The 57,671-nt window shown below is 65.7% G+C and carries 40 protein-coding genes (1 of these 40 running past the window's edge); 17 read left to right on the top strand and 23 right to left on the bottom strand.

Annotated elements, in window-relative coordinates; translation table 11 throughout:
* From OEZ49_RS08005 to OEZ49_RS07965, 9 genes are all read right to left on the bottom strand, one after another.
* Window positions 1-53, bottom strand: partial view of an ABC transporter ATP-binding protein gene (locus OEZ49_RS08005; RefSeq protein WP_263387820.1) — the 5' end (the start) only. The gene continues 721 nt to the left of window position 1, outside the view; 53 of the gene's 774 nt are visible here — the first part of the coding sequence; its start codon is at window positions 51-53; the stop codon falls past the left edge of the window.
* Complete coding sequence (locus OEZ49_RS08000; protein WP_263387819.1) at window positions 50-1,894, bottom strand: ABC transporter permease; 1,845 nt, start codon at window positions 1,892-1,894, stop codon at window positions 50-52. The genes OEZ49_RS08005 and OEZ49_RS08000 overlap by 4 nt, the downstream gene beginning before the upstream one ends.
* 66 nt (window positions 1,895-1,960) lie before the next feature.
* The gene (locus tag OEZ49_RS07995) at window positions 1,961-3,175 is read right to left on the bottom strand and encodes an ABC transporter substrate-binding protein (protein ID WP_263387818.1); all 1,215 of its coding nucleotides are present in this window, start codon (window positions 3,173-3,175) and stop codon (window positions 1,961-1,963) included.
* 87 nt (window positions 3,176-3,262) lie between these two features.
* On the bottom strand, window positions 3,263-3,844 hold the full coding sequence (locus tag OEZ49_RS07990) for an amino acid synthesis family protein (protein ID WP_263387817.1): 582 nt from the start codon (window positions 3,842-3,844) through the stop codon (window positions 3,263-3,265).
* A complete protein-coding gene (locus tag OEZ49_RS07985) occupies window positions 3,841-4,422 on the bottom strand; it encodes an amino acid synthesis family protein (RefSeq protein WP_164128981.1) in 582 nt (193 codons plus the stop codon). Before OEZ49_RS07985 ends, OEZ49_RS07990 begins: the two co-directional genes overlap by 4 nt.
* Window positions 4,415-5,290: a UPF0280 family protein gene (locus OEZ49_RS07980; protein WP_263387816.1), complete on the bottom strand. Its 876-nt coding sequence runs from the start codon at window positions 5,288-5,290 to the stop codon at window positions 4,415-4,417. Before OEZ49_RS07980 ends, OEZ49_RS07985 begins: the two co-directional genes overlap by 8 nt.
* Window positions 5,287-6,780, bottom strand: coding sequence for a 6-hydroxynicotinate reductase (locus OEZ49_RS07975; protein WP_263387815.1), 1,494 nt, complete (start codon window positions 6,778-6,780; stop codon window positions 5,287-5,289). Before OEZ49_RS07975 ends, OEZ49_RS07980 begins: the two co-directional genes overlap by 4 nt.
* Window positions 6,773-9,517: a molybdopterin-dependent oxidoreductase gene (locus tag OEZ49_RS07970; RefSeq protein ID WP_263387814.1), complete on the bottom strand. Its 2,745-nt coding sequence runs from the start codon at window positions 9,515-9,517 to the stop codon at window positions 6,773-6,775. Before OEZ49_RS07970 ends, OEZ49_RS07975 begins: the two co-directional genes overlap by 8 nt.
* The gene (locus tag OEZ49_RS07965) at window positions 9,517-10,344 is read right to left on the bottom strand and encodes an FAD binding domain-containing protein (RefSeq protein ID WP_263387813.1); all 828 of its coding nucleotides are present in this window, start codon (window positions 10,342-10,344) and stop codon (window positions 9,517-9,519) included. Before OEZ49_RS07965 ends, OEZ49_RS07970 begins: the two co-directional genes overlap by 1 nt.
* Window positions 10,345-10,522: 178 nt before the next feature.
* On the opposite strand from OEZ49_RS07965, the gene OEZ49_RS07960 reads away from it, so the two are divergent.
* The 6 genes from OEZ49_RS07960 to OEZ49_RS07935 all read left to right on the top strand — a co-directional run bounded on the left by OEZ49_RS07960 (window position 10,523) and on the right by OEZ49_RS07935 (window position 18,011).
* Window positions 10,523-11,404: a LysR family transcriptional regulator gene (locus OEZ49_RS07960; RefSeq protein ID WP_263387812.1), complete on the top strand. Its 882-nt coding sequence runs from the start codon at window positions 10,523-10,525 to the stop codon at window positions 11,402-11,404.
* An 85-nt stretch (window positions 11,405-11,489) separates the two neighbouring features.
* Complete coding sequence (locus OEZ49_RS07955) at window positions 11,490-13,193, top strand: NAD(P)H-dependent oxidoreductase subunit E (protein WP_263387811.1); 1,704 nt, start codon at window positions 11,490-11,492, stop codon at window positions 13,191-13,193.
* Window positions 13,193-13,723: a periplasmic heavy metal sensor gene (locus tag OEZ49_RS07950; RefSeq protein ID WP_263387810.1), complete on the top strand. Its 531-nt coding sequence runs from the start codon at window positions 13,193-13,195 to the stop codon at window positions 13,721-13,723. Before OEZ49_RS07955 ends, OEZ49_RS07950 begins: the two co-directional genes overlap by 1 nt.
* Window positions 13,724-13,736: 13 nt before the next feature.
* Entirely contained in the window at window positions 13,737-16,514 is a 2,778-nt protein-coding gene (fdhF, locus tag OEZ49_RS07945) for a formate dehydrogenase subunit alpha (protein ID WP_263387809.1), read from the top strand.
* Between the two features lie 196 nt (window positions 16,515-16,710).
* Complete coding sequence (locus OEZ49_RS07940; RefSeq protein WP_263387807.1) at window positions 16,711-17,487, top strand: cyclase family protein; 777 nt, start codon at window positions 16,711-16,713, stop codon at window positions 17,485-17,487.
* A gap of 5 nt (window positions 17,488-17,492) precedes the next feature.
* On the top strand, window positions 17,493-18,011 hold the full coding sequence (locus tag OEZ49_RS07935) for a thioesterase family protein (RefSeq protein WP_263387806.1): 519 nt from the start codon (window positions 17,493-17,495) through the stop codon (window positions 18,009-18,011).
* 54 nt (window positions 18,012-18,065) lie between these two features.
* Here OEZ49_RS07935 and OEZ49_RS07930 read toward each other — a convergent pair whose 3' ends face one another.
* Window positions 18,066-18,500 carry a hypothetical protein gene (locus OEZ49_RS07930; RefSeq protein WP_263387805.1) on the bottom strand — a complete coding sequence of 145 codons (435 nt, stop codon included), beginning with the start codon at window positions 18,498-18,500 and terminating at the stop codon, window positions 18,066-18,068.
* Window positions 18,501-18,852: 352 nt separating this feature from the next.
* Between OEZ49_RS07930 and OEZ49_RS07925 the strand changes: the two genes are divergently transcribed.
* The 5 genes from OEZ49_RS07925 (at window position 18,853) to OEZ49_RS07905 (ending at window position 24,876) form a co-directional block, all read left to right on the top strand.
* On the top strand, window positions 18,853-19,887 hold the full coding sequence (locus OEZ49_RS07925) for a hypothetical protein (protein ID WP_263387804.1): 1,035 nt from the start codon (window positions 18,853-18,855) through the stop codon (window positions 19,885-19,887).
* A 2-nt stretch (window positions 19,888-19,889) separates the two neighbouring features.
* Window positions 19,890-21,113 (top strand): GNAT family N-acetyltransferase, encoded by a 1,224-nt coding sequence (locus OEZ49_RS07920; protein ID WP_263387803.1) that lies wholly within the window; start codon window positions 19,890-19,892, stop codon window positions 21,111-21,113.
* A gap of 652 nt (window positions 21,114-21,765) precedes the next feature.
* Window positions 21,766-22,530, top strand: a complete 765-nt coding sequence (locus OEZ49_RS07915) for a sugar transferase (protein WP_263387802.1) — start codon at window positions 21,766-21,768, stop codon at window positions 22,528-22,530.
* Window positions 22,531-22,572: 42 nt separating this feature from the next.
* On the top strand, window positions 22,573-23,505 hold the full coding sequence (locus OEZ49_RS07910; RefSeq protein WP_263387801.1) for a CpsD/CapB family tyrosine-protein kinase: 933 nt from the start codon (window positions 22,573-22,575) through the stop codon (window positions 23,503-23,505).
* A 96-nt stretch (window positions 23,506-23,601) separates the two neighbouring features.
* Window positions 23,602-24,876 (top strand): GumC family protein, encoded by a 1,275-nt coding sequence (locus OEZ49_RS07905; protein WP_263387800.1) that lies wholly within the window; start codon window positions 23,602-23,604, stop codon window positions 24,874-24,876.
* A 17-nt stretch (window positions 24,877-24,893) separates the two neighbouring features.
* Here OEZ49_RS07905 and OEZ49_RS07900 read toward each other — a convergent pair whose 3' ends face one another.
* Window positions 24,894-26,252, bottom strand: coding sequence for an oligosaccharide flippase family protein (locus OEZ49_RS07900; RefSeq protein WP_263387799.1), 1,359 nt, complete (start codon window positions 26,250-26,252; stop codon window positions 24,894-24,896).
* 200 nt (window positions 26,253-26,452) lie between these two features.
* Between OEZ49_RS07900 and OEZ49_RS07895 the strand changes: the two genes are divergently transcribed.
* Entirely contained in the window at window positions 26,453-27,652 is a 1,200-nt protein-coding gene (locus OEZ49_RS07895; protein WP_263387798.1) for a glycosyltransferase family 4 protein, read from the top strand.
* A gap of 18 nt (window positions 27,653-27,670) precedes the next feature.
* Here the strand turns inward: OEZ49_RS07895 and OEZ49_RS07890 are convergent, their stop codons facing one another.
* From OEZ49_RS07890 to OEZ49_RS07855, 8 genes are all read right to left on the bottom strand, one after another.
* Entirely contained in the window at window positions 27,671-28,516 is an 846-nt protein-coding gene (locus OEZ49_RS07890) for a glycosyltransferase (protein ID WP_263387797.1), read from the bottom strand.
* Entirely contained in the window at window positions 28,513-31,041 is a 2,529-nt protein-coding gene (locus tag OEZ49_RS07885) for a hypothetical protein (protein WP_263387796.1), read from the bottom strand. Before OEZ49_RS07885 ends, OEZ49_RS07890 begins: the two co-directional genes overlap by 4 nt.
* Window positions 31,038-31,985, bottom strand: coding sequence for a hypothetical protein (locus tag OEZ49_RS07880; RefSeq protein WP_263387795.1), 948 nt, complete (start codon window positions 31,983-31,985; stop codon window positions 31,038-31,040). The genes OEZ49_RS07885 and OEZ49_RS07880 overlap by 4 nt, the downstream gene beginning before the upstream one ends.
* 31 nt (window positions 31,986-32,016) lie before the next feature.
* A complete protein-coding gene (locus tag OEZ49_RS07875) occupies window positions 32,017-32,688 on the bottom strand; it encodes a 4'-phosphopantetheinyl transferase family protein (protein WP_263387794.1) in 672 nt (223 codons plus the stop codon).
* On the bottom strand, window positions 32,685-37,283 hold the full coding sequence (locus OEZ49_RS07870; RefSeq protein ID WP_263387793.1) for a MupA/Atu3671 family FMN-dependent luciferase-like monooxygenase: 4,599 nt from the start codon (window positions 37,281-37,283) through the stop codon (window positions 32,685-32,687). The genes OEZ49_RS07875 and OEZ49_RS07870 overlap by 4 nt, the downstream gene beginning before the upstream one ends.
* Window positions 37,280-38,287: a glycosyltransferase family 2 protein gene (locus OEZ49_RS07865; RefSeq protein ID WP_263387792.1), complete on the bottom strand. Its 1,008-nt coding sequence runs from the start codon at window positions 38,285-38,287 to the stop codon at window positions 37,280-37,282. The genes OEZ49_RS07870 and OEZ49_RS07865 overlap by 4 nt, the downstream gene beginning before the upstream one ends.
* Window positions 38,288-38,291: 4 nt before the next feature.
* A complete protein-coding gene (locus tag OEZ49_RS07860; RefSeq protein ID WP_263387791.1) occupies window positions 38,292-44,720 on the bottom strand; it encodes a type I polyketide synthase in 6,429 nt (2,142 codons plus the stop codon).
* 263 nt (window positions 44,721-44,983) lie between these two features.
* Window positions 44,984-46,447 carry a hypothetical protein gene (locus tag OEZ49_RS07855; RefSeq protein WP_263387790.1) on the bottom strand — a complete coding sequence of 488 codons (1,464 nt, stop codon included), beginning with the start codon at window positions 46,445-46,447 and terminating at the stop codon, window positions 44,984-44,986.
* 184 nt (window positions 46,448-46,631) lie between these two features.
* On the opposite strand from OEZ49_RS07855, the gene OEZ49_RS07850 reads away from it, so the two are divergent.
* Window positions 46,632-47,390: a WecB/TagA/CpsF family glycosyltransferase gene (locus tag OEZ49_RS07850; RefSeq protein WP_263387789.1), complete on the top strand. Its 759-nt coding sequence runs from the start codon at window positions 46,632-46,634 to the stop codon at window positions 47,388-47,390.
* 194 nt (window positions 47,391-47,584) lie between these two features.
* Here OEZ49_RS07850 and OEZ49_RS07845 read toward each other — a convergent pair whose 3' ends face one another.
* Window positions 47,585-48,550, bottom strand: coding sequence for a glycosyltransferase (locus OEZ49_RS07845; RefSeq protein ID WP_263387788.1), 966 nt, complete (start codon window positions 48,548-48,550; stop codon window positions 47,585-47,587).
* On the bottom strand, window positions 48,547-49,629 hold the full coding sequence (locus OEZ49_RS07840) for a glycosyltransferase family 4 protein (RefSeq protein ID WP_263387787.1): 1,083 nt from the start codon (window positions 49,627-49,629) through the stop codon (window positions 48,547-48,549). The genes OEZ49_RS07845 and OEZ49_RS07840 overlap by 4 nt, the downstream gene beginning before the upstream one ends.
* A 214-nt stretch (window positions 49,630-49,843) precedes the next feature.
* Here OEZ49_RS07840 and xylB point away from each other — a divergent pair, with 214 nt between their 5' ends.
* Genes xylB through OEZ49_RS07820 form a run of 4 tightly spaced genes read left to right on the top strand, consistent with a single transcriptional unit; the run spans window position 49,844 to window position 54,846 of the window.
* Window positions 49,844-51,292: a xylulokinase gene (xylB, locus tag OEZ49_RS07835; RefSeq protein WP_263387786.1), complete on the top strand. Its 1,449-nt coding sequence runs from the start codon at window positions 49,844-49,846 to the stop codon at window positions 51,290-51,292.
* Complete coding sequence (xylA, locus tag OEZ49_RS07830; RefSeq protein WP_263387785.1) at window positions 51,289-52,593, top strand: xylose isomerase; 1,305 nt, start codon at window positions 51,289-51,291, stop codon at window positions 52,591-52,593. The genes xylB and xylA overlap by 4 nt, the downstream gene beginning before the upstream one ends.
* Entirely contained in the window at window positions 52,586-53,551 is a 966-nt protein-coding gene (locus OEZ49_RS07825; RefSeq protein ID WP_263387784.1) for an aldose epimerase family protein, read from the top strand. The genes xylA and OEZ49_RS07825 overlap by 8 nt, the downstream gene beginning before the upstream one ends.
* Window positions 53,548-54,846 carry a cytochrome-c peroxidase gene (locus tag OEZ49_RS07820; RefSeq protein ID WP_263387783.1) on the top strand — a complete coding sequence of 433 codons (1,299 nt, stop codon included), beginning with the start codon at window positions 53,548-53,550 and terminating at the stop codon, window positions 54,844-54,846. The genes OEZ49_RS07825 and OEZ49_RS07820 overlap by 4 nt, the downstream gene beginning before the upstream one ends.
* 57 nt (window positions 54,847-54,903) lie before the next feature.
* Here OEZ49_RS07820 and OEZ49_RS07815 read toward each other — a convergent pair whose 3' ends face one another.
* Both OEZ49_RS07815 and OEZ49_RS07810 read right to left on the bottom strand, forming a co-directional pair.
* Entirely contained in the window at window positions 54,904-56,436 is a 1,533-nt protein-coding gene (locus OEZ49_RS07815; RefSeq protein ID WP_263387782.1) for a CRTAC1 family protein, read from the bottom strand.
* Complete coding sequence (locus OEZ49_RS07810; RefSeq protein WP_263387781.1) at window positions 56,426-57,631, bottom strand: ROK family transcriptional regulator; 1,206 nt, start codon at window positions 57,629-57,631, stop codon at window positions 56,426-56,428. The genes OEZ49_RS07815 and OEZ49_RS07810 overlap by 11 nt, the downstream gene beginning before the upstream one ends.
* Window positions 57,632-57,671 lie beyond the last annotated feature (40 nt).

Raw genomic sequence — 57,671 nt, 5'->3', positions numbered from 1 at the left:
TGCACCCCACCAAAGGCCTTGGATAGGCCGCGTACCTCAAGAACCGGGGTCATGCCGCATCCCTCCGCACCAGCTGGATCAGCCGCCGGACCCCGCCCGCGATCCCGTCAGGCGCCAGCAGGACCACGGTCAGGATGATGCCGCCAAAGATGAAGCGCCAATAGTCGAGCCGGCTGACCCAATCCTCGATCAGCACCATCGCCATGGCGCCATAGACCGGCCCCGCCAGCGCATGGATGCCGCCCAGAAGGACCATGATCAGCCCGTCGATACTGTGCCCGATGCTGAGCGCGTCGGGAAAGACCGAGCCCTTGGAGAACACGAACACGACGCCCGCCAGCCCCGCCAGCGTTCCGGCCAGCGTAAAGCCCATCCATTGATGAAACCTTGTGTCGATGCCAATGGCCTCGGCCCGGATACGGCTGTCGCGCACCCCGCGCAGGGTATAGCCAAAGGGCGAATGCGCCACGCGCCTCAGCAGCCAGATCCCGCCCAGGCACAAGACCAGCGCCAGATAGAAATAGACCCGGTCGGACGAGGCCCATTCGGCGGGCCAGACGCCCAGAATGCCGTCGTCACCGCCGGTGACATCCTGCCACTGAAAGGTGACGCCCCACAGGATCTGTGCCGCAGCCATGGTCAGCATGGCGAGGTAGACGCCGGACAGGCGTACGCAGAACCAGCCAAAGAAGAGCGCCGCCAGCGCCGCCGCCACCGGCCCCAGCGCCATGGCGGGCAACATGCCCCAGCCCAGCATCTTGACCGCCATCGCGGCGGCATAGGCGCCGACGCCGAAATAGGCCGCATGCCCGAAACTGACCATGCCGCCGATGCCCATCATGAAATGCAGGGACACCGCAAAGAGGGTCGCCACCATGACATCGACCAGCAGGATGGTGGTGAAATCCGACACAACCGCCGGGCTGAAAGCGAGCATCGCCACCAGCGCCAGCAGCACCATGGTCGATCTCTGGTCGAGCAGGCGCAGCGGCTGTTCCGGCTCTTCCGCGCCGCCATGCTCGCTGCCGGGGCGGCCGAACAGCCCATAGGGCCGCACGATAAGCACCGCCGCCATCACGACAAAGGGCAGCACGATGGAGACCTGCGGAAAGATCAGGATGGCAAAGGCATTGAGGACCGAGATCAGCACAGCGGCGACAAAGGCGCCCGTGACGCTGCCCATGCCGCCGATCACCACCACCACAAAGGCCTCGCCGATGATCGACAGGTCCATTTGCAGCGACACCGCCTCGCGCGGGATTTGCAATGCGCCACCCAGCCCGGCCAGGGCCGAGCCCAGCACGAAGGCGGCCGAGAACAGCCAGGCCTGATTGACGCCCAAGGCGCCCACCATCTCGCGGTCTTGCGTGGCCGCGCGCACCAGCACGCCCCAGCGGGTGCGGTGGAATACCAGCCAGATCGCCGCCAGCACGGCGGGGCCGATGGCGATCAGGGCAAGGTCGTATTCGGGGATCGGTTCACCCATCAGGCGCACCGCGCGGTCGAGGCCGGGCGCGCGTGGACCCAACAGGTCCTCGGCCCCCCAGATCGCCAGCGTCGCGTCTTGTACAATCAGCACGACGCCAAACGTGGCGACCAGCTGGAACAGTTCCGGCGCCCGGTAGATGCGGCGCAGGATCGTCATCTCGACCACCAGCCCGATGCCGCCTACCAGCACCGCCGCCGCCAGCACGCTGAACCAGTAGCCCGGTATGCCGCCCTGAAGCGTGGTGACCAGCGTATAGGCCAGATAGGCCCCCAGCATGTAGAACGAGCCATGGGCGAAATTCACGATCCGGGTCACGCCGAAGATGATCGACAGGCCCGACGCGATCAGGAACAGCGAGGACGCGTTCGCCAGTCCCGTCAGCAATTGTGCGAGATAAAAGCCCATCAGGCCGGTCTTCCTCTGGTCAGGTCAGGGTCCCGAGGGGCGCGTGGCCCCTCGGGTTTCAGGGCGTTATTCCGCCGGGCGCAGCTTGGCTGCCTCTTCCTCCGACGGCAGATAGGTCGCGCCATCAGCATAGGTCCAATCCACCATCTTGGGCTGGCCATCGACCAGCGCGGTCTTGCCCACATAGGCGCCCATGGTCGATTGGTGGTCGGCGGCGCGGAACATGAACGGGCCGGTCGGGCTGCTGGTCACTTCCAGACCTTCCATCGCGGCGAGCAGGGCGTCGGTGTCGGTCGAGCCTGCCTTGGTGATCGCCGCCGCAATCGACAGGACCGAGTTATAGCCCACGATCGAGCCGGTCTTGGGCGCCTCGTCGAACTTGGCCATATAGGCCTCGGCGAATGCCTTGTGCTCCGGCGTGTCGATGTCGGTCGAGGGGTAGCCGGTGACGATCCAGCCATTAGGCGTCTCGCCCTGAAGCGGCTCCAGGTATTCCGGCTCGCCGGTCAAGAGCGATACCACAGGGCGGTCGTCGAACAGGTAACGCAACGAGCCTTCGCGCACGAACTTGGCCAGGTCGCCGCCGAAGGTCACGTTGTAGATCGCATCGGGCTTGGCCGCCTCAAGCGCACGCACGGTGGGGCCGGCGTCGATCTTGAAGACAGGCGGCCACTGTTCCTCTACAAATTCCACATCGGGGCGCAGGCGCGTCAATTCCGCCTTGAAGGCCGCGACCGCGTCCTGACCATAGGCATAGTTGGGCGCCACGGTGGCCCATTTCACCGCTTCCAGCTTGGCCGCCTGTTCGGCCAGCATCGCGGCCTGCATATGGGTCGAGGGCCGCAGGCGATAGGTGTACTTGTTGCCCTTGGACCAGACGATGGCATCGGACAGCGGTTCCGAGGCCAGGAACAGCACCTGTTTCTGCTTGGCGAAATCCGACACCGCCAGCCCGATATTGGACAGGAAAGTGCCAAAGATCATCACCGCGCCTTCCTTGGCGATCAGTTCTTCGGCGATGCGGATGGCGGTGGCCGGGTCGCCGGTGTCGTCGCGGCTGACCACGACCAGCTCCTTGCCCAGCACGCCGCCACCGGCGTTGATCTGTTCAATGGCCAGTTCCCAGCCCTTCTTGTAGGGCTCGGTAAAGGCGGGCAGGCGGGTATAGCTGTTCACCTCGCCCAGCACGATGGTTTCGGCGGCGCGGGCCAGTTGTGGCGACAGTGCCGCCAGCGGCAATGCGGCCAGAGCGCCCAGAACGGTACGTCTGATCAGTGTCATTTCAGTCCTCCTGTTGATCTGATAAGTGCGGCCGGTTGCTCCGACTTCTGCAAGTTTGATCGATGAAAGTAAATTGGTTTCAGTATGTTAGCGCAACCCATCCTTGCCTTCGGCCTCGGCATGGGTCAGACCGCCGACGCGTGGCAGGGGTCGGCCGCTGTCGGTCACGGCCACCGCGACCATGATTTCATTGGCGCGCGGCGCATCGTTCAGACGCACTTCGATCCCGTCGAAATGGCTGCGGACATAGGCCGCGTCCTTGTGGCCCAGCGGCACATCCAGCACCTGTCCAGGGCTGCCCATCTTCTTGGACGAGGGCACCAGCGCCGCGCCTTTTTCCACCGCCTTGCGCAGGGGCGCGCCCAGCTTTGGGTGCAGGATGGCGGCGGCGTGTTCCAGCTCGCCATTCTCGCCGACCATGGCGGATTTTCCATAGCTTTCAGCCTGTTCCGGGCGGATCCCCAGCGCCTGAACGCAGCGTTCGCCCAACAGCGCGCCAAGCTCGGCGCCGGTGTCCATCAGCTCTGTCAGGTCATCGACATAGCGCCCGGCAAACGGGTTCTCGATCACCGCTACGGCCACCGCCTTGCGGGTGGGCGGGTCGATCTGGCGGCCCGCTTCGATCCGGGTTTCTTCAATGATTACAGCGATCTTGCGGATCTTGGTCATCTCAGTCCGTCCTCTCCCTTGATCTGCCAGGCCTCGAGCCCGCCCGAGCGTGAATGCACCCGTGGGCCGGTGGTCATGACCAGCATCAGCGCCATCTCGTCGGCGCGCGGCGCGTCGTTGCAGCCGACCTCCATACTGTCGAAATGACTGCGCACATAGGCCGCGTTGATATGGGTGATCGGGACGTCGAGCCGTGCCCCTAAGCCACTGACTTTCTTGGCAGAAGGGACGATCGCGTTGGCCTTGCCCAGCAGCTGCCGCATGGCGTAGCCACCCGGTGCGTGCCAGAGCGCGCCGTGTTCCAGCTCACCCGCCTCGCCGATCAGGGCGCCCTTGCCATAGCCCTGGATGTTGTCGGGGCCGCCCAGCATGTCCAGGAGTTGCTGCGCCATGCTCAGGCCCAGCGGTTTCAGGTCTTCCATAAAGGGTTGGATATCAACAACATAACGCCCGGCGAACGGGTTCTTGATGATCGTCATGACCGAAGCCCGGCGCAGCGGCGTTTCCGCCACCGGCCCGCCTTCGTGATAGATTTCCTCCAGCGCAGACACGGTCTTGCGCACAATGACGTCAGGCATGTTCAAGGGTCTCCCGGTGAATTGGGGCTATCGGTTGCCGCGCGCCCGCCGTGGCGGTGTATCCGCGCAGGTACAGGTGGGCGGCATGGATTCTGTCCGTTTTGTACAGGGATTCGGCCAGCGATTGACCGTTTTGTACAGCGGTTTCCGCCTCACTTTCGGTGAGCGGACCGCAGTTCGTGACCACCAGCCTGTCGCCCAGATCGCTGTCGTCCTTCACCGTGTTGGCAGGTGCGCGGTGGATCGCCGGGTGGCCGGGCAGGTCGGTCGCATTGGCGATGAGCGTTGCCGACGCGTCGGCGGCGGCGGCGCTGCGGGCGAGTACCGTGACGCTCTCGGCAATGCCGAGGCTGAGGCTGCGTCCGCCCAGACCCGAGGTGGCGATGCCGCCGACCCCGTCGGTGGCACCGACCGAGATGCGGCCAAGGTCGCGCCCGTCGGGCGTGGCCATGGCGAGGGTGAATCGGGCGTCGCCTGACAGGTGCAGCGCGATGTCGCCGCCGTTGTTCACATAGGCACGGGTCAGCGGCGTGGAGGAGAGCATTGCGGCCAGCACCTCGTCGGCGACAGCCCCGGCAACGGCGGCCATTCGGGTGAGGCGCAAAGCCAACAGCGGGCGGCAGGCGGCGTCCATGCGCAGCGCAACCGGACCAAGGGGCAGGGGCGCGTCAGGTACAAGTTCGGTTTTCAGGAGCGGCAGTTCACTGACCAGTTCCTCCAGCACCGTTGCAAATCGCGCGGTCGCGGCGGCAAACGCCGCCTCGCGCGCGCGCGGTCCGCCCTCGGCCCCGACGATCAGGTCAATGGGCCCGTGCTGCAAATGCAGCCGTTTGCCATCGGGCAAGAGGGCGGCTGCGGCTCCGGTCATCCGGCATCTCCCCGAGACCAGCGGTAGTTCTCGCGCGCGTTGGGGTCGGGCTGTTTCTCGCGCCTGGCCAGCTTGCGGTCGCGTTCCGAGACCACTTGCGCCACCGGTTTGATCTCGCTGACATGCCCGCCGAGCGTGCCGTAATCGCTGACCCGCATGGTAAACTCGATGGGCGCCACCAGCGCGGGCGTGGGCACATAGCCGAAAGAGTTCGAGGGCATCTCGGTCACGTCCACCATCACGGTGATGCCGCCGCCGGGCCAGACATAGGCCGCCGCCCCGCCGCAGGAGACATGGGTGAGAGAGGATTTCACCGATTTGGTGAGGCGCACCGGGTTCTCTGTCACGCCTGCGCGCAAGGAGCCGCCCGCGCCGCCCATGAACAGAACCGAACAGACCGAGGGTTCGCAGTTTTCCGCGATCAACTCGGCTGAGGCGCGTAGTTTTTCGGGGATCGGAACCGGCTGCGGCACCAGATCGGCGTCCAGCTCGTAATAGGCGAATTGCTCGCCCGTGGTGGAGACCATCATCAGCCGCAGGCCGGGCCAGGCCACGTCTGGCTTGAACTTGTCGAGAATGACCAGCGGGTCCTCGACATCGGTGCCGCCCCAGCCGGTGCCTGGATCGGCCACCTGGAAATAGCGGCCCGGGGTGGAGCGGCGGCCCTTGATGCGGATGCCGGTGGGCGGCACGTCGAGCATCTTGCCCGCCTGATGCTCGCTGAGCACGCCGGTGATGTGGTCGTCGACCACCACCACGTCATCGGCATGGCCCAGCCATTGCTTGGCGAACATGCCGATGGCGGCGGACCCGCAGCCGACGCGCATCAGCTTTTCCTCGACCCCGTTGATGATGGGGGCGCGGCCTGCCTGCACGATCAGCGTGGTTTCATGGCCCGGCTCGCCGATCACCATCTCGACCGCTTCGCAATTGCACAGGCGCAGGAGCGCGTCACAGGTGACGCGGCCCTCTTTCTTGGAGCCGCCGGTCAGGTGCTCGACGCCGCCCAGCGACAGCATCTTGGAGCCGTATTCGCTGGTCATCACATGACCGATGGGTTCGCCATCGACCCGCACCACGTCGCGTTCGTGGCCGATATGGCGGTCGGTGTCGATCTTCACCTTGACGCCGCAATAGGAGAAGATGCCTTCGGTCACCACGGTGACCATGTCGACTCCCTCGACCTCTTGACTGACGATGAAGGGGGCGGGTTTGTAATCGGGATAGGTGGTGCCAGCGCCAACGGCGGTGACAAAGGCGCGGTTCTGCTGGACGATGTTGCCGTCCCAGTCATCGCCTGTCTGCGCATCCTTGAGGAAAGGCACGACGCGGGTGCTGCCGCTTTCGATCACGGTGAGCGCATCCAGGCGGACCAGCTCGCCGCCATGGTTGGCATAGCGGTCGCAGGCGCCGGATTTGCCATCGGCGATATAGCAGAGCACCGGGCAGGCGTCGCAGCGGATCTTTTCGGGGCGGATACGGTCAGTCATGTCCGGCTTCCTTCAGCGCGGTGCGCAGGCGGGCGGGGGTGACGGGGGTCTGGCGGATCGAAACGCCGGTGGCGTGGCGGATCGCGTTCAGCAGCGCGGGAGCGGTGGGGATCAGGGCGTGTTCGCCCAAGCCCTTGGCACCATAGGGGCCGTGTTCGTCGGGGTCCTCGATGATCAGGGTTTCGATCGGAGGCACGTCGCCGATGGTGGGGATCAGGTAGTCGTGCAGGTTGTCGGTGCGACCGGGGATATATTCCTCCATCAGCGCCATGCCGAGACCCTGGGCGATGCCGCCCTCAACCTGGCCCTCGACCAGGGCGGGGTTGACGGCGTGGCCCACGTCATGGGCGGCGGTGAAGCGGAGCGGGCGGAGGGTGCCCAGCCTTGTGTCGACCTCGACCACCGCCAGATGGGCGGCATAGCCGAACTGGGCGTAAGGCACGCCCTGGCCGTTTTTGTCGAGCGGTTTGGTGGGCGGGTCATAGGTTTCGGAGGCGCCAAGGACATAGCCGTCGGCGTCGACGGGCAGGTCGGAAAGGTCGATCACATGGGCGCGGTCCGCTTCGGTGACATGGATCCGGCCCTGTTCAAGCGTCAAGGTCGCCTCTGGCCCGGCATTGACGCGGGTTAGGATCGCGGCGCGCAGGGCGGCGCCTGCCAGCCTTGCCGCATTGCCGGTCACAAAGGTCTGGCGCGAGGCCGAGGTCTTGCCGGCATCCGGGGTCAGGTCGGTATCGGGGCCGATCAGCTCGATCCGGTGGGTCGGGATACCAAGCGCGGTGGCGAAAAGCTGGGTGATGACGGTATTGGCGCCCTGGCCGATATCCATCGCGCCCTGATGCAGCACGAGTGTGCCATTGGCGCGGATGCCGCATTTGATGGTCGAAGGGTTGGGCAGCGAGGTATTGCCGCAGCCATACCAGCCCGCGGCGATGCCGACGCCGTGTTTCAGGACCGTGTTTTCGGCGTTGAATGCCTCGGCCGCGGCGCGTTCGCGGGCCCAGTCGGGTTTCAGCGCCTGCAAACAAGCGCGGATGCCGACGCCCTGGGTGAACACCTGGCCGCAGACAGTGGGCTGGCCGGTATTCAGCGCGTTTTTCAGGCGGAACTCCAGAGGGTCCAGCCCCAGTTTCCCGGCCAGTTCGTCGAAGAGGGTTTCCTGGGCTATGGCGGCCTGTGGCACGCCAAAGCCGCGGAAAGCGCCGGACGGAGGGCAATGGGTGTGGATACCCTGCGCCTCGGCCCGGTAATCGCGGATGAAATAGGGGCCGGAGCCATGCACCGGCACCCGGTTGGCCACGGTCGGGCCCCAGCTGGCATAGGCGCCGGTGTTGAACCGGCCTTGCAGGCTGAACCCCTTGAGCCGCCCGTCGGCCGTGGCGCCGATGCGCAGGTGCAGCTCGGAGGGGTGGCGCTTGGTGCTCATCTGCATAGACTGCACCCGGCTATAGGCCAGCCGCACCGGCTGACCCGTTCTCAGCGTCGCTATCGCCAGATAGGGCTGCACCGACATGTCGAGTTTCGAGCCGAAACCGCCGCCGACGCCGGTGGGGATGATGCGGATGCGATCAGGGCCGCAGCCCAGCACCATCTGGAGCCCGTCGCGGTCCAGCACCGGGGCCTGGGTGCAGGCGTGGACCACGACCTTGTCGCCGTCCAGATAGGCATAGCCCGCCTCGGGCTCGATATAGGCATGTTCGACAAAGGGGGTGGCATAGCGCCCCTCGACCACCACGTCCGAGGCAGCAAGCGCCGCCTCGGCATCGCCGCAGGCGACAAATCCGGTGACCATGACATTGCCCGCGCGGTCCGGGTCCAGCAGGGGTGCGCCGGGGGCGGTGGCGTCCGCGACGTTTTCCACCGCGTCGAGGCGGGTCCATGTCACTGGAAAGAGGGTGAGGTCGAGCGTTGCGGCCACATCGGGCGGGGCGACGATGGCGGCGACGGGTTCGCCGCGAAACCGGGTTTCGGTTTCGGCAAACACCGGCTGATCCTCGAACCCCGGCATCACGCCGAACCGGTTGCGGCCCGGAACGTCGGCGGCGGTCAGCACCGCCACCACGCCGGGATTGGCGCTGTGCCAGCTCTCGATATCGCCCAGCGTGAAGCCCGCGCGGGGGTAGGGCGCGCCCACCAGCAGGATCTCCAGCGTGCCCATGGGGGCGACATCGTCGCCATAGGCCTCGGTTCCCGCCACCTTGCCCGCGCCGTCGAGCCGGGGGATGGCGGCGCCGGAATGCCCGTCGTCCGCAGGGGCGACGGGCAGAGATGCGCCCGCCTGCATCACCGCCTGGATGATCTTGCGATAGCCGGTGCAACGGCACAGCACGCCGCCAAGTGCATCCTGAACCTGTGTCTCGGTCGGGGCGGGCGTTTCCCGCAACAGCGCGGTGGCCGCCACCATCATGCCGGGCGTGCAGATGCCGCACTGCGCCGCGCCATGGGCGAGGAAACTGTCGCTGAGCTTCTGCGCCACCGGGTCGGAGGCCAGCCCCTTGAGCGTATCCACCCGGCGGCCCGCCACCTGATGCGCGGGCGTCAGGCAGGCGCAGACCGGGGCGCCGTCGACCAGCACGGTACAGGCGCCGCAGTCGCCCGCGTCGCAGCCCACCTTGACCTCGCGCGCGCCGCAACGCTCGCGCAGCATCCGCGACAGGCGTTCGCCCGGTTGCGGGGTGGCGCGCGCGGGCGCGCCGTTCAGGGTGAAATCCGTTGTTGTGGACAAGGGACGGTCCATCACTGTCCTCCTGCGGCGCGGATGGCGCGGGTGATCTGTTCGGCCACCGCGTCCAGCCGGTATCCGGCGCTGCCGCGCACGTCGTCGATGGGCGAGAGCGGGGTGAGATGCGCGGGGGTGACGCGGATGTCTCCGAGGCACTGGCCGATCAGGTCGGCCTCCAGCTCGGTCAGGCGTTGTGCGACGGGTGAACAGGAGCCGACCGCGACGCGCGCATGGTCGATCCGGCCGCTGGCGTCGCGCCCGATGACAACCGCGACCATGGCGATGGAGATCACCAGATAGCGGCGGCTGCCGAGCTTGTCGAAGGCACCCGCCGCATGGGCGGGCGGATCGGGCAGCAGGATGGCGGTGACCATCTCGGCCGGTTGCAGCGCGGTGCGGCGGACGCCGGTCAGGAACTCGGACAGCGGCAGCAGCCGACGGCGGTCGAGCGAGGCCAGTTCCACCTGCGCATCGAGTGTCAAGAGCGGTGGCACGCCATCGGCGGCGGGCGAAGCGTTGCAGAGATTGCCCGCGATGGTGCCCGCGTTCTGGATCTGGATGCTACCCACCTCGCGCGCGGCGGCTTGCAGCCCGGCGAACGCAGCGGGCAGGTCGGTGCGGGCGATCCGGGTCCAGGTGGTGGCGGCGCCGATGCGCCAGCCACCGGTGCCGTGGGTGATGCCGGTCAGGCCCGCGATGCGGGTTATATCGAGCAGGTCGCGTTTCAGCGGCGCCGCGCCGCGCGTGGGATAAACATCTGTGCCCCCCGCCACGATGGTCACGTTGCCGGTGGTCAGGTGGGCCAGGGCATCGTCCAGTGTCTCGGGCGCGTGATAGTGCATCCTTGGATCGGTCCCGTCCTGTGGTTGCCAATCTTGTTAGTATGCAAACGGTATGCCCGGGGTTCGATTCGTGTCAATCCCCAGTTCCATTCCCTGTGTTGGCCGCATGCGGAAGGAGGGTTTCACCCGCGCGGGGCTGCGCTATTGTTGGGCAAACCTGCAACCGGAGCCTGGGCCCTTGATCGAACTGCGCGACCTGCAACTGCTCAGCGCCCTGGCGCGGCACCGGCATTTTGCCAAGGCGGCCGAGGATTGCGGTATCTCGCAACCGGCCTTTTCCATGCGCATCCGCAACCTGGAGGAGCGGCTGGGTGTCACCATCGTGCGCCGGGCCAACCGGTTTCAGGGGCTGACCGAAGAGGGCGAGATGATCGTGCGCCGCGCCCGCCGCATCCTTGGCGATGCACGGGCGCTGGAACAGGAGGTGGTGGCGATCCGGGGCGAGATATCGGGTGCGCTGGTGCTGGGGGTGATCCCGACCGCGCTGGCCTTTACCGGGCGGCTGGTGCGGCGGCTGCATCAGGCGCATCCGCGCATCGTGGCGCGGATCGATTCGATGTCCTCGACCGCGATCCAGCAGGGGCTGGATGACGGCACGATCGACGCGGGCATCACCTATGGCGACAGTATCGGCACCGATCTGCGGCATGTGCAGCCGCTGTATGAGGAAACCTATGTGCTGCTGGTGCCGGATCACATGACCGATGCGACCGGGCCGATCCCCTGGGCGCGGGTGGCCGAGTTTCCGCTGTGCCTGCTGGAGCCGCAGATGCAGAACCGGCGCATCCTGGACCGGATCTTTGCCGAGCAGGGGCTGCATCCGCGCGTGGTGGCCGAGACCAGCGGCTTTACCGCCGCCATGGTGATGGCGCGCGAGGGGCTGGCGGCGGCAGTGGTGCCGCGCGTTCTGGTGCGGGCGCTGGGCGCGCTGGAGGGGTGCCGGGTGCTGCCGCTGGTCGATCCGGTGGTGTCGAAACCGATCTGCATGGCGACCTTGCAGCGCGACCCGGAACTGCCGGTGTTGGCGGCGCTGAGGGACGTGGTGACCTCTTTGCGGTGATAAGGTGTCGTTATCGTGCGATTGATAATGACGATTTGACGATATGTATGGCTGATGAGACACGGGCTCTGAATCGGAGGGCAGCATGGCACCATTGGACAGCAAGCCTGCGGGCGACGGACAGGGCGTCTGGAAATCGGGCAAGGGCAAGGGGCGGCGCACGCCCAAGGGCCGCATCTATTCGGACGAGGCGCTGGCCGAGGTGCAGCGCCTGCTGGGTGACCGCCCGCGCCGACGCGATTTGCTGATCGAGTTTCTGCACCTGATCCAGGATGCCCATGGCCACCTGTCCGCCGACCATCTGGCGGCGCTGGCCTATGAGATGAAGGTGGGGCAGGCCGAGGTCTACGAGACCGCGACATTCTACGCGCATTTCGACGTGGTCAAGGAAGACGAGGCGCCACCGCCCGCGCTGACCATCCGGGTTTGCGATTCGCTGAGCTGCGAGATGGCGGGTGCGCAGCAGTTGCAAAAGGCGCTGGAGGATGGGCTGGACCCGACCCAGGTGCGGGTGCTGCGGGCACCCTGCATGGGTCGCTGCGATACCGCGCCGGTGCTGGAGATCGGCCATAACCATATCGACCATGCGACGCCGGAGAAGGTGATGGCGGCGATTGCGGCTGGGGATACCCACGCGCATCTGCCCGACTATCAGGCGTTCGACGCCTATGTGGCCGAAGGCGGCTATGAGAGCCTGAAGGCGCTGCGCGCAAACGGCGACTGGCAGGCGGTGCAGGAAAACGTGCTGTCGGCCGGATTGCGTGGCCTGGGCGGCGCGGGCTTCCCCTCTGGGCGTAAATGGGGCTTTGTGCGCGCCAATGCAGGGCCGCGCTATCTGGCGGTGAACGGCGACGAGGGCGAACCCGGCACGTTCAAGGACCGCTTCTATCTGGAGCGCACGCCGCATCTCTTCCTCGAAGGCATGCTGATCGCCGCCTGGGCGGTCGAGGCCGAGACCTGTTTCATCTACATGCGCGACGAGTATCCGGCGGTGCTGGAGATCCTGCGGCGCGAGATCGCGGCGCTGGAGGGCGCGGGGCTGGTGGCGCCGGGCTATATCGACCTGCGCCGGGGCGCGGGCGCCTATATCTGCGGCGAAGAAAGCGCGATGATCGAGTCGATCGAGGGCAAGCGCGGCCTGCCGCGCCACCGGCCGCCATTTGTGGCGCAGGTGGGGATCTTTGACCGGCCGACGCTGGTCCACAATGTCGAGACCCTATACTGGGTCGCGCGGATCTGCCGCGAGGGGCCGCAGATCCTGAATTCGGTTGAAAAGAACGGTCGCAAGGGGCTGCGCAGTTATTCGGTGTCGGGCCGCGTGGCGAAACCCGGCGTCTACCTGCTGCCGGCGGGATCGACCATTCTGGACGTGATTGATGCGGCGGGAGGCATGGCTGCGGGCCACAGCTTCAAGGCGTATCAGCCGGGCGGGCCGTCGTCGGGCCTCCTCCCCTCTCGCATCGACGACGTCCCGCTCGATTTTGACACCTTACAGCCCTTGGGCAGCTTTATCGGCTCGGCGGCGGTGGTGGTCCTGTCGGATCAGGACACCGCGCGCGACGCGGCGCTGAACATGCTGCGGTTCTTCGAGGATGAAAGCTGTGGCCAGTGCACGCCCTGCCGGGCGGGCTGTGAAAAGGCGGTGCAGCTGATGCAGGCCGAGCGCTGGGATACCGAGCTGCTGGAGGATCTGTGCCAGGTGATGGCCGATGCCAGCATCTGTGGTCTGGGGCAGGCGGCGCCGAACCCGATCCGTCTGGTGATGAAACATTTCGCGGACGAGATCTGATGCGCGGCGGTGTTCTCCTGTCGCTGGTTCTGGCCGCTGGCCCGGCGCTGGCGCAGACCGCGCCTTATGCCGGTCAGCAGGAGAGGGAGGTAAGTTCCTTTTCCGCCGAGGACCTGGAGCAGTTGCGCGCGGGCGCGGGCTGGGGCCTGGCCAAACCGGCCGAGCTGAACGGCTGGCCGGGGCCGCGCCATGTGCTGGACCTGGCCGACGAGCTGGGCTTGAGCGAGGCGCAGCAGGACGAGGTGCAGGCGGTCTATGACGCCATGCGTGCGCAGGCGGTCGAACAGGGGCAGGCGCTGATTGCCGCCGAGGCGGCGCTGGACGCGGCCTTTGCCAGTGGCGAGATCGACGAGGGCCGTCTTGTCGAGCTGCTGGGCGCGGCGGAATGGGCGCGGGCCGAGCTGCGCCAGACGCATCTGTCCGCCCATCTCGCGCTGGGGCCGGTTCTGACCCGGCACCAGAAAATGACATATAACAGCCTGCGCGGCTATGGCGACAGCCATGACCATGCGGGTCATACCGGCCATTGACAGGAGTTCACCCATGCCAGACGGCAACGCAATCCAGCAGGTGACATTCAATCTGAACGGCAAGGACGTAACGGTCCCCGAGGGTCTGACCATCTGGGAGGCCGCGCATGGCCGGGGCCTGGTGATCCCGCATCTGTGCCACAAACCCAGTCCCGGCTATCGCCCGGACGGCAACTGCCGTGCCTGCATGGTCGAGGTCGAGGGCGAGCGGACGCTCGTCGCGTCCTGCATCCGGCCCGTGGCCGAGGGCATGGTGGTGAAGACCGACAGCGCCCGCGCCGAGAAGGCGCGCAAGATGGTGGTCGAGCTGTTGGTCGCCGACCAGCCCGAGGTCGCGCATGACGTTTCCAGCCATTTCTGGGACATGGCGGCGGCCAACGGCGTCAGCGACAGCCGCTTCCCGGCGCGCGACGCGGCGCATGTGCCGCTGCTGGATGACAGCCATGTGGCGATGCGCGTCAACCTCGATGCCTGCATCAACTGTAATCTCTGCGTGCGCGCCTGCCGCGAGGTACAGGTCAACGACGTGATCGGCATGGCCGGGCGCGGACATACGGCGCAGGTGGTGTTCGACCAGAACGACCCGATGGGCGCCTCGACCTGCGTGGCCTGCGGTGAATGCGTGCAGGCCTGCCCCACCGGCGCACTGATGCCTGCGACCGTGCTGGACAGCTATCAGCATGGCGACAGCAAGGATTACGACCGCGAGGTCACATCCGTCTGCCCGTTCTGCGGCGTGGGATGCCAGCTGAGCTTCAAGATCAAGGACGACAAGATCAAATATGTCACCGGCGTCGATGGCCCGGCCAACGAGAACAGGCTGTGCGTCAAGGGGCGGTTCGGGTTCGACTATATCGACCACCCGCACCGGCTGACCAAGCCGCTGATCCGGCGGGAAGGCGCGCCCAAGGGGCTTAACGTCGATCCGGCCAACCCGCTCACGCATTTCCGCGAAGCGAGCTGGGACGAGGCGCTGAATTTCGCTGCCAAGGGCCTGGCCGATCTGCGCGCCGAGAAGGGCAGTTATGTCGCCGGTTTCGGCAGCGCCAAATGCTCGAACGAAGAGGCCTATCTGTTCCAGAAGCTGATCCGCCAGGGCTTTGGCCATAACAACGTCGACCATTGCACCCGGCTCTGCCATGCCTCCTCGGTCTCGGCGCTGCTGGAGAATGTCGGCTCGGGCGCGGTGACCGCGACCTTCAACGAAATCGAGAACGCGGATGTGGCCATCGTGATCGGCTGCAACCCGATCGAGAACCACCCCGTCGCGGCCACCTATTTCAAGCAGTTCACCAAGCGCGGTGGCAAGCTGATCGTTTGCGACCCGCGCGGCGTGGGCATGGGCAAGTTCGCCACCCATCGGTTGCAGTTCAAGCCGGGCGCGGATGTGTCGATGCTGAACGCGATGATGAGCGTGATCGTCGAAGAGGAGCTGTATGACCAGGCCTATATCGACCAGTTCACCGAGAACTGGGAGGAGATGAAGGCGCATCTGGCTGATTACACGCCCGAGAAGATGGAAGCCATCTGCGGCATCCAAGCCGAGGAGCTGCGCGCCGCGGCGCGCACATTCGCGGCGGGCAAGGCGGGCATGATCTTCTGGGGCATGGGCGTCAGCCAGCATATCCACGGCACCGACAACTCGCGCTGCCTGATCAGCCTGGCGCTGATGACCGGCAATGTGGGCAAGCCCGGCGCCGGCCTGCACCCGCTGCGCGGTCAGAACAACGTGCAGGGCGCCTCCGATGCGGGTCTGATCCCGATGTTCCTGCCCGATTACCAGTCGGTGACGGATGATGGCGTGCGCTCGGCCTTTACCAGCGTGTGGAACTCGGGCGACTTCTCGAACCAGAAGGGGCTCACCGTGGTCGAGATCATGCATGCGATCCATGATGGCGACATCAGGGGCATGTATATCCTGGGCGAGAACCCGGCGATGTCCGACCCCGATGTCGACCACGCGCGGGCCGCGCTGGCGATGCTCGACCATCTGGTGGTGCAGGATATCTTCCTGACGGAAACGGCGAACTATGCCGACGTGATCCTGCCTGCCAGCGCCTGGGCGGAAAAGACCGGCACCGTGACCAATACCAACCGCCAGGTGCAGATGGGCCGCCCCGCCGTGACGCCCCCGGGCGAGGCGCGCGAAGACTGGTGGATCGAGGTGGAACTGGCGAAACGTCTGGGGCTTGACTGGAATTACAGCCATCCCAGCGAAGTGTTTGCCGAGATGAAGCGCAACATGAAATCGCTCGACAATATCACCTGGGCGCGGCTCGAAGGCGAGGCGGTCACCTATCCCTCGCTCAGCCCCGAGGATCCAGGCCAGGCCATCGTCTTTGGCGACGGCTTCCCGCGTGCGAACAAGCGGGCGCGGTTCACCCCTGCAAAGATCGTCGAGCCCGACGAGCGGCCCGATGCGGACTATCCCTTTGTGCTGATCACGGGGCGGCAGCTGGAACACTGGCATACCGGCTCGATGACCCGGCGCGCCACGGTGCTCGACGCGGTCGAGCCCGAGGCCAACTGCTCGATGCACCCGCGCACCCTGCGTGCGATGGGGATCGCCCCCGGCGACACGATCCGGCTGACCACGCGCCGCGGCTCGGTGCAGGTGATGGTGCGCGCTGACCGGGCGGTGGCCGAGGATAACGTGTTCCTGCCCTTCGCCTATGTCGAGGCGGCGGCCAACATCCTGACCAATGCGGCGCTCGACCCGTTCGGAAAGATCCCCGAATTCAAATACTCGGCCGTGCGCGTCGAGAAAGCCGAAGCGCTGGCGGCGGAGTAGGTCTTTTGCGAGGCTCCGCCTCGCGCTCCGGAGTATTTTGAACCAGAAAGAAGCAGCACCGCGCATATGCTTCTTTCTGGTCAAAAATACCTCCGGGGGTGAGGCCCGCAGGGCCGAGGGGGCAGCGCCCCCTTTGCAGCTTGCCGGGCTCGGCCGGCGCTCCTAACCTGTGCGCAACCTGCGCAAAGGAATGTCCATGGCCCGCCGTTTTGTCGATCTGTCCGTCCCGCTGGAAACAGGTATCGTTTCCGACCCGCCGATCATGCTGCCCGAGATCGAGTATCTGACGCATGACCAGACCGCCGAACAGGTGATGTCCTTTTTCCCCGGGCTGAAGCGCGAGGATCTGCCGGGTGGCGAGGGCTGGGCGGTGGAGCGGCTGAGCGTGGCGACCCATAACGGCACCCATCTGGACGCGCCCTATCATCACCACTCGACGATGAACAACGGTGAACGGGCGATCACCATCGACGAAGTGCCGCTGGAGTGGTGCTTCAACTCCGGGGTCAAGCTGGATTTCCGTCACTTCCAGGATGGTTACGTCGTCAGCGCCGAAGATGTCGAGGCCGAGCTGGAACGCATCGGGCATGTGCTTCAACCGCTCGATATCGTGGTGGTCAATACCTCGGCGGGCGCGCGCTATGGTCAGCCGGATTACCTGATCAAGGGCTGTGGCATGGGGCGCGCGGCGACGCTCTATCTGACCGAACGGGGCGTGCGGGTGACCGGCACCGATGCCTGGTCCTGGGACGCGCCGTTTCCGCTCACCGCGCGGGCCTATGCCGAAAGCGGCGATGCCTCGATCATCTGGGAGGGGCACCGCGCCTCGATGGAGATCGGGTATTGCCACATGGAGAAGCTGGCGAACCTGGACCAATTGCCGCCCACAGGCTTCACCATTTCCTGTTTTCCGTTCAAGATCAAAGGCGCAAGCGCGGGGTTCACCCGCGCGGTGGCGATTTTCGAGGATTGAGCGCGATGGTGGCAGAGATCCCGCAAAGTGGCCATGACGGCCCCTATCCGGCACCGGTCGATGTGCGCGGTTTCACCGTCAGGCCAGACTGGATCGACTATAACGGTCACATGAATGTGGGCTATTACGGCGTCGCCTTCGATCAGGCGCTGGACGTGATGCTGGAGGAGCATCTGGGCACCGGCAAGACCTATGCCGAGACCGCGGGGGCCGGGCCTTACATCCTGCAATCGCATGTCCAGTTCCGGCGCGAGCTTTTGGAGGGCGAGGGGTTCCGGGTGGAGTTCCGGCTGCTCGATCACGATGCCAAGCGGATGATCTATTTCGCCCGGATGTTCTCGGAGCGGGACGATGCCCTGTGCGCCACGCAGGAGGCGCTGTTGATGAATGTCAGCCAGCAGACCGGGCGCGGCGCGCCGTTTCCGGACTGGGCCCAGGCGCGGATTGCGCGGATGGCGGCGGCGCATGGGGCGTTGCCGCCCGATCCGGCGGTTGGGGCACGGCTGGCCATTCGGCGCGCCTGAGCGGGAACGAAAAGGACCGGCGCGGGGCCGGTCCTTTCTGGTTACGCGGTCGGGTCAGACCGTTTCGAAATCCATTTCCGGATCTTCCAGCAGGTCTTCGGGTGGCATCTCGTCATCCTCCATCGGCTGGGTCATCAGCCCGAAGATGTCGTTCAGCGTCGGGTGCTGCCCCGAGGTGCCGCCACTGGCATAGACCACCGTTTCGCCCTCTCCGTTACAATCGGACGGTTCACCGGTAAAGGCGGGCAGGGCGTTCGAGGGCGCGTCCCAGCCGATCTCGGAGCCCTTGGTTCCACCGGAGCCCTTGGTGCCGCCGGAGCCATCAGGCTCGTTTCCATCACTGTTCTGCCAGTGTGAATGTGAGAAATGGCCGCCGATATGTGAATCGTACCAAGACGAAAAGCTGTGCCCCTCGATCCCGCCGTTATGATAGCTGTTGGTGCCCCAGCCGCACTGGCCACCATGCCAATTCCATCTTCCGTAACCCATCACACAATCCCCCAAAATGGCTCTGGCATTCGAAACAGACGCTCGCCCTGCGATAGAGCGGGCAGGTACGTGGCCAAAAAAAGCGTGACGAGCAGAGTAGGGAAATGTGGCAAGCTTGGGAAAATTTGTGTCAAAATTGTGGCTCAAGGCATGGCGGTTCGGCGCGGGCGGAAACAATCTTTGGAGCCACCCGGAATTATAAGGGGAATAGCCGCCAATAAGGTCGGGAATCGCGCTAGTTCTGCGGGCGAATCGGCAATCGTGCTATCGCCGATGTCCACGGGTCGCGCTCTTGGACCGAGGTTACCCGGCTGGTTAGACGACTTGTGTTGGTGACAGGGTGAGGCACGATATGACGGACGGCAGGAAAAGCGGCAGGCTGACACGTATCGTAGATACGGCAGAAGCCCATTTCGGTCGGCCGGTGCAGAAAGTGACCGCGCCGGGTGGCGAGGACCGGTCGAGTTTCCGGTTGCATTTCAATGATATGGACGTGATCGCCACGCTGCGCCCGAACTTTCGCAGGACCCATCTCGAAGCCTGTGTACTGGAACAGTTGCGCGCCCATACCGACGACCTGCCCGAGTGTCTGGGCGTGGTCGGCGAGGTCATGTTCCAGTCTGATGTCGGCCGCCGGCGCCTGAACCAGGAGATCGTGCGCCACAAGGAAAAAGGCCGTCTGGACCTGGCGGCCGAGGCCGTCGCGGCGATCTTTCGTATCCAGAGCGCGGCCCGGCGCACCGACCTGGGCCGGATGCTGCCGCATCTAGGCGCCAATGACGGCTGGGTGACCAATCTGGTCGATGCGGTTGACACATTGTTGCCTTATTCGATGGGAATCTCGCCGCAATTTGACCGGGCGGCAGCGGCGGAACGGCTGGCCTATCCGGGGCGGCAGTTCGTGAAATGGGATTGCCGGTCGGGCAATGCCGCGCTGGACCGGACGGGCAAGCTGCGCTGGTTCGATTTCGAGTATTCGGGCCTGCGCCACGGGGCCGAGGATTTTGCCTGGCTGATCGGCGACGAGGCCTGGCCGGTCCGACCCGACCAGATGGCCGACGTGATGATCGACGCCTTCGATCCCGGCTGTGGCCACGAGATTGGCGATTATCTGGATTACCTGTCGGTCTATCTGACCTTCCATGCGATCCAGCGGCTGAAGCTGATCACGAAAGAGGCGAAAAAGCGCGGCTGGCTGTCCAAGGAGCGGGTGCGCAAATATGACGACGCCGGTGTGCATCCCGAGTTTGCCATGCAGATCTGCGGTGTCGGCGCCTATTACGCGGCGCAATCACCGGTGACCGAGGCACTGGCGCGCAATTTCGATGCGGCGCAAGACTATTTCCGGGCGATCCTGAAGGATGGGCGCTCGCTCAAAAGCGCCTGACCATGGATGGCGCCACCGATATCCTGAGCCTTGCCATAGAGGCGCGCGGGCTGCGGGTGGCCGCGATCGAGCGGATGGAGGATTTCACCGCGCTGCGCGACCGGTGGCGGGCGCTGGAGGGGCGCGACCCCGAGGGCACGGTCTATCTGTCCTGGGACTGGCTGGCGCAGGCGTTTTCCGCCAACCCGGGCCGCTGGCGGGTGCTGGCGGTGTTTCACGGGCCGCGCCTGGTCTGCGTGTTTCCGTTGAAATACCGGGTGCACTGGAGCACCTCGCGGCAGGAGTTCCAGTCCGAGATCGAGGCGGGCGGGCGGCTCTTGTGGAGCGAGTATACCGGGTTCCTGTGCGAACCGGCCTACGAGGACAAGGCGCTTGCCGCCCTGGCCGAGACGCTGCGGCAGAGCCCCTGGGTCCGGCTATCGATCCGGTACGAGGGGTCGCGGGCACGGGCGGCCAAGTTCATGGCCGCCTTTCCCGCAGAGGCGTTTTCGGCGCGGCACCGGGAGTATTTCATCAACAAGGGCGAGACCGACAACCTGATCTGCCCGCGGGTTTGGTTGCCCGCGGATTACGAGGAATGGCTGTCCACCGGTCCCAGCAAGAACGCGCGCCAGAAGATCCGCCGTTTTACCCGCAGGTATCTGGACAGCGGCGAATGCACGCTGACCCATGCCTCGGGGCCCGAGCTGAAATCCGACATCGCGGCGCTGCTCAGGCTGTGGATGCGGAAATGGGCGCCGGTCAAGGGGTCGGAGGTCGCGCGGCAGGTGGCGGCGAATTACCTGCGGATCCTGACGGTGGCCAGCCAGCTGGGGCTACTGTACCTGCCTGTTCTGAAACGCGACGGGAAGGTTCTGGGCGCGCTGGGCCACGTTGTCGATCCACGCATGCGGCGGGTGCATTTCATCGTGGCCGGACGGGACGAAAGCGCCGAGGGGCATTTCATCGGCTTGCTGCTGCACGCAAAGGCGATCGAATGGTCCATCGGGCAGGGGCATGACATCTACGATTTCTGCCATGGTAACGAGCCCTACAAGTACAGTTTCGGTTCCGACGAATCCAGGCTTGCATATTTCACCGTGCGTCGCCGGGACCTGTCGGGTCCCGCCGGGCCGTTGGACCCGATGTCGCGCAAAGAGGCGCTGGGCCGGGTGCTGTCCTTTGTCGAGGCGGGCAAGACCCCCGAGGCGGCAGCGGGCTGCCGCCAGATCCTGGGTCTGATCTAGCGCACCGGCTTTCAAACCCGCATCATTTATTACCCTGTTCGGAACGCTGTTTGTCGGGCTAACAGCGAGCGTGGCTGCGTGCGAATTGTGGATGAGCCTGAGCCGCCTGTCGTTTGCCGGGATTGCCGTTGTTGCCGCGCTAGCCGGGGCCGAGCGGCCTCGGCTTGGCGCTCCTTGGCCAGACCGGTCGGTCGCCACGGCAGTGTCGGGCCGGTCAAAGCGCCCGAGTGTATGTTCTTGTCACAATTGTGGCAAAGGTTGCTATGCGAGACACTGGTAAAGTGAAGCAATGATTCCCCTTACCAATTGGCCATAAGGGCAGGACAATGGAAGATATTGTCTGTGATTGTTTCAGGTGAAATTTGGAAGACTCCAATGTTTTGGGTGGTTAGAAACGGAAACACTCTGTTTACACGGATTTCATTAAAATTTTTAGCCGCGCCGGGGTAGTTTGATCGTGGCGGAAATGTGGCCGAACTTGGCCGCGAACCGGACGGAATTTGGCGCGTAGGGCGCGGAACGATCCGGGACGGAAACCGCAAGACTATCCGGGCGAACTGCTTAGGTCCGGACAAATGTAATGAGTATCTCGGCTTTGCCCTTCCGCGGTTGCGGTGTGCGGCGGCCCTGGTCCCTGTGAATAGGGGGGGAAATGAAGGACTACATCCAAGACGCATCGCATGCGATCACAGTGCCCGGAGCATCCGGGTCGGCGATGATCCCGGCCTATGCGGTCGCGACCGGCCGAGGAAGCGCAATGCCAAGGAAACCCCAAGAGAACCTGGGGGGTCAGGTTCTCGGTCAAACTGGCTGGTACGCGTCCTTTGGCAAGCGCGTGTTGGATGTGGCCTTCGTTTTCCTGTCATTACCGGTATCCGCAATAATCGTGGCATTCTGCGCGCTGGCGCTGTGGCTGGAGGGCGGCAACCCGTTCTATTGGCAGGCGCGCCTGGGCCGGAACGGCAAGGTGTACAAGATAGTCAAGCTGCGCACGATGGTGATCGACGCGGATGCGCGGTTGGCCCGGTTGCTAAAGGACAATCCGGACATGCGGGCGGAATGGGACGCGACCCAGAAGTTGAAGAAAGATCCGCGGATCACCCGTGTGGGCGGGTTCCTGCGCGCGACTTCGCTGGACGAGTTGCCACAGCTTTGGAACGTACTGAAAGGTGAGATGAGCCTAGTCGGTCCACGTCCGATGATGCCCGAGCAACTGCCCCTTTATGGATGCAGCAAGGCTTATTTTTCGCTGCGTCCGGGCATTACCGGTGTGTGGCAGGTGTCTGACCGGAACAACTCACGCTTCGATTATCGCTGCAAGCTGGATGCCGAATATGCGCGCGACCTCGGTTTTGGCTATGATCTGATCCTGCTGTTGAGGACGGCATCGGTGGTTGTGCGCCGCACCGGTTATTGATCATTGGAATCGCGTTAGTAATTATCGGCTAGGAGTTGGTAAGTGGCGTATCATGACAAGACACTGGCTCCTGAGTGGGACAAGGCTGCGGATATGCGCGATCGGAACGATGGCACGGACGGCGAGCGGAAGGAGACCCGTCCGTTTCGGCGCAAGGCCGCGCTGATCGCCGAGGCACAGTGCCCGTCTGCGACCAAGCGCGCGGTGTTGGCGCCCAAGGCCAAGCCGGAAATCGTAAAAAAGCAAATGCTGCCTGCGGCTCTTCCGGAACCCTGGTTGCGGTTGAGGCAGACCTCTATGGGATTACGCCAGCCGCAAAAGGGCCGGATGCCATTGGTCAACCTGTTCCGCACTGATCCCGCGGCCAAGGCGTTTGACGTGATGCGCACGCGGTTGCTTCAGACGCTGAAGGCAAAGGGCTGGACACGGATAGCCATCGCCGCCCCGACTGAGGGCTGCGGCGCGACCTTCACAGCGGTGAACCTGGCGCTGAGCATGGCGCGGGTTCCGGGCAGCCGCACGGTGCTGCTGGACATGAACATGCGCGATCCAGGTATTGCCGCCGCGCTGGACATGACGGCAAAGGGTGACATGCGTGGCCTACTACGTGGCGAGAAATCTTATCTGGACCATCTGTTCCGCTACGGCGACACGTTGGCCGTGGGCCTAGGCGCCGGCGCGGTCCGAGATGCGTCGGAACTTTTGCATTCGCAGGTGGCAGGAGAGGTGCTTGACGAGATGCAGGAGGAACTCAGGCCGGATGTGATCCTTTGCGACATGCCCGCAGTGCTGGCGCATGACGATCTGGCGGCCTTTGTCGGAAGTGTCGATGGTGTCCTGCTGGTCGCCGATGGCACCATGACGACCTCAGAGCATGTGCGCCGCTGCGAACAGGTACTGGGCGCGAATGCCCCTCTTGTGGGCGTTGTTCTGAACAGGGGACGCGAGGCCGGTCAGGAAAACTACGTGGTTTGACCTTCGTTTTTGCAACCGGTTGCCATATTTTAGTCGGTATGCCGTGGTCTTGTTCGTGCTACAGAGCAGGCATTTGAAACGAGTGAGACAGCACGTATGGGGCCGATCTATTCGATCAGCGATGTGATCGATATGCTGCGCCGCAGGGCGCGGTTGATCCTTTTCGTGATCCTGCTGGGATCTGTGCTGTCGCTGGTCATGGCCATGCGCCATCAGCACGAATACGAATCCCACGAGGTCATCCAGATCGCCCGCCCGGTGGTGTCGGATGAACTGGCGCGCAGCACGGTCGAGGGATCTTCGGCGCGACGGCTGCAGCTGATCCAGCAGATCCTGACTACCCGCGGCACGATGTTGGAAATCATCGAGAAGTATGGGCTTTACGACGATCAGCCCAGTCTGAAGCCGCAGGCCAAGGTGAACATGTTGCGCACCGCGGTGCGGATCGAGGGGATCGCGGCGGCGCGCGAGGGCTATTCCGACGACGGTGCGATTTCGGTTCTCAGCATCACCGCCCGGATGTCGACGCCCGAGTTGGCGCAGCAGGTGGCGCATGAATTCGGTCAGCGCACCGTTGAGCTGAGCAAGCAGACCCGGATCGAGAACGCGCGGGCGACGCTGACCTTCTTTGATGCGCAGAAGGCTGCGCTAGAGCAGGATATTGAAAGACTTGACGCCGAGATCGAAGCCTATCGTGCCACTCATCAACTGAGCCTGCCGGGTGCGGTCGAGGCGCGGCGCGACGAGATCAGTACGATCAACGATGGGCTGCTCGACATCGCTCGCGAGCGCATACGGATCGAACGCGCGATGGAACTGGCGTCGCAGAGCGAGCGGCCCGCCACGGCAGAACGTCTGCGCAAGGATCTGGGCGAGCAGCTGGCGACACTGGACGCGCAGCGCGACCTGCTGGACGAGCGTAAGAACGCGCTGGAAAGGCTGATTGAGAGCAGCCCCGAGGTAGAAAGAGCACTGGGCGCCTATGACCGCAACCTCGAACAGTTGCGGGATCAGTTGGCGCAGGTGGTAAGCCGCCGCAACGAGGCCGAGATGGGTTTCCTGATCGAGGCCGAGCGTCAGGCCGAGCGCCTGACGGTGATCGAAGAAGCCTCCATACCCGACTATCCGGTGACCGAAAGCCGCAAGAAACTTGCTTTGCTGGGTCTGGCCGGCAGCATCGGTGTGGCGCTGGGTTTGGCCTATGTGCTGGAATGGCGCAACCCGGTGCTTCGCAGTGCTGATCAGATGGAGCGTGAGCTGGGGTTCCGCCCGGTGGTGGTGGTGCCCTATCTCGATACCAGCGCGCCACGTCGGTCGCTGTGGCAGCGCCTGACCCGCCGGTTCCGGGGGCCCCGCGCGCCGGCGGAATAGCGCCGCAGGCCAAAACCTCAGTACCCCGCCAGCAGCGCGATATCGGCCCAGTGCATCCACAGGATCAGGGCCGTGGCCAGCAGCCCGGCCATCACCGCCACGATATCGTGGCGCGCGTCCCAGGCTCCGTATTTGCGCGCCAGCCAGACCACCGCCGGATAGCTGGCGATGGTGGCCAGCGCCAGCGACACGATACCGCCGACCAGTCCGAAATACGCAAGCCCCACTAGGATGCACAGGATCTGGAACACCGCCCGCACCATCATCACGATGAAATACGACCGGCTGTCGCCCATGGCGAGCGCCACATTGTCATAGGTCAGGATGACCAGTCGGGGGTAAAAGGCCAGCGAGATCAGCGTCACCATCGGCCCGGCCAGCTGGTAGCGGTCGTCATAAAGCAGCCCGACCAGTTGCGGCCCGATTGCGGCCATCAAGAGCAGCGCCAGCCCGATCGACAGGCTCATCCCGGCGCGCAGCCGACTCAGGTGCTGGCGGTTTGTCGCGTTCTCGGCGGGTGGCTTGTCGCGGTAGACCGGGATCATGATGCGGCCGATCATCGACAGCCCCGCCATCATCGGGAAACTGCCCAGGAAGTAGCCGATATTGTAGATCCCCAGCATGTCGATGCTGAGATACCGGCCCAGGATGGCGCGGTCGCCCTGGCTGATGACAAAGGTCAGCGCGGTGGACAGGAAGATCCACTTGCCGAAATGGATCAGGTCGTCGGCGGCGGCGCGCTCCCAGCGGAACCGGTTCACCGGGCCGGGCAGCAGGAAATGGGTCAGGATCAACTTGGCCACGGCCGAGACCACGCCCCCCAGCGCCAGCGCCATCACCGATTGGTTGAGTTCCGCATAGATCACCATGAAGCCGATGCCGATAGCCTGGCTTGCCAGGTCCAGCACAGTGAGGCGCCCGACCAGCAGGTGCCGGTGCGCGGTTTCGATCCGGGTCGGGAAAAAGCCCGAAACCAGCAGCGCCAGCGCGCCCACCGGCAGGTATTTGACCAGGTCGGGCTCATGGTAGAACCGGGCGATCGGGATCGTCAGCAGGCAGGCCACCGCAAACAGCATGCAACCCCGGAACACCTGTATCGTCCAGGCGGTGTTCAGAAAATCGGGGTCGTCGCCACGCGGGTTCTGCGCGATTGCGGGGCCGACGCCGACATCGGAAAACAGGCTGAGACCTACGATGACGACGGTGACCAGGGTCATGATACCAAAGGCCTCGGGGAAGAGCAGCCGCGTCATGATCAGGTTCGCCGCCAGCCGCAGCGCCTGGCTGCCGCCATAGCCCACCATCAGCCACGAGGCGCTGCGCAGGACGCGGGCCATCAGGCCGGAACCGCTGAAGGCGGAGAAAAGACGCGACATATGGGATCCCTGCTGGTGGCCTTTGGGCCTGTGGCGCCACGCTAGAAAGCAGGTCGCCCCGGGTCAATCAGAGCAAAGGAGACGGGCGACAGCTTGTGGCGTTGGGTCCACAGACAGGGACCGGGTTGAGGGCGCCGGGTAGGCAGGCTGCCTGGGGCGATGTACCTCTTGGCCTAACCAACACCGCAGGTCCCGCCGTCGTGACAATCGCATATGTTCTGAATACCTATCCGCTGCCATCGCACAGTTTCATCCGGCGTGAGGTGCAGGCGCTGGAGCGGCAGGGCGTTTCGGTCCTGCGGCTGGCAATGCGTCGTGCAACTGCGCCGCTGGTTGACGCGCGCGACCGGGCCGAGGCGGAGCGCACCGAATACGTGCTGGATCGCGGCGCTTTGGGGCTGGGGGCGGCGCTGTTGCGCCGGTTTCTTGCGGCGCCGGGCCGGGGCTTTGCCGCTTTGCGGCTGGCGTTGCGTTGCGGTGGTGCGTCACCGGCGGGGCGGCTCCGGCACCTGATCTATCTGGGCGAGGCGGCCCATGTAGCAGAGTGCTGCCGTGCAGCCGGGGTCACCCATCTGCATGCCCATTTCGGCACCAATTCCGCGACCGTCGCCATGCTGGCCGAGGCGCTGGGCGGGCCGGGGTATTCCTTTACCGTGCACGGGCCCGAGGAGTTTGACGCCCCGGCGGCGCTGTCCTTGCCCGAGAAATTGGCGCGCGCCCGCTTTGCCGTAGGGGTCAGCCAGTTCGGCCGCAGCCAGCTTTGCCGCTGGACCGCGTTTGCGGGCTGGGACCGGTTGCGGGTGGTCCATTGCGGGATCGAACCCGCGGCCTTTGCGGACCCGGTGCCGGTGCCGGGCGGGCCGCTGCGGCTGGTCGCGGTGGGCCGGTTTGTCGAGCAGAAGGGGCAGATGATCCTGCTTCAGGCAATGGCGCGGCTGGTGCGGACCCACCCGCAGGCGCATCTGGATCTGGTGGGCGACGGCGAAATGCGGGGCGATCTGGAGCGCGCGATTTCAGGGCTGGGTCTGGGCGGCAATGTCACGCTCACCGGTTGGCTGGATCAGGAGGGGGTGCGCGCGGCGCTCGATGCCGCGCAGGCGCTGGTGATGCCGAGTTTTGCTGAAGGTTTGCCGATGGTGGTGATGGAGGCGATGGCGGCGGCGCGTCCCGTGGTGGCCACCTATGTGGCCGGCACGCCCGAGCTGGTGCGGCCCGGCAAGACCGGCTGGCTGGTGCCTGCGGGCGATGTGGCGGCGCTGGCCGATGCATTGGCAGAGCTGGCCGAGACGGGGCAGGAGCGGCTGGACCAGATGGGACTGTCCGGTCGCGCGCGGGTTCTGGAGCGGCATGACATCGATAGCGAGGCGGCGAAACTGGCCGGTTACTTTGAAAACGGCTGAGTTGCAGGTGCGACAGCCTCAGCGACCGCGCGCCCAGCGATTGCGCGCGCGGAAAAGCGGGGTTTTCACCGCCAATGCCACGGTGGCGTAGACCGCGAACCCGACCGGATCGTGCAGCATCCGGCGGGTCAGGCCGGACAGCCCCAGGCCGGGCGTGCCATCATTCGCCGTCAAGCTTGGGTACAGCGCCCCGACCTCGGCCACGCCCGCGTTCTGGCGGCGGCGCACCCGGACGAGATTGGCAAAGCCCTCGACCATCGGCCAGTCGTAGCCGGGTGCGACCCGCAGCCGCTCGGCGGGGGCAAAGCTGAGCCTGACGAAGGTGTCGTCCGAGATGATATCGGGCCAGCCCTGCCAGCGGGCACGCCCGGCGGCGTTCACCGCAAACAGGCCAAACCCCGGCACACCGGTGGTGACAAAGGGCAGGGTCTGCCAGAACCGGCCATAGGCGCGGGTGATCCAGCTATGGGCCGGGGCGACGCGCGGCGCACCGCTGGCATAGCGGGGCGCATCGGTGTCGAGCGCCGCCACCAGCGCCGCCATCAGATCGGGGTCGACCCGCACATCCGCATCGAGATAGGCGCGCAGAGGCCCCTGCGCGGCGGCATCTCCGGCGTCGAGCGCGCCGAGCTTGCGGCCCTCGGCCAGTTCCAGCACCGTCCAGCCCCAACCGCGTTCACCGGCAAGACCCGCCAGCGCGCGGGCGCGCGCGGCGGTGTCGTCATTGCACCCATTGGCAACCACCAGCACCTCGCCGCGCCAGCCATCGGGCAGCGGATCGGAGGCCAGCAGCGCGCGGGCGCAGGCGCCGATCCAGTCGGCCTCGTCATGGGCCGGGATTATGACGCTGAGATGACGGGTCACCTGAGGAACTCCACCAGCGCGTCCCAGCGCGGGTTGGCATCGTCGAGATGCCTCAGGTGCCCCCAGCTGCCCCATTTATTGGGCCGGTAGACATCGGCATAGGCGGTGAACAACTTGCCGCCCGCCGCATGCCAGCCACGGATCAGATCGGTATAAAGATCACCCATTTCGTCCGAATAGTTGAAATGAGTGAAAAAGGCGGTGATCTCTTCGTCGTCGATCAGCGGGCCAAGCCCCACCACATGGCTGCCGCCCTCGTACATGATCAGGTCCAGCCCGTATTTTGCCGCCACAGCGGCGTGATAGGGCAGTTGGGTGCCAAGGTTCTGGGCCAGTGTATCGGTCGCGTCACCGCTGGCGGCGCCATCGCGCAGTTCGGCCCAGGCCAGCGAGGTGGCGAGGTCGAAACGGTGCTCGGCCATGTAAGCGTCGCGCTCGGACCCGGTCAGCCCCTTGGCCTCTGCCTGCGCCGCCGCCTCGGCGCGACTGTCGGCCAGCCATTGCCGCAGCATCGGCAAGCGCTGTTCCCAGCCAAGGGTGCCGCCGAAATAACCGGTAACGGCATAGGCGTCAAAATGGCGGGCGGGCGCGGCCCGGCCCGGTTCCTCGGCCACCCAGGCAGGCGCGTCAAGGATCATCTCTTCCAGCCCGATCCAGCCGGTCTGGGTCGAGATCACCCGCACCAGCCGCGCCTCGGCCTGATCGCCATAGACCTCGGCCCAGATATCGGCCATCTTGACCGCGCGGGCGGCGTAATAGCTGACCCAGTGGTCCTTCTTGTTCCAGCGCGCGCGGGCCTGATCCTCGGCCCATTGCGCCTGCGTGAACTGCCAGTTCCAGACCTCGTTGGACAGTTCCACATAGGCGCGCTGTTCGATCCAGAGCGTGTCGCGCACCGTCTCGGCAAAGCGGCGGAAATAGTCGTCATCGGCCAGGTGGGGCATGTTGAACCAGCCATCCGCGCCGGTACGGTTCAGAAGGTCCACCATGATCTCGACCGGCACGCCCTTGACGGCCCAGGAGAAATCCGCTGGTTTCGGACGACCCTCCCAGGCCGCTTGCTGCGAGTTGTTGGTCTGCATCCAGTCCATGAAGCGCAGCGCACGGAACCCTTGCAGCCGGTCCAGCCAGTCGGGGTTGAACCGCGCGCCCGCGTCAAAGGCAGCCAGGTTCTCTTCCTTTACCACGTTGATGTTGCGCACATAATCGCCGCCGCGATGGGTGCGCTGGATGCGGATATCGACCAGACCGGGGCCGGGGGTATAGTCAAACTCGACCCGGTTCCTGCCATAGCGGATGTTTTCGGCCCGGCCCGTGACTTCGACGATGCCCTGACCGTCAAAGCGCAGCACATAGCGCCCGGCGACTGAGGTCGCCTCGACCGGCAGGTCGGTCAGGATCAGTGTGCCGACCGAGCCCAGCTCGGGCGGGATCGCCTGCGGCCAGCCGTTTTCGTCCAGGTAGCCTGCCGCTTGCAAATCGTCATAGCTGGCGCCGCCGAACTGCCGGGGCAGGTGGCCGATCCAGGGGCGGGCGGTCTTGAACACGTCGAGAAAGGGCTGTTGCACCGACCAGTCGTTGACCCCGGCCAGCCCGATGGCGAGGGCGACCGGCCCGTCCGGTTCGGGCGGTGGGACATAGCCTTGCTCCAGCGCCGTGGCGGTCTCGGTTGCGACAGCAACCGGCTCCGGCTCCGGCTCCGGTTTCGGCGCGACCGGAGCGGGCGGGGCGGGAGAGACATAGGCCTGCACCGCCTCCCAGGCGATGGTTTGCAGGCGGGCCGCCTGCGCCGGGTTGGGCGCGTCAAAGGCGCGGCCCCAGCGGTCTTTCAGCCGGTGCGGAAGGCCCACCGGGCTCTCCCCGATCAGCGCCGCGTATTGCACCATGGTCAGAAAGTAGAAGCCGAGGTCGTTGGGGTGGATGTCGTCATGAAACACCTGCGAAATGCGGTCGAGCCCCGGTACGGTGCCCTCGGCAATGGCGTCGGTCAGGGCCAGCATCGCCTGTCCGGCGGGCAACAGCCGCATCGGCGGGGCACCGGTCGGTCGGGTTTCATTCACCCCGTCGACGATGGATTGCCATTGCGCCAGATCCTGTTCGATCCGGTTCCGCCAGGGGATATCCGCCCCCGCATCATGCTCGATCCGGGCACCGCTGCCGGATCGCAGGTCGTGCCAGGTCTCTTGCAGGAACACCCGCGCCTGCGGGTTGGCCGTGACCGCAAGATCATAGTAGCGCCGGGCATAACCGACACTGTCGTTATGCTGGATCTGGTTGGCGAGCGGGATCGCCTCGGTCAGGATCACGGCATCAAAGCCGCCGCCCGAGAGCACCTCTCGCGCGTTCACGCCCTCGGCCTTGTCGCCGTTTTCCCAGTTGTAGGACAGCGGCGCGCCGTTGATGATTTGCGCCTCGACCCGGACACCGGTATCCTTCAGTACCGCCGACAGCATGTCGGGATTGGTCGGGCCGAACAGCGAATGGCCGATGAAAAGGACCCCGATCAGGGAGGCAATCCAGTTCATTGCGGAACTCCGGTCTTGGGATAGCTGGTCACGGTCTGCCAGACCACCTCCTGCATCAGGCGCGCGGCCTCGGGCGTGGGGGCCTGTGCCGGGGTGCCGTCGGCCTTCAGCAATTCATGCGGCAGGCCCACGGGCGAGCGCTGATACAGTACGGCGTAATGGGTCAGCGCCACCAGATAATTGCCCAGATCGCCCATGTGGATCGGGTCGAGCTTGCCCTCGGGGTCGATTCCGAACAATTGCTCGGCGTTGGTGATGGCGCCGACACCGTCGCGCGCCTCGATCTCGCGGACAAAGCGCGACAGCACCTGTCCGACCGGGATGACATGCGCGGGCTGGTCCGGGTTGCGGGCGAGATCCTGAAGCAGGATGCCGTTTTCCCACAGCTCGACCAGATCGCGGTCAAGCCGGTTGAGCCAGCCGTCGGGATCGTCGAGCCAGTGCCAGGTCTCGTACAGGAACACCCGCGTGTCCGGGCGCCCCTGCCGGGCCAGATCGGCCCATTTGGTGAAATAGTCGTCACTGTCGAGATACTTGATCGCGTCCCTGAGTTCGAGCATCTCGGTCAGGATCACGGCATCGTATTCTCCCGAACCGATCGCCTCGTCCGCGGGCCGGTAGCGGGGGTGGGCGTTCATCACGTCGAACCCCTTGATCGGCTCGTCCTCCTCCCAATGCGCCTTCATCGGGGTGCCCCAGCCCAGCTGGCTGTCATAGCTGTGGCCCTGCGGCGCGAGCTGTTGCAGCATCGCGGGCATGTCAAGTCCCACCAGGCTGTGGCCCAGGTGGAACACGGCCATCGGCCCCGGCGGCGGCGGCAGGGGGCGGGCATAGGCGGCGGCCACGACGGCGGGATCGGGCAGGCGCGGCCGCAGCCACAACCACCAGAAGGCCGAGGCCAACAGGCCCAGAACGAGAAGGATAAGAACGAACAATCGGGTCATGGTTTACACTTAGGTCAGCCACACCGGGATATCACGCACTCTCGGCTATTGCTGTGACAATCAGCCCGTGACCGGTGGCAAAACGCCCGCGCAGAATGTCGCCGCGTTTGAACCCGGGCACGCCCGTTCGGAACGTGGCGGTGAACCCCTTGTTCGCCGTGTCGAGCGTGATGCGCAGCGTGTCAAAGCCGAACAGCGTCCGGCTGATGCGGTACTGCGCCTTATAGGCGCATTCCTTGGCCGAAAAGATCAGCTTGGCCCAGTGTCCGCGGTTGTCCTGCCCGGCGAGCCAGGCGGTCTCGGCCGGGGTGCAGATCGTCGGCATCAGGTCGGGGTCCAGCGGGCTGTCCTCTTCGAGGTCCAGGCCGAGCAGTCGCAACTCGCCTTCCCAGGCGACGGCGGCAAGGCAGGCGGTGCCTGTATGGGTGATGGTTCCCAACAGGCCCGGCGGCCAGATCGGGGCGCGGTCGGCCCCCATCGGCACCGCCATGGCGGGCGCGCCCAACTCGCGCAGGGCGAGACGTGTGGCCATCCGCCCGGCCGTGAATTCGCGGCGGCGCTTGTCCACCGCACCGGGGATCGCGGCCAGTTCCTCGGCATAGACCTCGTAGTCGCGTGTAGGATCGGCCGCCGCAATGGCAGCTCCCCGGCCCAGCAGAGGCGAGGCGAGCAGCAGCGCCTCGGTTGGGCCCGGCCCGCTCACCTGACCCGTTCCTGCCGGTTGGCGCGCATCGCCCGCCGCCGCGACATGGTGTCGGCCCGCTCGGCGGTATCGACCACCGGCTGTGCCGGTTCCGCAGGTGCGGCGCCCTGCGACAGATGCGCGGCCAACCCCTGAAGCGTCGGAAAGCGGAAGATGTCGGTGATCGGCAGGGTCGGCACGTTCAGCGCCGCGCGGATCTCGCGATGCGCCTGTACCGCCAGCAGGGAATGCCCGCCAAGGCCAAAGAAGTTGTCCGACGGCCGGATGTCGCCCACGCCCAGGATGCGCGACCAGATCGCGGCGATCTGCGCCTCGGCCCCGGTCGGCGGCTCGGAGGGGGCCGCCTGCACCTTGCGCTGCGGCACAGGTTCCGGCAGCGCCTTGCGGTCGACTTTCTTGTTCGGCGTCAGCGGAAAGGCGTCGAGCGTCACGATATGGGCGGGCACCATCACCTCGGTCAGGCGCGCGGCCAGATGCGTACGCAGCGCGGCATCCGACACCGGGCCGCCAGTTGTGACATAGCCCACCAGCCTTGTGTCGCCGCCCATCTCGCGGGCGATCACCACCGCACCGGTGACGCCGGGATAAGCCGCCATCGCCGCCTCGATCTCGCCCAGCTCGATCCGCTGGCCGCGGATCTTGACCTGGTGGTCGGTGCGGCCAAGGAAGTCGAGCCGCCCGTCGGCGCGCCAGCGCACCAGATCGCCGGTGCGGTACATCTGCGGCGCGGCGGTCACGGTCAGCCCGGCCTCGGCCGCGAAAGGGTCGCGCGGGAACCGCTCCTCGGTCAGGTCGCAGCGCTGCCAATAGCCGCGCGTTACGCCTTCGCCGCCGATGCACAGGTCGCCCGGCACCCCGATCGGGCAGGGCTGGCCGCCTGTGTCCAGCACATAGACGGCGGTATTGGCGATGGGGGTGCCGACATTCACCGTGCCTGTGGCGCCGGGACCCACCGCCTCGCAGGTGGACCAGATCGTGGTCTCGGTCGGCCCGTACATGTTCAGGATGCGGGCGCCGGTCGCCTCGCGCAGATCCTCGACCAGATCGCCCGGCAGCGCCTCGCCCCCAAGCAGCAGGTGCTTCACCCGGCCAAGTGCCAGGCGCGCCTCGTCATTCAGGGCGATCATCCGCGCCATCGACGGTGTGCATTGCATATGCGTCACCCCATGGCGCACGATCTGCGCGGCCAGCGAGAAATCGTCCTCGGTCAGCGCGCTGGGCGCGCGGACCCGCCTCAGAACCTCGGCCAGCGGTTTCAGCCCCTCCAGCACCACGGCGGGGTCGATGCCATAGTCGATGAGGCACGCCACTTCGTCCACGCCAATGCGTTTGAGCTGTTCGACGCGGGCCACCGCGTCACCGATGGTGCCAAACAGCCCCGAGTCCTCGAAATACCGCTCGAACGCGAAATCGAGGATCGCCTCCAGCTCGTCGCCGCTCAGCACCCCCAGATTCATTTCAAAGGCGTTGGTCACCCCTTTGGGTTTCTTGAAGGCGGGGAAGGCCCAGGCATATTGCTTGATCAGCCCGGCGGCCGACCGCAGGTAGTCCTTCATCGGCTCGCGCGCGACACGTGCGGCTTCTTCGCGGGTACCTGCCAGATAGGTGTGCAGCATCAGCGTCACCTTGAAATCGGCCGGGTCATGGCCCGCCTCGCGCAGGGCGGCGTGATAGATGCGGATCTTTTCGGCCACCTCGTCGATGCTCTGGCCCAGAAGGTGGGTCAGCACGTTGGCGCCGATGGACCCGGCCTCGCGCCAGGTCTCCGGGTTGCCCGCCGTGGTGACCCAGAGCGGCAGTTCCTTCGACACCGGGCGCGGCTGGGTGACGACCGAATGCATGGTGCCATCGGCCTTGGCGAACTCCACCGCCTCGCCGCGCCAGAGCTTGCGCAGGGTCTCGATGGTTTCGAACATCGCGGGCTTGTTGCGCGGCGGGGTGTTTTCCGGGCGCAGGATGAAATCGTCAGGCTGCCAGCCCGAGGCGATGCCAAGCGCCGCGCGCCCGCCGGTCAGGTTGTCGATCACCGCCCATTCCTCGGCGATGCGGGCGGGATGGTGCAGCGGCGCCACGCAGGAGCCTGCGCGCACGCTGAGATTTTTCGTCACCGCAGCCACCGCCGCGCCGGTCACCGAGGGGTTCGGATAGGGGCCGCCAAAGGCGTGGAAATGGCGTTCCGGCGTCCAGACCGCGTTGAAACCATGCGCATCGGCGAATTTCGCGCCTTCGAGCAGCAGTTCGTATTTCTTCGGCCCCGGCCCGTCGTCATTGCCCCAATACATCAGGTTGAAGTCGATGGGCCGGTCGCTGACCGCGATCGGGCCTTTTGACACTTCGGCGCGGTTCTCGTCGGAACTCAGCACCACCTTGAAGCCGCGCGCCAGCGTCCAGAACAGCTCCAGCACCGAGATGTCAAAGCTGAGCGAGGTGACCGCCAGCCAGACACCGCCCTTGGCATAATCGATACGGTCGTCCATGCCGGTGAAGAAGTTCACCACATTGCGGTGTTCGACCATCACCCCCTTGGGCGTGCCGGTCGAACCCGAGGTATAGATCACATAGGCCAGATCGTCGGCGGTGGCGCCGCCGTCGACAGGTTCCGCGTGCGCCTCTGACAGGGTGCCGATGTCGAGCACATGGGCCTCGGTCGCGGACAGGCCGGGTTTGCGCGCGCCGCTCGTCACGATCACCGCCGCGCGGCTGTCGCTGACGTAGTGCGCGATGCGGTCGGCCGGATAGGCCGGGTCGAGCGGCACATAGGCGCCGCCCGCCTTGAGCACGCCAAGTGCTGCGATCGGCAACTCGGGCGAGCGGTCCAGATAGACCCCCACATGGCTGCCGGGCGCGACACCCAGATCGCGCAGCCGGGCGGCGACAGCGTTGGCACGGGCGTCGAGCTCGGCATAGGTCAGGCTCTGGCCCTCGAACACCAGCGCCGTTGCCTCGGGTGTGCGCAGGGCTTGCGCCTCGAACGCCTGATGCACGGTCAGGGTGCGGTCATAGTCGCGCGCGGTGCGGTTCCAGTCGCTCAGCATGGTCGAGCGTTCGGACGCGGGCAGGACGGTCAGATCCGCCACGCCATCCGCTCCGCTGGCGCGGGTCAGGGCATACATCACCGTTTCCAGCCGGCGGGCCAGGATCTCGACCGCCTTGGGGTCGAGCCGGGCACTGTCGGCGTGCAACGTCGCGGTGCCGTCGGCCAGCGCCACGGTCAGGATCGCACCGGGAACCGATGCCCCGCCGTCCACCGCCAGCGCCACCGGCGGCACCGGGCAGCGGCCGATGCGCGGGTCGCGCAGGGGCAGGTCAGCGGGCGGCGCACCTTTGGTGCGCGCGCCTGCCAGTCCTTCGGCGGTGCGCATTAGCGCCTCTTCAACTGTTGCGGCCTCGGTCAGGCGCAGCGGCACCCAGGCGCCCAGATACCCGTCTGCGGCGGCCTTGGTGATGGCTCCGGTGGTCAGGGCAATGTCGCCGAACTCTTCGCCGCTGCTGCGCAGCGCCCAGATCAGCACCGCGGTGGCCAGCCGGTCCTCGCCCAGCCCGTGCGGAACCGAGATGCGGTTGGCGACAACCGGTCCGGCAGGGCCGACATGCGCCAGCGGCACCGGCAGCGGGCGCAGCCCGACGAGCCGCTTGCGCCAGTGCCGTTCGGCGGGCAACGCCGCCGTCAGCGCGGCGGCAAGCGCCTGCGCCTCGGCCGCGGAAGGTGAAGCCAGCCGGTCGCCCGGCTTGGTCATCTGCGTCAGGTCAACCGGCGCTCCGTCCAGCCCGCGCAGCCCGCCAAGCACCAGATCGCCCTCGCCCGTCGCCACGGTCAGGGTATCGGTGGACGCCGCCTGTACCGTGCCCGGCAGCGCACCCGAGCGACCCTCGGCGCGGGCCGAGGATACCGCCAGAACCTGGCCCGCAACCGCGATCTTGGCGCAGGTCAGCGGATTGGCGTAATCGCCGAAATCAAGCGCGCGCACCAGTGCGGCCAACGCCTCGGCGGGTTTGGTGAAATCCAGCCGCCCGGCGGCGGCCGGCCGGTCGTCGCGCCCGAAATAGCTGCGCTGGCTCAGGTCCTGCGCCTGCCGCTCCAGCCCCTGTTCCAGCTGGTCGGCCACGCGCGCGAAACTGTCCAGCGCCGCGCCATAGCATTTCGAGTTCAGCGAAAACGCGGTCTCGTCCTCGTCGATGTCGAACATCTGTTGCGCCAGGATGTCGCCCTCGTCGATACCGCCCTCGATCAGGTGCCAGGTGACGCCATAGCGGGTCTCGCCCGCCATCAGCGCCCAGGCCGGAGTGTTCAGCCCGGCATAGCGCGGCAGCGGCCCGTCGTGGAAATTGACCGCGCCCTTGGCGGGCAGGGCCAATACCGCATCCGGGATCACCGAGAGATTGGCGATGGACAACAGCCAGTCGAACCCGCCCGCCGCGATTTCGGCCAGATCGGCGATCCGGTCGCCATGCGGCAGGCCCTTGCCCCGGGCCCAGTTTCGGATCTCGTCATCCTGCGAGATCACGGCGGCAATCCGGTGCCCGCGGTCGAGCAGCATTTTGCTGCATCCGATCAGCAGGGACTCGTTACCGATCACAACATGGGTCAAACTCATCTGCTGTCCTCCGGAAGAGCGGCAACCGGCTTTGGCGTCGCGGGCGCGAGGCCCAGCACGCGGCGTGCGGCATGGGTGATTAGGTCATTCAGGAAACCGTCCGGATCGGAACTCGGCTTGGGGCGGATCAACTGGCGCAACCGCCAGATTAGGGTGCCCGCGATCAGGGCCAGCGTGGTGCCTATTGTATAGGCGCGACCATGGTTCTTGGTGAAATAGTATAACCGGGAATCGAACCAGTATTGCGGCGTGCGCCGCCAGACTTTCATGCCGGTCGATGCTGAACCGATATGAGTTACACAAACGTCGGGCAGGTACCAGGTTTCCCAACCAGCCAAAGCCGCCCGGCGGCACAGATCGGTTTCCTCGAAATAAAGGAAGAAGTGCTCATCAAACCCACCGGTCGCCAAAAAGGTTTCACGCCGGATCATCAGGCTGGCGCCTGCGGCCCAATCCACCGGGGTGCGGGTCGGAGGCAGGGGAAGGGTGATGATCCTGTTGCGCAGCAGGCGAGAGATCGGGCCAGTGCGCGCGGCGGCCTCGAACTCTCCGCTGGCCGAGGGGAAACGGAACGCAGTGCTATGTGGATCCGCGTCGACCCCGCGCACCCCGCTCGCTGCAAGCCCCGCACCAGGTGTCGCAATCAGGAAATCGCGCAACTCACGGATACATCCCGGGTCCGGCCACGCATCCGAGTTGAGAAGATAGTAGAAATCGGGTGCCGCGCCGTCTGACAGACCCGCAAGCATGCCAAGATTCATGCCGGCCCCGAACCCGCCGTTGCGGCTGCTTTCAACGATGCGAAACCTGCTGTCCGTGTTCCAACCCTGCGCGGCTGCGGCCTCTCGCAGCCGGTCCGCCGACCCGTCGCCCGACGCGTTGTCGACTACGATCAACTCGCCCGACAGACCCTGCATGTCGCGCAGGACCGCCTCGCAGGCCCGGATCGTCAGATCCGGCGTGCGGTAGTTGAGGATAACCGTCAGGACGGTCGGTTCTGTCATGCGCTTACTCCGCAGCCTTGCCCAACGGCTGGACAGCGTCGGTTTCGTGTAATCGCTGGCGCAAGTGTTCAGTCAGGACCGAGACATTCGGCACTAGCACCATGCTGTTATGGTCGCCGGGTACTTCGCACACCTCGATATTCCGGGCGAACCTGCCCCAGTCGTTATCGTTGTAAACATACTGTCGTTCAGTGCTGACCCAGTTGCCTCCAGACACTTTCCAGCGCCGGTCCAGTACCGGCCGGTACATCAGAAGCGGACCATTCCAAGGCTGCGGCTGATAGCGGCCGACCGAGCCGAGAAACGCGGCCTCGATCCGGGCATTGTTAAAGGCAGCACCGCCAGCGTCTCCGACCGGGGCGCGGCGACGTTCCACCTCCCAGGCGAACCGGGTACCAAGCCAGTCGAGCAGGTAGCGTGGGCCGCGTTCGGAGAACTGGCGTAGCTTGATAATGGCGCGGTCGCGCCGGCCGATTTCTGGGCGTACCGGCAAAGGGGTGTCGATCATCGCCAGAAGCGAGACTTTTTCACCGGCGGTCTCCAACTGACGCGCGATCTCGTAGGCGGTGATGCCGCCGCCTGAGTAACCGCCCAGCAGATACGGCCCGTGCGGCTGCACCTGACGCATCTCGGCGATGTAATCGGCGGCCGCTGCCTCGATCGTGTCATGTGGGGCCTCGTCGCCGACCAACCCGCGTGCCTGAAGCCCATAGACCGACCGGTCGCGCCCCAGCATCAGCGCCAGATGGCGCAGGTTCAGCACGTTGCCGAACATGCCCGCGACCACGAAGAAGGGCGTCTGGCCGCCCGACCCGACATCGTGCAGCGGCACGACATGGGCAAAGGCGGGGGCGATCTGCGCCTTGTCCTCGCCCTCGCCGGACAGGGCGGCCGACCGGCCGATCCGCGCGTCGATCTTCTCGGCGATGCGGGCGATGCTCGGGGCCTCGAACAGGACCGAGATCGGGAACTCGACGTCAAAGGCCCGGTTGATCTGGGCAAACAGCCGCACCGCGATCAGCGAGTGACCGCCAAGGTCAAAGAAACTGTCCTGAGTGCCCACCTGCGACACGCCCAGCAGGGTTTCAAAGAAACCCGCCAGAGTCTTTTCGGTCTCGGTCTGCGGCGCGACATATTCGGTATCGAGCTGCGGGCGTTCGAAGCTCTGCCCGGCCTCGGCCGGGGCCGAGACCTGATCGGCCTCGGCGATCAGGCGCGGCAGGTCAAGCGAGGTGACGACCACCTGGCTCAGCCCGCTGTTCAGCGCCCGGGTCAGCGCCGCGGCGCCTTCACCGGCGCGGATGCCCTGTGCGATGTTGCGGTGCAGGCGCTGTTCCTCGGGCGAGAGCGCCGCGGCTTTGCGGGCCGGTTCCAGCCCCAGCGCGGCGGCGTCGGCATCGGGTTTTGCCGGTTCGGTCAGGTCGATGGTGCCACTGGTACGTTGCATCTGGAACCCGGCGATATCGACCAGCACCCGCCCCGAAGGATCGGTCAGGGTGATGTCGAACGAGGCAAATCCATCGATCGGCGTGGCGCCCGGCGTCGGGCGCATCCAGCTGCGGATATCCGCAGGCAGCGGTGCAAAGACCCGCAAGGAGCGGTAGGAGACCGGCACCCAGAGCGACCGGCCCTGATAGCCGCGCGCCAGTTCGATGGCCCAGCCGGTGGCCAGATCCAGAAGGCCGGGGTGCATCTGGTACCCCTGGTCCAGATCGCGGCGGTACTCCTCGGGCAGTGACAGGCGGGCCAGCCCCTCGTCCTCGCCCCGCGCGGTGGCGCGCAGCACCTGCCAGCGCGGGCCGAATTTCAGATGCGCCTCCTGCGGGGTATGCAGCACTGCGCCGATGGGCGCGGTCGCCGCCTGCGGGCAGCGCGTGGCAATCGCGGCCAGATCGAGCGTTCCGGCCCGCGCCTCGGGGTCGAGCACCAGCATCGCCTGGGCGTTCTGCGCGTAACCGCCGCCGGGCAAAGCGCTGTGCACGCTGAAACCATAGCCTTCGGCGGTGGGTTCCAGCCGCACGATCACCTCGCGCGGGGCGCCGTTAACCCGCAGCGGGCGGAAGAAATAGAGATCGCGGATGTCGAACGGATGGCTGACGCCCTGCGCCCGCAGGGCTTCGGCCGCCAGTTCGACATAGCCGGTCCCAGGCAGCAGCGCATCGCCTGCGGCGGTGCGGTGTTCGTCGAACACCCAGTGCTCGGCGCTCAGCCGCGACACGAACAGGCGGTTGCCGGCCTCGTCGAACCCGGCCTCCTGCAACAGCGGCTGGTCGGTCGCGGTGCGGGCCTCGGCAGGATCGCCGCCGAGCCGCGCGGCACGCGCGTCGGCGGCCATGCCCACATCCGCCCAGACGCCCCAGTTCACCGCCACGACGCGGGTCTTGGCGGCGCTGCGGCTGCTGGCAAAGGCGTTGAGATACTCGTTGGCCGCGACATAGTCGATCTGGCCCGCCGGACGGCTCGCCGTCGAAGAGGAGGCAAAGAGCACCATCAGTTCCAGCACACCATCGGGGAACAGCTCGTCCAGCACCCTGAGGCCGGTCATCTTCGGTGCCAGCACCCGGTCGATCCCGGCCTCGGTCTTGGCCAGCACCGGCCCGTCCTCGATATGTCCGGCGGCATGGATGACCCCGGTCAGCGCGCCGAACCGGTCCTGCGCGGCGCTGAGCGCGGCGCGCATCTGGCTAATATTGCAGACATCGGCGGCAATCGCCGCAATCTGGCCCTTGTCCAGTGCCTCCAGCTCTTCCAGTGTGCGGATGCGGCGGCTGATCTTGTCGGCAGGGCTGTGCGTGGCCAGCCATCGGGCGCGGTCGGCGGGCAGCTCCTCGCGCCCCAACAGGATCACGTTGGCCCCGTGGGTCTGCATCAGGTGGCGGGCCACCGTCAGGCCGATGCCGCCAAAGCCGCCGGTGATCAGATAGGTGCCGCCTTCGCCGAAGGCGGGCGCCTCATCCTCCAGCGGTGCGGGGCGATAGCTGCGGCCGAACCGCTTGTCGTCGCGCCAGGCGGCGATGGTATTGCCCGGTTCGGCGAGCAGTTCCTCCAGCAGGCGCGGGGTCAGGTCCTCGTCCTGCTCGGGCGCGGCACCGCGCAGCCGCGCCAGCAGTGGCGGGCGCAGGCGGGCGGGCAGCTCGATATCGACCGAGGCACAGGTGATCCCCGGCATCTCGTGCGGCAGCACGCCCAGCGGCCCGGCGATGGTCGCCTTGGCCGGATAAGGCAGCGCCTCGGCGCGCACCTGTGCCGCGCCGGTGGTGAAGGTTGCGATATGCACCGGGCCGGGCAGCTCGACCTGCCCCAGCGCCTGTGCCAGCCAGGTCAGGCTGAAGAACCCGTGTTCCATGTTGCGGTCATGGAAGCTCGATCCTGGGCGGAAGCTTTCGTCCTCGGTCACCAGCCAGAAATGGCCGATCCGGTCGGGCAGGCGCCCCTGCGCCGCCAGATCGCGCAACAGCAGGTCATAACCTATGCGCCCCTGTTCCGGGGCCAGTTCGAACCTTGTGTCAGCGTGTTTGACATAGCTGTCGCTGGAACTGACACGCGCCACCCAATGCCCGGCCTCCTCCAGCCGGTCGGCCGCCTTAGCCGCAAGCCCCCCGGCATCCAGAAAGATCAGCCAGTTGAGCGGTTCTGTCCGGTCCAGCTCGGTCTCGACGTCGATATCGCATTCGGCCAGACGCGGCCGCCAGACAGGGCGCCAGCCCCATTCGGCCAGATCGTCGCTGCGGGTCAGAACCGCGCGCGGTTCTTCCGCCCGCTGGGTGCCCGGTTCGATGAAATAGCGGCTGCGCTGGAACGCATAGGTCGGCAGCGGTAGACGATGGCGCTTGGCCTCGCCCCAGATCTGCGGCCAGTCGGCCTCGACCCCGCAGGCCCAGAGCCGCCCGATCACCCCCATGAAATAGGCGTCATCGGCAATGTCCTGATCGGGGTGACGCAGGGTACTGAGCACCTGGCCGGGCGACACGCCGGGCGACATCTGCGCCAGCGAGCTCAGCGCCTTGCCGGGACCGACTTCCAGGAACACCCGGTCGCGACCCTCGGACAGCGCGTCGATGCAATCGGCGAAATGCACCGTGTTGCGCAACTGCGCGACCCAATAGTCGGGGCTGGTGGCCTCTGCCTCGGTCAGCACCGCGCCGGTGCGGTTCGACTGGATCGGGATTTGCGGCGCGCTCAGGGTGAGACCGCGCAGGAAATCGCCGTATTCCTTCAGGATCGGCTCCAGCATCCGCGAATGGGCGGCAATGTCGATCTGAATGCGCTGATGTTCGACCTCGCGGGCCTTCAAAACCTCGACCAGCCGGTCCAGCGTCGCTTGCGGGCCACTGACGGCGGTCAGGCGGGGGGCGTTGACGCTGGCAATGTCCAGATCCTCGCCGATCAGCGCCTGTACTTCGTCCAGCGGCAGCGAGATCGACAGCATGCCGCCCGGCGCCACAGTGTCAAACAGCCGTCCGCGCAGCAGCACCAGGTCGATGCAATCCTCGAACCGCATTACACCGGCCAGACAGGCGGCGGTGTTCTCGCCCATGGAATGGCCGACCAGGGCTGCGGGCCGCACGCCCCAGCTGAGCCAGAGCTGCGCCAGCGCGTATTCCACGATCATGATCAGCGGTAGCTGCACCGAGGGCTGTTGCAGCCGGGCATTGGCCTCGGCGGTATCGCCCTCGGGCAGCCAGATGGCGCGGATATCGTAGTCGAGGCTCTTTTGCAGATGTTCCAGCCCGCGGTCCATCCATTCGGCAAAGACCGGCTCGACCTCGTAGAGGTCGCGCGCCATGCCCGCATATTGCGCCCCGCCACCGGGGAACATGAACACCACGTCGGCCCCGGCCCCCAGCGCGTCATGGCTGAACACCCGGCGCGGATCGCCCTGCTCCAGCAGGTCGGCGGCCTCAAGCGCGGTTTCGGCCACCAGAACGCGGCGTTTCTCGAACCCGCGGCGGCCTTCTTTCAGCGTATAGGCCACATCGGCCAGATTGACGTCCGGGTTGGCGCGCAGCCAACCGGCCAGCGCCTTGGCATTGCCATCGAGCGCGGCGCGCGACCGGGCCGACAGGCACAGGATCTGGAACGGGAAATCGCTCTCTTCCGAGGCGGCGCGCTCGGGCGCCTCCTCCAGGATGACATGCGCGTTGGTGCCGCCCACGCCCAGACTGTTCACCGCGCCCCGGCGCGGCCCCCTGTGCGGGGTCCAGTCGCTCAGCCGGTCGTTCACCCGGAACGGGCTGGTCTCGAAATCAATCGCCGGGTTCGGCGCCTCGTACCCCAGCGAAGGCGGAATCTGCTTGTGATGCAGCGCCAGCGCGGTCTTGGCAAAGCCCGCGACCCCGGCGGCGGTGTCGAGATGGCCGATATTGGTCTTGACCGAGCCGATCTTGCAAAAGCCGCTCTCGGCGGTCTGTTCCCGATAGGCCTGGGTCAGGGCCGACACCTCGATCGGGTCGCCCAGATAGGTGCCGGTGCCGTGGCATTCGATGTAGTCAATGGTCTCGGCGGGCACATCCGCCGCCTTCAGCGCGGCGCTGATCGCCTGCGCCTGACCACCGACCGAGGGCGCCAGATAACCGGCCTTGTCGGCGCCGTCATTGTTGATGGCGCTGCCCTTGATCACCGCCCAGATATGGTCGCCATCGGCCAGCGCGTCCTCGAGCCGGCGCAGCGCCACCACGCCCGCGCCCGAGCCGAACACTGTGCCCTGCGCCCTGTGGTCGAATGCATGGCAATGACCATCTGGGCTGAGGATCTCGTTTTCCTTGTAAAGGTACCCGCGCCCCTGCGGCAATTCGATGGTGGACCCGCCCGCCAGCGCCATGTCGCATTCGCCCTCGCGCAGCGCCTTGCAGGCATAGTGGATCGCGACCAGCGAGGTGGAACAGGCGGTCTGGATATTGATGCTTGGCCCGTGCAGGTCGAACACATGGCTGACGCGGGTGGACAGGAAATCCTTGTCGTTGCCGGTGTGGCGCAACAGGAACATGCCCACATCGTCGACCAGACCGGGGTTCGAGCAGATGTTGAAATAGAAATAGCTGCCCATGCCGCAACCGGCATAGACCCCGATCGGCCCGGATACCGATTCCGGTGGGTGACCGGCGTTTTCCATCGCCTCCCAGGCGGTTTCCAGGAACTGACGGTGTTGTGGGTCCAGAATCGCGGCTTCCTTGGGGGAAAAGCCAAAAAAATCGGCATCGAACCGGTCGAACCCGTCCAGCGGCGCCGCCGCGCGGACATAATTGGGGTCCGCCATCAGGTCTGGGCGCTCGCCCGCGGCCAGCAGCGCCGCGTCATCCAGCGGCCGGATCGATTCGATCCCTGCCCTGAGATTGTCCCAAAACTCGGCCACCGACGCGGCGCCGGGAACATGCACCGACATACCGACGACTGCAATATCGCCCAGTTCACTCATTGAAGCACGCGTTGTCATGGTCTGCCCAAACGATCCACTTCGTCTTCAGCCCGCCAACCCTCACGCACCCTAGTCGGGCGCGCGCGATCCTGAAAAGGTTCCAATTTGATCAGTTTCCCCTGATTTTTTCTAAACCCCTGTAGTAGTGTCACAAAACCTCTAGCGTTTGGAATGTGTTCTATTCCTACTTGGTGACAAACATCGTTCTTCAAAAAGATTGTGACCGGATTAGGGACAGTTGCGGGCCTTTTGCGGCTGGTTCGGGGCAAAGGCCGAAAATCTTAGAGAATGGTTCTTCGGGGTTCGGTTTGCGTCTTGCCACCAATCGCGGGGCCAGCGCCAAACAGGCTGCGACGGCCTCGGTTCCAATCCGGGTACTTCTGGCGCTCGAAAAAGCCCATTACCGCGCCTGCGCAAAGCCAGGTAAACGGCGTCAGGGTGGCGTTCAGAAGCATGTCGGTCATCGTGGTGGCCAGAATCAACGCAATCGGCGGCACGAAACCCGAGAGTCCTTCGGGCGACGCTTTGCGCGCGTAAAGTGCCGCCATGATGATGGGCGTGGCCAACAGGCCCATCTGCGCAATATATCCCAGCCAGCCAAAAGTACCGAACACGATAATCCAGGCGCCATCCGGAACGGTAATGATCATGCCGGTTTCCGGATCCAGAACCAGGTTCCTGCCCCATCCACCCCAGCCGAACCAGGGTTTCAGATGGGCGCGCTCCAGCAGATGTTCCTCGTTGTTGAAACGGAACCCCAGCGATTGCGCGCGTTCGGCGCTGACGCTTTCAGCCCTTTCCAGTATCAAATCCAGGGGAACGACGCCGAGATTACGCAGCGCCGGGTAGGCGATTGCCAGCAAGGCGATAATCAGGGCCAGGCGGATGATCGTATTGCGCCGCAGGAACAGCACGACCGGCACCAGCGCCATGCCATACAGCAGAGAGGCAAGGCTTTTGCAGGCGTTCAGGACGACTGCCAGATAGACGGTGGCCAACCCCCATTTCAGGCGCTGAGCGTCCTGCGAGGCCCGCGTCAGCGCCGCCGTCGAGATCAGCGCGGTTGCCATAAAAAACGCCAGCCACAGTCCGTGCGGCAGGAACACGATGGGGCGGAACCCGCCGTTGCGGATCATCTGGTTGAAGTCGTGCTGGAAGAACCCGTAGATAAAGATGTTGATCACCGGGGCAAAGTTGATCTCGAAGAGCGACGGCAGCGAATAGATCAGACCGGCGGCCGCCAGAGCATAGATGATCGCGCGCAGGCCCGCCTCGTCCGACAGATGCGCCCGGCCCAGGAAGAAGGGCAATAGCACGATCACCTGCCCGATCATGATCGACAGCATGTCGCGCAGTCCCAGCCCGGGAACGTGATTGGTGATGAACCGGATCGGTTCGCTACCTGTCAGAACTTCGAAAACCAGCGGTTCGCGGTTGGTCAGCACAGTTGGCACCGCACAGAGCACGAAGCCCAGCAGCAACAGGCGCACCGGCCAGACCCGAGACCACATCGTTACCGGTTGCCGCGCGATCAGGATACAGCCAAGGAATGTGGCCACAGACGCGATCGAATCTTTGTTCATCGACGGAATCAGCGGCAGGTCGAACTCAGCCACCGGCGGAAGAATCAAATATGCGCCAAGGATACCCCATATGATCGCATGCCGTGGTGACAACCGTGCGAACAGGGCCACACAGACGAATGGCCACAGCATCAGCATCATATAGGCGACTGGGTTGGGCATCGGGCTCCGTCAGGCTGTTTCCGGTGGCAAAATGCCGGTCGACCCTATCAGACCGGCGGCGGCCTGTCCTGCAATAGCGTCGGATTTGGGCGATCCGGTGGCAGGAAACGCACGGTTTCGCAGCAAGGCTTTGCATCGTCAAAAACCATCCGCTAAGCATTCCGAAACAAGGGAGTGACAATAGGTGAAATTCGACTTTGGGCAGAGCCGGGTACGGATCAATATGCCGACGCGCGCAAAGCTGATGGCTGAAGTTCGGCGGCGGTTCCAGAGTCGTGAGGGTTTTGCGCTTGCCACGATAAACCTTGATCATCTGGCCAAGCTGACAAGCGATGAGGCCTTTGCGCGCACCTATTCGGCACAAGATATGGTGGTGGCAGACGGAAGATCTGTCTTCATATTGTCGCGCATCGCCGGAAGCCCTGTCGAGTTGCTGCCCGGTTCCGATCTGGTTTTCCCGCTGGCGGGACTAGCGGCCGAAGAGAATGTGCCAGTGGCGCTGGTAGGCAGTTCCCAACAGGCGCTTGCCGATGCCCGCAGTGTACTCATAGATCATGTGCCGGGACTCAACGTGGTCTGGACTCATGCGCCGGATTATGGGTTCGACCCCGGGGGAGAGGCGGCGGCCCAGATCCTGTCGGAACTGGCCGCGCGCGGGGTTGGTCTGTGCTTTCTGGCGCTGGGCGCGCCCCGGCAAGAGGTGCTCGCCCTGCGCGGACGCGATCTGGCACCGGGCGTCGGCTTTGCCTCGGTTGGCGCAGGGCTCGATTTCCTGGGAGATCACCAGGTACGCGCGCCGCGATGGATGCGGCAAATGTGGCTGGAATGGCTATGGCGTATGCTGAGTGATCCGGTGCGCATGGTGCCGCGCTATGCCCGAGGCGCGATGATCCTGCCCGGACAGATCGCCGCCGCGCGCCGGTTGCGCCGAACCGGTCTTTGATCAGAAACCAAGCCTCCCTGCGCTAGCGGGTTCTGGGTGAATTCCCCTGTGTCGGAGCAGCGTCAGCAACTGGTGTTCGATTTCCGCGTCGGAGGGGCTTCACGGTTACGCTTCTCCATCGCGGCGAACAAAGACGTCCAGGCCGTGTCCAGATGTACCAGCCTTTTGGTCGAGGACCGCGAGCGTCGATTGCCTCACTGATACTCGATGATCTTGGGGTTGCGCCGGGCAAGCCGCATCAGCCAGTATTTGCCCATCCCCTGCAGGTTGGGAAACTTGGACAGGGTCAGAAACACCGCCTGCGCGCGCGCCTCGTTACGTGCCAGTCCATCGCGCTGCAAACCACGCGCGCTGCGCCACCATGACAGGCCATAAAGTGCCACGACAAGCAACGGCATAGCCGGGCCATGCGCCGCACCGATCAGAGCGATCACCGGCAGGATCAGCCCATAGGCCAGCACCCGGAGCCGCTCGATCCGTAAATGGCTGGGATGCAGCGTGCCCATCTGGGCAAAAGCGTGGCCCGCCCGCACCGCCCGACGCCACCATTGGCCAAACCGGATGATCGCGGCGTCGTGCCGGGTCATCTCCAGCGGCAGTCTTTCCAGTTTCCAACCGGCTTGTGCCAGACGAAGGCCGAAATCTTCATCCTCACCGGCGATCAGAGTGGGGTTGAACCCACCTACCTGCTGATACGCCTCGACCCGCACCATCATGTCGCCGCCGCAGACTGCGATAGGTCCGGCGGGACGGCGCCATTCATGGTCGCAGATGCGGTTGTAAATGCTGGCCTCTGGCGCGATTTCCGACCGCCATCCGGTGACAAGGCCAAGGGTCTCGTCCTGCCGCAGCCGCGCCTCAGCGGCTTCCAGCCAGCCAGGCACCAGCGCGCAATCGCCGTCGATGAATTGAACAAAGGGCGCAGGGTGCTCGGCCTGCGCCGCCTCGAACCCCGCATTGCGGGCACGCGCGGCGCTGAACGGCACCGACATGTCCAGTTCCACCACCACCGCGCCTGCGGTACGGGCGGCGGCGACGCTGCCGTCGGTCGAACCTGAATCCACGTAAATCAGCCGTTGCGCCTGTCCGCGCGCGGCCTGCAGGGCGCGGATCAGCCGGTCGCCTTCGTTGCGACCGATGAGAATCAGATCGACGGTCATAGCGCGCGCTCAGGCCCGGTCAGAACCGCCTCAAGCAGGTCGCAGGCGCGGTCCCAGCCTTGCCCCTGCGCGATCTGGTAATTGCGGTCGGACATTTCACGCCATTCGGTATCAGACAACGACAGGATGCGCGCGACCCCTTTGGCCAAGGCGCCCGCATCGCCCACATCGGCCAGATAACCGGTCACGCCTGGCTCTATCAGATCTTCGGCGGCGCCCACGCGGGTCGAAACCAGTGGCGTGCGGCAGGCCATTGCCTCGAGCAGCGGCAGAAAGAACCCCTCGGCGGTGCTGGCGCAGAGAAAGACGTCGCAGGCGGCATAGATGTCGCGGATCCGCTCCTGTGCTGGTCGCAGGTGAAACTCGGCGTCAGGAGGCAGAGGCATATCCGGTGATACCGGCTCGGCGCCAAAGGTCACCACATGCAGGTTGGGAAACCGTTGCCGCAACAGGGCGAGGGCGGTCAGTGCGGTATCCGACCCCTTGATCGGATAGGGGCTGTAAAGGAAACCAACCGTAGGGCGGGCGGCCTTTCCCCGTACGGGCGCATGGAACTGGGTCAGGTCGATGCCATTGGGCACCAACCGAGCGTCGTCGCGACCGTAAATCCGGCGCAGGATGCCGTCCAGCCAGTTCGAGATTACAATAGGGGTCAGTGGCAGGTAGTAGGTGGCGCGCGAGACCTGCCAGGGCAGGAAATCATGCACCTCGTGATGCTGGATCAGATAGAACTTGCGCCCTTTTTCGGGCGGCATCGCTGCGGCGGCAAAGGCAGTCTCCCACCAGGTGGCCACGATGGCATCCGCATCCGGGATCTCTTCCGGTTCGACATGGAAATCGGCCCGCGCGGTTTCGATCACCGGCAGGTCCAGATCGTCCAAATGGCCAGGCGGCTCTGGCGGGTTGGGATGGCGCCCGTGCAGCAGCGCACGCAATTTCTGTCGGCGACCGGGCTGTGCCCGGGCTGGGATGACAACGGTCACTTCATGGCCGCGCGCGCGCAACATGCGGGCATAGATCGCAATCACGCGCAGGCCGCCCGCCAGATTCGAGCGTGGGCTGAGAAACGTGATACGCACCGGGTCTGCTCTCCTTGGTGTTGTCCGGTTGGATTGCCCCGTTCCTAGCACGGGCGCTGCTTGCTGCTAGGGGAAAATCGCCTCGCGCGGTTCAATACCCTTTGCCGGTGCGGTTTTGCGACCTCTGTGTGGCCAATCCGGGGCATGAGTTCTCTTTTTAATTTGACACCTAAATTAAATCAAGCAAAGCTCTGGCAACAGCTGGGGAGGCGAAATGTTCATAGGGCTCGATCTGGGCACTTCCGGGGTGCGCGCAGTGCTGGTTCGGCCGGATGGCAGCGTGCTGGCCAGCGCCGAATCCGGGCTTTTCGCCGACCATCCGTACCCGGGGTGGAGCGAGCAGGACCCAGCCAATTGGGTGTCGGCGGCGCGCGCCGCTCTGGTCGCGTTGGCGCAACGCCATCCACTTGCGATGGAGCAGGTCGCGGGGGTGGGACTGTCGGGGCAGATGCACGGGGCGGTGCTGCTCGATCCGGCCGGGGTGGTGCTCCGCCCCGCGATCCTGTGGAACGACGGTCGCAGCCATGGCGAGGCGGCGGAACTGGACGCGATGGCGGATGTCCGGGACCTCTCGGGCAATATCGTGTTCCCGGGCTTCACCGCGCCGAAACTGCTCTGGCTTGCCCGGCACGAGCCAGAGGGCTTTGCCCGCGTGGCCACGGTTCTGCTGCCCAAGGATTACCTGGCCTGGTGGCTGACTGGTGAGATCGGCACCGAGATGTCCGATGCCGCCGGTACCGCCTGGCTGGATGTGGGCGCGCGCGACTGGTCTGACCGGCTGCTCAAGGTCGGCGGGATGCGCCGCGATCAGATGCCGGACCTGCGCGAGGGGACCGGGATTGTGGGGCCTCTACGCCCCGACCTTGCCGCAGAGCTGGGCTTGCCTGACGGAGTGCAGGTCGTGGCCGGGGGCGCCGACAATGCCGCCGCCGCCTGCGGCGTGGGCGCATTGGCCGAGGGCGACGGATTCGTCTCGCTGGGCACTTCGGGCGTGCTGTTCGCGGCGCGAAACGGGTTTTACCCGGACCCGGCCAGCGCGGTGCACACCTTCTGTCACGCGGTGCCGGGGCGCTGGTACCAGATGGGCGTGATCCTGGCCGCGACCGACAGCCTGAATTGGCTGGCCCGGATCACCGGGGTCGAGGCCGCGACCCTGACTGGCGAGCTGGGCGCGCTGGGCGCGCCCGGCCCTATGCGGTTCCTGCCGTATCTCTCGGGCGAGCGGACGCCGCATAACGACGCCGCCATGCGCGGTGCTTTCCTACATCTCGACATCGCCCAGACCCGCACCGACCTGACCCGCGCCGTGGTCGAAGGTGTGAGTTTCGCCCTGCGCGACAGTCTCGACGCCCTGCGCGCCACCGGCGCCGATTTGCCGCGCCTTCTGGCGATCGGCGGCGGCACCCGCTCGCGCTACTGGGTGGAACTCTTGGCCACCGTTCTGGGCCTGCCGCTCGACCTGCCCGAACAGGGCGATTTCGGCGCCGCCCTTGGCGCCGCGCGCCTGGCCATCTGCGGCGTCACCGGGGCCGACCCGGAACAGGTGATGACCCGCCCACCCATTGCCGAAACCATCGACCCGCGCGCCGACCTGCTGGACGCCTATGCTCAGGCCCATGCCGATTTCGCCGCCTCTTACCCCAAGCTGAAAGCCCTGCCATGACCGAGTTCTTCGTCGATATCGCCCCCGTCCGTTTCGAAGGACCCGACAGCGCCAATCCGCTGGCCTTTCGCCACTATGACCCCGACGAAATGGTCATGGGCAAGCGGATGGAGGATCACCTGCGCTTTGCGGTGGCCTATTGGCATTCCTTCGCGTGGGAGGGGGGCGACCCGTTCGGCGGCCAGACCCTGATCCGCCCCTGGCAGCCGCAGGACGACATGGCGCGCGCCAGGGTCAAGGCCGATGCCGCGTTCGAGATGTTCGATATCCTGGGCCAGCCCTATTTCTGCTGGCACGATGCCGATATCCGCCCCGAAGCCGCGACCTTTGCCGAAAGCTTGCGGAATTTCGAGGAAATCATCGACTATTTCCTTGAAAAAATGGAAAACCGCAAGACCCGCCTGTTGTGGGGCACTGCCAACATGTTCAGCCACCGCCGCTGGATGGCCGGCGCCGCGACCAACCCGGATCCGGACGTGTTCGCCTATGCCGCCGCGACGGTGAAGGCGTGCATGGACGCCACCCACCGGATGGGCGGGCAGAACTATGTCCTCTGGGGCGGGCGCGAGGGGTATGAGACGCTGCTCAACACCGATATGGGGCGCGAGCTGGATCATATGGGTCGGTTCCTGAACATGGTCGTGGATTACAAGCACAAGATTGGCTTCAAGGGCGCGATCCTGGTCGAGCCGAAACCGCAGGAACCCTCGAAACATCAATATGATTTCGACGCCGCCACCTGCATCGGCTTCCTGCGCAAATACGGGCTGGAGGGCGAGGTAAAGCTGAACCTGGAGCAGGGCCACGCAATCCTGGCCGGGCATTCGTTCGAACATGAGATCGCGGTGGCCGCGGCCGAGGGCATGCTGGGCTCCATCGACATGAACCGCAACGATTACCAGTCGGGCTGGGATACTGATCAGTTCCCAAATAACGTGCCCGAGGTGGCGCTGTGTTATTACCACATCCTGCGGGCGGGCGGGTTCAGAACTGGGGGCACCAATTTTGACGCCAAGCTCCGGCGCCAGTCGCTGGATGCATTCGACCTGATTGCGGCCCATGTGGGCGGCATGGATATCTGCGCACGCGGGCTGAAAGCTGCGGCCGCGATGATCGAGGACGGCGGGCTGGAGGCCGCGCTGCGCGACCGCTATGCCGGTTGGGACAGCGACCATGGGCAGGGCGTATTGGAGAGCGATCTTGACAGCCTCTTTGCCCGCGTGCTGGCGGGCGAGATCGACCCGCAGCCTCGCTCGGGCCGGCAGGAGATGCTGGAAAACCATGTGAACCGCTTTGTCTGACCGGGGCGGCATCCGGCGGCACGTGCTGGAGGAGGGTGACGTTTCGGTCGCGATCCTGAACCGGGCCTGTATCACGCAGGACTGGCAGGTGCCGCTGCGTGGCGCCCGGGTGCCGGTGGTGCTGGGCTATGCCGACCCGGCCGATTACGCCCATAACCCCCGCAGTCTGGGAATCATCGCGGGCCGGGTCGCCAACCGCATCTCGGGCGCGGGCTTCACACTGGACGGGCAGCGCTATGACCTGCCCGCCAACGAGGCACCGAACCATATCCACGGCGGGCCGCAGGGGCTGCATGCGCGCCTGTGGGAGATGGAGGTGGGTGGCCCCCGCGCCGTGCGCCTGACACTCGTGTCCGAGCATGGCGAGGGCGGATACCCCGGGCGGCTCGGCCTGACGGTGACGATCCGGCTGGAGCGTGACGCGCTCACCTATGACATGCGCGCTGTCAGCGACCGGCCGACCCTGCTGAACCTTGCGCAGCATTCCTATTATTCGCTTGGGACCAAGACCTGCCGCGATTTCCGCGTGACCCTGCCCGCCAGCCGCCATACCGTCAACGATGCGGCCAAGATCCCGACCGGAGAGATCGCTCCGACGACGGGGCAACTTTTCGATTTCCGGACCGGGCGGCGCATATCCGAGGCGGACCCGGACGGGCAGGGGCTGGATATGAATTTCGTACTCGACCGGGGGCAGGTGCGGGCGACCGGCAACGGGCTTGTGCTGGAGATCGAGACCGACCAACCCTGCCTGCAACTCTATACCGGCCAATACCTGGGCGCGCTGCATCCCCCCCTGCCGGGCCAGCGCCACGCGCCTTTTTCGGGCCTCTGTCTGGAGCCGCAGGGCTATCCCAATGCAGTGAACACGCCTGGCTTTCCCTGCCCGCTGGTCACCCCCGATCACCCCTACCGCCAGTGCATGACAGTGCGCATTCGCGAAGAGGGTGCGGCATGAAGCGGCTGATCGTACTGCTGAGCATCGCGGCCAGTCCACTGCTCGCCGAACCGCTGCCGCGCGCCGATGCGGTCTTTGCCGAACCCAGGATAGAGGCGGTACGGCTGGGGCAGCTTCTGTTCTATGACCCCATCCTCAGCGGCAACCGGTCTGTCGCCTGCGCCAGTTGCCACCATCCGCGGTTTGGCACCTCGGACGGGGTGTCGCTGGGCCTGGGCGACGGCGCGCTGGGGATCGGCCCGGACATGCGCCACGACCCGGAAAACCGGCCCGAACAGCGCATTCCCCGCAACGCGCCGGCGCTGTTCAACCTCGGCGCCGAAGAATTCACGCATTTCTTTCACGACGGCCGGCTGGAAAGCGACCCGATAAGCCCCTCGGGCATCCGCACGCCGCTGGGCGCAGATATGGAGCAGGGCTTTGCCTCGGCGCTGGCCGCGCAGGCGATGTTCCCGGTGCTCTCGGGCGACGAGATGGCCGGGCATTACTCGGAAAACGACGTGGCCCAGACGGTGCGGCAAGGCAGGCTCACCGGCCCAGGCGGGGCCTGGGCGATCCTGGCGGCGCGGATCGAGGCGATCCCGGACTACCGCCGCGCCTTTGACACGGTCATCGGGCCGCGCCCGGTGACATTTGCCGATATCGCCAATGTGATCGCCGATTTCATGGTGTTCGAATGGCGCGCCGATGACAGCCCGTTCGACCGCTATCTGCGCGGGCAGGGGGACCTGCCCGAAGCGGCGAAAGCGGGGATGGACCTCTTCTATGGCAAGGCGCAGTGTTCGACCTGCCACGCAGGCCAGTTCCAGACCGACCACGGGTTTCACGCCATCGCCATGCCGCAGATCGGGCCGGGCAAGGCGGCCCGGTTCGAGCGCCACAATCGCGATATCGGGCGGATGCGGGTAACGGGCGATCCGGCCGACGCTTATGCCTTCCGCACGCCGTCGCTGCGCAACGTGACCGCCACCGCGCCCTATGGGCATAGCGGCGCCTATGCCGGCCTGCGGGCGGTGGTCGAACACCATCTGGATCCGGTGGCCAGTCTCGAGGTCTATGATATTGCCTCGGCGGTCTTGCCGGGGGGCGGTTTTGCCAGCGACCGGGCAGTGCTGGACGATCCGGTCGAGATGGCGGCGATTGCCGACGCGAACCGGTTGCAGCCGATCGAGCTGAGTGACGGGGAGGTCGATGCCCTGCTGGCCTTTCTCGATACATTGACCGACCCGGCGGCCGTGGCCGGGCGTCTTGGCATTCCGGACAATGTCCCCAGCGGTCTCAAGGTGCCACGATAGATTTTCCTTCGAAAAATCTATGCCTCCGGGGGGAGTATTTTTGGCGAAATGAAGGGGTTAGGGCCGTGCCCTGAGCGCGGCGCCGTCGCGGATCAGGGTCAAGGATTGGTCCGGGGCGACCTCAAGGGGGGCGGATTGGGTGCCATCGGTCCAGATCACCCGAATTGAGATGTCTTGCGCATCGGCCAACCCGAAATGCTGGAACCCCGCCGCACCGCCGGCATGACCGCCGCCCACGGTGATCTCGCGCAACTGCGGCGGGGCCGAACCGGCCATGACCTCGATCCAGGCGCCGATGGCGTCGCGGTTGGGGCCGGGCTGTTCCAGCGCCAGCGCCAGCCAATGGCCGGTCTCTGGCGTGACATTCTGCCAGACCTCCAGCGGCGCGCGGCGGTTGACCACCGCGATGTCAAGCCGCCCGTCACCGTTCAGGTCCACCAGCGCGCCGCCGCGCCCGCGATGCAGGCTGGCGATACCGGCGCGCTCTCCAGCTTCGGCAAAGGTACCGTCGGGTTGCTGGATCAGAAGGTTGTTGGGATCCTCCATCGCCGCATCGGGCATCTGTTCAACATTGCCCTTGGTGATGAAGACATCGTCCATCCCGTCATTCTGCACATCGCCGAAACCGATATGCCAGCCGGTCGAGGGCCGCCCGTCGCCGCCGGTATAGGGGCGGTGGGCGGTGGTGCCCATGGCATAGGGCACATCGGCAAATTCCGCGCCGTTCCCGGTCATCCGCTGCAACCGCTGGTCGCCCATCGAGGACAGGAAGACCTCTTGCCGCCCGTCGCGGTCCAGGTCGCGCTGGGCAATGCCCATGCCCCAGAGCTTGTGGCTGAGCCAGCCATCGACGGGGCCGAGCAGGCGGGGCATGGACCCCATCGCCCACATCTGTTCCTCGCCGTCAGAGACATAATAATGCCGGTCGTTGCTGATCCGCAGGTCGGCACGGCCCTGCCGCGCCCAGTCGCTGAACAGCATCGAGAGCGGACAGAACCCCGGCTTGAGTTCGATGGGCGGGCCATAGTGGTCGCCCTCGGGCCGGTAGAGCAGGTTGGTGTCGCAGGTGCCGAAGGGGCCGTTCGGGTTGCTGCGGTCGACATAATTGCCAAAGGCCAGCGTCGGCAGGCTCTGCCCCGCCTCCCATGTGGCGGAAAAGGCGGTGGTCCAACGGTCGCCGCTGGTGAAACCCAGCCCCTCGAACGGGGCAAAACTGCAATCGGGACCGCCGCGCAACAGTTGGTTCGGCCCGACCCGCAGGATCGCCAGATCCATGTAACCGTCACTGTCGATATCCAGAGGATAGGCGCCGATCATGCCCGGTTCGGTCAGGGCCTCGGGCGTGTCCGCCTCGAACCGCAGCGCGCCCGCATCCGAGCGGTTGCGCAACAGGGTGGCCGGGTTCTCGCCGCCCGCCGCCAGCAGCTCCGGCAAACCATCGCCGTCACAGTCGAACACCGCCAGCCCGCCGCCGACAAAATGCTCCCAGCCGCCGGCATAGACATGCTCGGGCACCGGCACCGGCGTGAACGCGGGTCCGGCGAGGGCCGGTGTGGTCGCCAGCGCCAGCGCGAACAGCTCAGGCCGCATTCTCGCCCAGCCTTTCCAGCGCCAGTTCCGACACTTTGTCGAGCGCATAGGCCGCCGCCCCGCGCGCCCACATCAGATCGCCCCATTTATGCACCACCACCTCGGGTGGGGCCTTGTCCACCTGCACGATCGACTTGCGCATCGCCTCGATCACCGCGTCGGAATAGAGATGGTCGAACTGCATCTGCTCGCCTGCGAGGATGATCAGCTCGGGGTCGAAGATATTGACCAGGTTGGCCAGCCCCATGGCAAAGATCTGGCCCGCCCGTTCAACGATGCTGCGCGCGGTGACATCCCCCGCCCGCGCCGCATCGAGCAGGGTTTCGACCCGCTTGGCCGGATCGGCATTGGCATCCTGGCCGCTCACCAGCGTCGCCTCGCGCAACAGCGCGTAATCGGCGACATAGGCCTCCAGACAGCCGCGCTGGCCACAGCGGCAGAGCGCGCCGTTCAGCTGCACCTTGGTATGGCCGAACTCGGCACCGCATCCGCGCGTACCACGATAAAGCGCACCGCCGATCACCATGCCTAGACCCACGCCGCTTTCGATGGTCACGACCAGAAAGTCGCTGTGTTCCCGGCCCAGGCCAAAGGCGTGTTCGGCCACCGCCACCAAGTTGGCGTCGTTGTCGATGAAACAGGGTACGCCCAATGTGCGGGTCAAGAGCGCGCCGAACTCGATGTTGCGCGCCGACAGCGACGGCGACCAGTGCACGAACCCGTCATTGGCCTCGACAATCCCCGCGATACCGATCCCGAGGCCCGAGATTTCGCCCGGCGCGCGGCCGATCTGCCCGGCCAGCCGGGCCACGGCCTCCCCTATCTTGGCGGCCAGGTCTTCGGGGCTACTGACCGGGTGCCGCAGGTCGCACTCTTCAGTCGCCAGTTGCTCGCCCTCGAAATCCAGCAGAACCAGCGACAGCTTGTGATGCGAGATCTTCACCCCCGCCACCAGATGCGCCGCTCCGCGAATCTTGAGATCCACCCGCGGCCGGCCACGCCGGGAATCCGGCTCGCCCTCGTCGCGCGCTACCTCCTCGACCAGTCCGTCCGATAGGAACTCGGCGGTGATCGTGGTGACGGTGGCGCGGCTGATCCCGGTCAGGTCCGACAGCTCGATCCGGGGGATACGGCCCGCCCTGCGGATTTCGCGCAGCAGGGTGCGGCGCCCGTATTCCCGTTGCATAACAGCCATTTGCCCGACGCCTCCCTGAACCTGTCCTGCCCAATCTCCG

Origin of the sequence: Ruegeria marisflavi (genome assembly GCF_025673445.1) — a bacterium.
Classification (GTDB): Bacteria; Pseudomonadota; Alphaproteobacteria; order Rhodobacterales; family Rhodobacteraceae; genus Ruegeria_B; species Ruegeria_B marisflavi.
Note: the sequence above shows the minus strand (reverse complement) of the source record. Positions and strands in the feature narration are given on the sequence as shown.

What these genes read in the sequence shown, in the direction of transcription:
- OEZ49_RS08000 (WP_263387819.1), bottom strand. Translation starts at nt 1,894, where the DNA reads ATGGGCTTTTATCTCGCACAATTGCTGACGGGACTGGCGAACGCGTCC.
- OEZ49_RS07995 (WP_263387818.1), bottom strand. Translation starts at nt 3,175, where the DNA reads ATGACACTGATCAGACGTACCGTTCTGGGCGCTCTGGCCGCATTGCCG.
- OEZ49_RS07990 (WP_263387817.1), bottom strand. Translation starts at nt 3,844, where the DNA reads ATGACCAAGATCCGCAAGATCGCTGTAATCATTGAAGAAACCCGGATC.
- OEZ49_RS07985 (WP_164128981.1), bottom strand. Translation starts at nt 4,422, where the DNA reads ATGCCTGACGTCATTGTGCGCAAGACCGTGTCTGCGCTGGAGGAAATC.
- OEZ49_RS07980 (WP_263387816.1), bottom strand. Translation starts at nt 5,290, where the DNA reads ATGACCGGAGCCGCAGCCGCCCTCTTGCCCGATGGCAAACGGCTGCAT.
- OEZ49_RS07975 (WP_263387815.1), bottom strand. Translation starts at nt 6,780, where the DNA reads ATGACTGACCGTATCCGCCCCGAAAAGATCCGCTGCGACGCCTGCCCG.
- OEZ49_RS07970 (WP_263387814.1), bottom strand. Translation starts at nt 9,517, where the DNA reads ATGGACCGTCCCTTGTCCACAACAACGGATTTCACCCTGAACGGCGCG.
- OEZ49_RS07965 (WP_263387813.1), bottom strand. Translation starts at nt 10,344, where the DNA reads ATGCACTATCACGCGCCCGAGACACTGGACGATGCCCTGGCCCACCTG.
- OEZ49_RS07955 (WP_263387811.1), top strand. Translation starts at nt 11,490, where the DNA reads ATGGCACCATTGGACAGCAAGCCTGCGGGCGACGGACAGGGCGTCTGG.
- OEZ49_RS07950 (WP_263387810.1), top strand. Translation starts at nt 13,193, where the DNA reads ATGCGCGGCGGTGTTCTCCTGTCGCTGGTTCTGGCCGCTGGCCCGGCG.
- fdhF (WP_263387809.1), top strand. Translation starts at nt 13,737, where the DNA reads ATGCCAGACGGCAACGCAATCCAGCAGGTGACATTCAATCTGAACGGC.
- OEZ49_RS07940 (WP_263387807.1), top strand. Translation starts at nt 16,711, where the DNA reads ATGGCCCGCCGTTTTGTCGATCTGTCCGTCCCGCTGGAAACAGGTATC.
- OEZ49_RS07935 (WP_263387806.1), top strand. Translation starts at nt 17,493, where the DNA reads ATGGTGGCAGAGATCCCGCAAAGTGGCCATGACGGCCCCTATCCGGCA.
- OEZ49_RS07930 (WP_263387805.1), bottom strand. Translation starts at nt 18,500, where the DNA reads ATGGGTTACGGAAGATGGAATTGGCATGGTGGCCAGTGCGGCTGGGGC.
- OEZ49_RS07925 (WP_263387804.1), top strand. Translation starts at nt 18,853, where the DNA reads ATGACGGACGGCAGGAAAAGCGGCAGGCTGACACGTATCGTAGATACG.
- OEZ49_RS07920 (WP_263387803.1), top strand. Translation starts at nt 19,890, where the DNA reads ATGGATGGCGCCACCGATATCCTGAGCCTTGCCATAGAGGCGCGCGGG.
- OEZ49_RS07915 (WP_263387802.1), top strand. Translation starts at nt 21,766, where the DNA reads ATGAAGGACTACATCCAAGACGCATCGCATGCGATCACAGTGCCCGGA.
- OEZ49_RS07905 (WP_263387800.1), top strand. Translation starts at nt 23,602, where the DNA reads ATGGGGCCGATCTATTCGATCAGCGATGTGATCGATATGCTGCGCCGC.
- OEZ49_RS07900 (WP_263387799.1), bottom strand. Translation starts at nt 26,252, where the DNA reads ATGTCGCGTCTTTTCTCCGCCTTCAGCGGTTCCGGCCTGATGGCCCGC.
- OEZ49_RS07885 (WP_263387796.1), bottom strand. Translation starts at nt 31,041, where the DNA reads ATGAACTGGATTGCCTCCCTGATCGGGGTCCTTTTCATCGGCCATTCG.
- OEZ49_RS07880 (WP_263387795.1), bottom strand. Translation starts at nt 31,985, where the DNA reads ATGACCCGATTGTTCGTTCTTATCCTTCTCGTTCTGGGCCTGTTGGCC.
- OEZ49_RS07870 (WP_263387793.1), bottom strand. Translation starts at nt 37,283, where the DNA reads ATGAGTTTGACCCATGTTGTGATCGGTAACGAGTCCCTGCTGATCGGA.
- OEZ49_RS07865 (WP_263387792.1), bottom strand. Translation starts at nt 38,287, where the DNA reads ATGACAGAACCGACCGTCCTGACGGTTATCCTCAACTACCGCACGCCG.
- OEZ49_RS07860 (WP_263387791.1), bottom strand. Translation starts at nt 44,720, where the DNA reads ATGACAACGCGTGCTTCAATGAGTGAACTGGGCGATATTGCAGTCGTC.
- OEZ49_RS07855 (WP_263387790.1), bottom strand. Translation starts at nt 46,447, where the DNA reads ATGCCCAACCCAGTCGCCTATATGATGCTGATGCTGTGGCCATTCGTC.
- OEZ49_RS07845 (WP_263387788.1), bottom strand. Translation starts at nt 48,550, where the DNA reads ATGACCGTCGATCTGATTCTCATCGGTCGCAACGAAGGCGACCGGCTG.
- xylB (WP_263387786.1), top strand. Translation starts at nt 49,844, where the DNA reads ATGTTCATAGGGCTCGATCTGGGCACTTCCGGGGTGCGCGCAGTGCTG.
- xylA (WP_263387785.1), top strand. Translation starts at nt 51,289, where the DNA reads ATGACCGAGTTCTTCGTCGATATCGCCCCCGTCCGTTTCGAAGGACCC.
- OEZ49_RS07820 (WP_263387783.1), top strand. Translation starts at nt 53,548, where the DNA reads ATGAAGCGGCTGATCGTACTGCTGAGCATCGCGGCCAGTCCACTGCTC.
- OEZ49_RS07815 (WP_263387782.1), bottom strand. Translation starts at nt 56,436, where the DNA reads ATGCGGCCTGAGCTGTTCGCGCTGGCGCTGGCGACCACACCGGCCCTC.
- OEZ49_RS07810 (WP_263387781.1), bottom strand. Translation starts at nt 57,631, where the DNA reads ATGGCTGTTATGCAACGGGAATACGGGCGCCGCACCCTGCTGCGCGAA.